The sequence below is a fragment of the Pseudomonas sp. FSL L8-0168 genome, assembly GCF_037976155.1.
GTDB classification, from domain to species: Bacteria; Pseudomonadota; Gammaproteobacteria; order Pseudomonadales; family Pseudomonadaceae; genus Aquipseudomonas; species Aquipseudomonas paracarnis.
Genome location: NZ_CP150262.1, coordinates 2087335 through 2144843 on the forward strand (window position 1 = coordinate 2087335; position 57509 = coordinate 2144843).

Here is a 57509-nt window from a genome sequence, read left to right on the forward strand (position 1 = left end):
TGAATAGCTTGCCTAACGGACCATTCAGGTCATCGCCAAGATCGTCGGTAAAGCTCACGCATTGAGCGACGTTGAGCGATCCGGCCATTTCGTTAAAACGCAGGGGAATACTGACACCCTGCAAAAGCCCATACCCCTCGCGCTCCGTCCAGAACTGATGGGACCGACCTCGTGCTTGTCTGCGTGCCAGCCCCCAGAAAAGAGGCGCGAAGTGATGGCGGCAATGCCTGATTATCGGGTCCACCTGAATGAAGTTCTCCTCCTTGTATCGCCTGAGCCAGTCAGAAGGATAAGTCGTCATGATCCTGTTAAAGGGGTCACTGGTGGTTGAAGGGCCCAAGCTCAGCAAATAGCTTTGATAGCCAATACGACGCAGCACCTTGCGCAGATGGCGTTCCCAATCTCGTCGGTGCAAGTCGGTGGCCAGCACGGAAAAGTCATCCAATACTTCTTTGAAATTAACCCTCAGGAGTACGTCTTCTTTTTTATACCTAAATAAGTCATCCACGATGAATCCCTGCCACTCATAGAAGCTTTTTTGATACAACTTGGTTAAAAAAACGGGCCGCTGAACAAGCGACCCGTTGCGCGCCGCTTACAATCCTGCTTGGAGACAGTGTTGGTCTATAAAGCTCTTGAATATTCCAAGGCCGTCCTCCGTCAATATACTTTCGGGGTGAAACTGGACTCCCTCTATCGGATAGTCAGCGTGCCGCACGCCCATGATGTATCCATCATCGGTCGAGGTGGACGTTACTGCCAGTTCACCGGGTAGCCCCTCGTTATCAATAATCAGCGAGTGGTAACGAGTCGCCTTGATCGAACGCCCCCCTGTATGGGCGTAGACACCTAGCCCATCGTTATCGATGGCGCTGATCTTGCCATGCATGACATGCGAGGCTCGGATGACCGCCCCGCCAAACGCCAGACCGATGGCTTGATGCCCCAAACAGACGCCCAATATCGGCAGGCGCCCTTTAAAGTTTTGGATGACTTCAATGTACCCCGCGTCCTGCGGGTGCCCAGGCCCTGGGCCCAAGACACAAAAGTCTGGCGCATACGCTTCGATACGTTCGATCAAATTTGGAACATCATTGCGCTCCACATGGGTTTCCAGTCCAAGCTGTTCAAGATACTGGCTGATAATGAAAACAAAACTGTCATAGGCATCAATCAAGAAAACTTTCATTGCAGCATCTCCTTGCCGGTAACCGCACGATAGACAGAACCCATTTTGTAGAAGGTTTCGGTCCACTCTTTATCCGGAACCGAGTCGGCCACCACGCCTGCCGACGCACGCAGGTAATAAGTACCTTCTTTATGAACCGCTGAGCGAATGCATAAAGCCGTATTGATGCTGCCGTCGAATCCGATCAAACCGACTGCTCCGGCATATATTCCACGACGGTTATTTTCCATGCTTTCGATAATCTGCATCGCACGTATTTTTGGCGCACCGGTCATGGTTCCCGCGGGGAAAGAAGCCTTGATCACGTCGAAGGCATCGAAGCCTTTTCGCAACAAGCCACGCACGTTGGAGACCATGTGATAGAGGTGCGAGTACTCTTCGACCAACATCAATTCATCGACTTCAAGTGAACCTGGCTGGCAGACACGACCGATGTCATTCCTGCACAAATCCACCAGCATCAAATGTTCAGCCCGTTCTTTTTCAGAGCGTGTCATGCTTAAGATCAGCTCGCTCGACGGTATGCCAGGGGTTTTGCCCACGGTGCCGGCGATGGGCCTCATCTCAATCAGATCGTCCTTGATGCGAACAAATAGCTCGGGGCTTGCGCCAATCAGGTCAACGCCCCCCAGGTTGGCCAAATACATGTAAGGAGACGGGTTGTTCTTGCGCAACGCACGGTACACATCAAAAGGTTTGACCGGCGTATCCACCTGCACCTCATGACCCAATTGGATCTGATAAATATCACCTTGGCGAATGTGCTCCAGCGCCTTGTCGACCCAGCCAAGGAATTGCTCTTTTTGCACCGTATCGCGCGCGACCGTGACCGACGGGTAAATAATCGGAGAGTCATCAGCCGGGATACCCTTGGCATCTGCCAGTAGCGCAACGTAGTCATCGGTACTACGGGATTTCCAGAGGGAACTGTTGTTGACCATGAGGTCCACTGTTCCATTGGAATGGAAGTAAACCAGCGTCTGAAATACGGTCAAGGCAATAATCGGATAATCATTGGTTTGCTCGGTCAAGTGGGGAATTTCCTCGACAAACCGAACGCAGTCATAAGAGAGGTAGCCAAAAAAAGCGAGGCTGGGGTGAGTCTGACGCTGAACCTCAAAGGGTGTTTGTAACGCACGCAGCAAATTCCATACCGCATCGTTCGAACGAATGTTTATACGGCCATGGTCATCCAGAACTATTTCCTGAGCCGACAATGCACTTCTTAAATAACTGAGCAGTTGCTCATTGGCTTCGAGTGTTGCATACCCCTCATAAATTTTTACCGCCAATAGAGGTTCTAGTCCGATAATTGTTGCCTTGCGATCCCGGCTGGGGCCGGACAGCGATTCGAGAATGAAGACTTTGTCGGCACCGAGTACTTTTGCCGCCGCTTCATAGACAACAAGCGGGTCGCACTTCAAACTTTCGGTATGTAGTTTAACGCTCACGGGTGTGGTTATCCCACGCATGACATAACTCCTTTTTATTGATAACAGGCTCACACAGCAGAATCGAACGCACAGAGCGATTACTTAAACTGCCTGGCAGTTCAACCAGTTAATTATTGATGTGAAGGACTCATCAGCCACACGCGCACTCGGGCCCGCAAAAGCACCTACTCAAAAAAGAGACAGAACTTCAGCGCACCATTCGCCTATTACGATTTTCCCGGGACCTGCCACGAAAAATCGAATAATAGCGCTCGGCTATTAATGAGTTACCAATTAGGGGTGTTTGACTGAAACAGGCAGCAAGACACCGGCGGTTGCTGGATTAGCGACGCCAGATATTGCTTTTGAAAACCGAAAGATGGGCAGTGTTGGACTCGGAGGACGATCCGAGGGAGCTCTTCAGCACTGATAGTCGGTAGTACATTTAAGACTTCCTGTGTCTTGAGGGCATTGCAGGAGTGATTCCTGAATACCCGTTGGATACTACTCATAGGTTCAATAGGGGTCAACCTCAATTACCCAGGGTTTACAGGTGCTCTCACACTGAGTCAGGCAACGCTTGAGTCCCTGCGAGAAACCACTGAATAGCCTGCAGGGTTTGCTCGGCACACTCCAGGTAGGGTACATGCCCCGCATCTTCGATAACGCAAATACTGGCCTGTGGCAAAAGCCGGTGGACCTCATGCAGGCACGAAACATCAAAGACCCGATCATTGCGCCCCCACACCACCAACGTCTTGGCTTGAACGTCCGCCAATCGCGATTGAAGCGGGTACAGTCCGGCGTCCTTGAAGTCCCTTAGTATTTTTCCGATTTTCTCATAGCGCTGCGCCCCCTTGTTGGCCAGCGCCCTCGCCAGAAAGGCTGGTACCCTCGGCGGCCGGGTGAATATCATCTCCCACAGGGCCTGCATTTCGTCAACGCAGCGATAGCCAAAAGGGTGTCTGCCCGACTCCAGAAACTGATTCATCGCCGCACTGAGCCGTGTCGAAGATAACCCCGCAGGTGCCAGCGCGATTACACCGCAAACTTCTGCCGGATAAGTGGCAGCATAAAGACAGGCAATGCAGCCGCCCATAGAGCTGCCTATCAACACCAGCTCCGGGAAGGCATGCGCCTCGAAAAACGCTCTTAATCGGACCACCTGAGCCGTAGGATCATAGCTTTGCAAGCCGTCGAAAGACGACTCGCCTTCTCCAGGAAGATCAAGGAAAACGCAGTTACAGGTCTCAACCAACGAGTAAAGCTTAGGGCCCCACTGGTCCTTGCTGGCTCCCAGGCCATGAAGGAACACCAAGGTAGGGCCGGTCTTGACCCTGCTCGATTGCAAGTAGGCGACCTCATAACCTTGCCCCTTCCACCGCCGGACCTTAAGCCTGTAGCGGAACCGGTTTTGCTTACGCATGGCGAGCAATACCCACTGACCTGGCCAATTCATCGAACATTACCTCTCAACGGGTTCGCCAATCATTCGACAGGAGCATCTCCGGCGCGGACTTGCCGTGCCGGTAGCCGGACCTGGCACAGTGCAACGCCTGCCAAAACCGCAACACCACTGACGACCAAGCTCAGCGAAACACCTTCCTGCAGAAGTACCTGGCTGACCGCCACTGCAAATACTGGCACCAATAGAAGGAACGGCGTAAGGCGCTGAACCGGGTGCCGCCCCAAAAGCCAATACCACAAGCCAAACCCAATCAGCCCGCCACTGACAGCGGTATACAGGACGGCAGCCCATGCTTTCGGGCTGGCAGTCAGCACCGAACCCCATGCATCCCCCTCCACCGCGGCGGAGACCATCAGTAACTCCGGTGCGGCAATCAACGCTGTCCACGCGCTGATCGCCACAGGATTGAAAGGTCCCCAGCGCTTGGTAAGGACAGTGCCCACCGCAAAAACAAACGCCGCAACAATCACCAGCAACACCCCCGACAACGCACCGCCACGGCCAACCCCCCCTACCACCGTCAGCACTCCAATCAATGCGATGACAATCCCGACTACCACCTGCAAACCAATTCGCTCCTTCAAGACGGCGAAAGCCAACAGCAACGTGAAAGGTGTGGCCAGTTGGTACGCAACAGCAGAAGTGGAGGCATCCACCCGCGAGATGCCACAGTATAAAAGCCCGAAATGCAGAGCTCCCACCAGCGAGGCGATCCAGAACACAGGAAGGAGCTCACGGCGTTTAGGAATCCCGCAAAACGGCACCAATACAATCGCCATCAAGGCAAAGCGCATGGCAACCATGAGAATTGGCGGAAGTTCCTGCCCCCCAACTTTAACTGCTGTCACTTGGGCGCCCCATAAAAAAGCGACCAGGACAGCTATCAACGAATCGCGAATAGGCATTAATTCATCATCCCGTTTGAAATTGGACTTGCTTGAGCAGACGCAGGCGCTCCACGCCTTGGCGTGGGTGTGCATTCAATTTTTGAAAGTGTTCAAGGAGGCGATCCAGCGTCTCCCGCAGAGCCTGTTCCGCCTCAGTGTCCTGAACCAGTTGCGTATTGAATGTGGCTGGAAAGCCGGAGCCAACGAGCACCATCTTGTTCAACAGAACGTTCAGCACCACCTGACTGAACACGGCCGTATGTCCGTACCGGCGCCCCACCACTGCCACCGCGGCAAGCTTGTCCCGCAACGGCCGCTCCCTGGGGCGCAAAAAGCCGTAACCCACCCGTTCCAGGAACGCCTGGAACCGGCTGTTGGTACCATAGGCATGCATGACGGGTAGATACAGGATGGCGTCGGCCCTGGCCATTTCATCGACAATCGCGCCGACATCGTCCTGCAGTAAACAATCGCGATGTGAGCACGCGTTATCAGCGTCGCAATAGTCGATACGATAATCGCGCAGCCAAAGGTCTTGGACAGAGGCGCGTCCCTCCAAGTGGCGTCGAATCAACGACACCACCTGGCTGCTGACCCCGTGCAAGCGGTTTGACCCGACAATGACGATCAGCTTCATCAGTTCAGGACGCCTTGGCCAGCGGCGCGTCGGCGATACGCTCGTATTCGAGCAACGACTCTTCCAGCAACTGACCGGTGAGGTACAGGGTCACCCGGGCGACTTCCTTGATAAGCGTCCGCTCTTCATCCGTCCTCACCGAGCGTTGCATCGCAAGACGAACTTCTTCGGAGTGTTTTTCGTCAATGCTCGAATGGGCGACGAAGAATGTCATCTGCTCGTCCTTGAGCCCCAGGTCGGTGCGAAACTTGTTTAGGATCGGCTGGATATGCTCATACACCTCCTCCGCCCAATAGCTGTAACCCAGTCGCGCGACCGGCCCAAGACGAATGGCGACGTCATTCAAATAAGCGATCAGCGCCTGAGTAGGCGGGAGCGGCGCGGGCAGTGATACAGGCAAGGCGCCGATGGATTCCAAGTCGCGAATCACCATTTTTTCGTGCCCCAATTCTTCAAGCGCATGCTTGTAGACAAAGCGAAGTAACGTAGTCTGACTGGGGTCCGCGCTGAACGCACAGGCCGCCTGATTAATCGAGTTGAAACGGGTGTAGTGATAAACTTGGAGCATCACCTGCTGATAAAGCTCGACCGTCATCGTCTGCTCAAGGCTGTGATTCCAATAACGTCCTTTCTTGATTTTGGCCCAGCCGCTATCAACAATCGCGTCCAGTTCTTTGAAAAAATTATCCATGAGCTATTTTTCCTTTGATGGTGTTAAAGACGGTTTCCAGTTCCAGGTAAACCAAACTGTAATCCCGTGATGACTGGCGGTTCGTCCAGGTAATATCGTCAGCCAGAACATGGCCGCCGATATCGACATACAGGGCAGCCAAACGCCCACGGCATAAAGCCGAGATGTACTGAAAGTGCGTATTAGCCTTCAACCAGATGGCGGTTTGCAGAAGAAATGACCTCAAGTGCAATCCCCCTCTGTATTTTTCATCCAACACCAACCGATTGGCATCAAATGAGTCCAGGGGGTGAGCAAAGTAGTGGCCTACGTCAACTACACGTTCGACAAAGCTCATGCCATGCCCCAATGGCGTTATCCGGATAGCGCCGACTATCTCGTCGCCGTCGAAATAAGCCATGTGGTACGAACAGGTATCGCGCACTACCTCGGCATCGAAAAAACTTTCCTCGTTGGCCGGGTTATCACCTATATAGCGAGACCTTAATGCGCAGACTTTCTGGAACAGTTCACTTTTCGCAGAAACGATTTTCACGGACATGCTCATGCGCAGACCCAGCCTAGCGATTGCGCTGATCGACGATTCGCGCTTCTTTCCAACTAAACCAACTGCCCAGGTTGACGTGATCATCCAGGTCATCGACGACCATGATCGTGGCCTCGACGCCCAGGCGTTCGCGTACACGCTCACGAATCAGTAATGTCAATTGGCTGCGGTCGCCTTCATAGAACCTGGACATTTCCATCTTGGCGATCACCGTATCCCTGCCGTTCACGGAGTTAATGACGATCTGATAACCCAGACATTGCTCCACACCTTCAAGCAGCGCCTGCTCGATATGACCAGCGGTGAAAGCCTTACCGTTGAGCGTCATCGCATCCTTGACCCGCCCGACCACTTTCATGACGTGCGCATGGGCGATAGGGTTCTTCGGATTTTTTTGTATGCAAACCAGGTCGCCCGTACGGTAGCGAATCAGCGGCTTCACTCCATCGATCAACATTGTGACGCACAGCTCCCCTTCGCCACTGTCACCCAGGCTTTCACCCGTTTGCGGATTCAGCACTTCAATGATGTAGTTGAGTCGGTGAGGCATCAGTTGATCGCTGGCGTTGGCCGCGGCAATGATCATTGTTTCCTGGGAGCCATACAGGCTGTTGTAGGCTTCACAGCCCCAGAGGCTATACAAGTTGTTCTTCAGCGCTGGCGTGCACAATTCGCCGCTCATCATGAACGCCCGCAAGTGAAAGTCCTGACTAGGATTGAAGCCAAGTCGCTCGGCTTCCTTGGCCAATGCCAGCAATAGTCCAGGTGCGGACGCAACAACACCAATACGCAAATCCTTCATCAACTGGAGCGTCTTGGGGTACCCGATGACGGGGGAATGTGGCCAGATTTTGGCGTTACAGACCCCCAGTTGTTGGCAGACATCGCCCAAGGTATCGCCGAAGGAATGCACCTCGGTCGGTCCCATGACGCCTACAACTGTTTTCTCTGTGGGGAAATGCTTCTCCAATACCGCTTGATATGACATGGCCAGTTGTTTGTTGCTGGCATAACTTTCCTTCTTATCCCTCGGACAAGGTGTCGCTGGGCCGGTGGTACCGGTGGTTTCGTAGTAATAGATACTGTCTTCCAATGTGCCTGACAGGATGTCCAGCATGGACTCGCGCAAATCGTCCTTGGTGGTAAAAGGCAGTGACGAAAGATTCGCCAGCGTGACACCGTCGACATTGATGTCCTTCAAATGCCCGGCATAGAAAGCGGACTTGTTTTTAACGTGGCGCAAGACTGTTCTAAGCTGGGCTTCATGCCATTGCTTCAAATCGTCTTCACTCAACGTATTAGTCCAATACGCCCGGTGCACAGCGTCATACTTTACGGTGAACTCATCAAACACCTTTACCGCACCCATAACCTGCTTCCTCATCGACATAGGTTTTTCGCCACTGCGGCTGCCCGCTCTGGATGCAGACACTAACGAGCCACAAAAAACCACACACCTGTCTACTCAGGCAGTTGTTATCGGATAACCTTTATGCTAGGCGGCCGCGCACTTGACCGCCTTCACTCGCCCAGCGCTGTCAAGTCCTAACCACCCTCCCTGGCATTCAATTGAAATAAAAAAGCCCCGGCTTTCGAGAGCCAGGGCTTTTTATGGGCCGCAGGTAACATTCCTTCACAGCCTTGCAACAATATCGCTACAAAATACTTAGCCGGCTACCTATCAACCGCCCGCCAGGCCGTATATAAAGTCACCCCACAAATCAGGCAGAAGGACGATTGACTGTCTTTAGGCTTTACTGTTGACACAACGGGTTGCAATTACGCATTTTGTTTCAATTGCGCAGGCTGGGGCTCAGGCGCAGCATGTCCAGCCCTATATCCGCCCAGCGCTCGGCGTCCTGATGCAATTGAAAACTGTCAGGCACCAGCAGCCACTGGCCGATCAACCCGTGGATAAACGCATGAATACACACGGCCCCACGGGTGGTATCCAGCGTGGCTGGAAGTTGCCCGCGATGGACCGCGTTACGCAACGTCAAGCCGATGCGCAGGTTGCACTCAAGGGTGTGGGTCTGGCGTTGGCGGCGCATGTCGCACATTTCATCGGTGAACTCGCACTTATGAAACAGAATCTCGTTGATGCGCCGGGTTTTCGGGTCCAGGGCCACTTCATGGTAGAGATGAATCAGCAGCTTGCGCATACAGCCGAGCGGGTCGGCTTCATCCTCGCTTTCACTCGCCCGGGCCAGTTCGTCCAGCGGTTCGTGCAGCGTGTCGAGCAGGGCCTGGAGCAAATCGGACTTATTGCTGAAATGCCAATAGATAGCCCCGCGCGTCACCCCTGCCAGCGCGGCGATGTCCGCCAGGGTGGTGCGCGCCACGCCACGCTCATAAAAGGCTTGCTCGGCGGCTTGGAGAATCTGGCTGCGCGTTTCCTGAGCTTCCTCTTTGGTGCGACGAACCATGGCAGTAAAACCTCAATCAGGACACTGTGGATGGTACTTGACCATCATCTGAATAATTGTGGGACGACGCCGTCATGGGCGCCGAACGTACTAGAATCGAGGCTTGCAGCGGTGCTTTGTCAGCATTGCGCGAAGCCTGTCAAGAGTTTACAAACAACCATGAACGTAAGTATATTGCGTAGCAAGCTACTTATCCACTCACGGCTTGTTTTTTACCCTTCCACACTTCTTGTGCGCACTCTGCGCGCCTGACCCGAGGATCTTCATGCAACTTAAGCCAGCTGTTACCGCTCTGGTCACTGCCGTCGCCCTGGCATCGCTGCTCAGCGGATGTAAAAAGGAAGAAGCGGCACCGCCCGCTCAAACCCCTCAGGTCGGCGTGGTCACCATTCAACCGCAAGCCTATACCCTGACCACCGAGCTGCCAGGCCGCACCACGGCCTTCCGCATTGCGGAAGTTCGGCCGCAGGTCAACGGCATCATTCTCAAGCGCCTGTTCAAGGAAGGCGCCGACGTGAAGGAAGGGCAACAGCTCTACCAGATCGACCCGTCGGTGTATGAAGCCACGCTCAAAAGCGCACAGGCGAGCCTGACCCAGACCAAATCCATCACCGATCGCTACAAGCAATTGGTCGAGGAGCAGGCCGTCAGCCGTCAGGAATACGACACCGCCGTTGCCAACCGCATGACTGCCGAGGCAAACGTTCAAACCGCCCAGATCAACGTGCGCTACACCAAGGTGTACGCGCCGATCTCCGGGCGTATTGGCCGTTCTTCGGTCACCGAAGGCGCACTGGTCAGCAATGGCCAGGCCGACGCCATGGCGGTGATCCAGCAACTGGACCCGATCTACGTCGACGTCACGCAATCTTCAGCTGAAATGCTCAAGCTGCGTCGCGACCTGGCCAGTGGCCAACTGGAAAAAGCCGGCGACAACGCTGCCAAGGTCAAGCTGACCCTGGAAGACGGCACGGCCTACGCCCAGGACGGCAAGCTCGAGTTCTCCGAAGTGTCGGTCGACCAGACCACCGGTTCCGTGACCCTGCGCGCCGTGTTCCCCAACCCTGACCACGTGCTGCTGCCGGGCATGTTCGTCCACGCCCAGTTGCTGGCCGGTGTGAACAGCAAGGCCATCCTGGCTCCGCAACAAGGCGTGACCCGTGACCTGCGCGGCATTCCGACGGCGCTGATCGTGAACAAGGACAACAAGGTCGAGCAACGTGAACTGGTTGCCAACCGTACCGCCGGTGCCTACTGGCTGGTGGAAAAAGGCCTCAATGCCGGTGATCGCGTCATCACCGAAGGCTTGCAGTACGTCAAGCCAGGCGCCGAGGTGAAGGTCACGGAAGCCTCCAACGCTAAACCCGCCGGTACTGCCGCAGCGCCTGCTGCCGCTGCTGGTCAAGGGGAGTAATCCATGTCGAAATTTTTTATCGACCGTCCCATTTTCGCCTGGGTAATTGCCCTGGTGATCATGCTGGTCGGGGCACTCTCGATCCTGAAGTTGCCCATCAACCAATACCCGGCCATTGCGCCAACGGCCATTGATATCCAGGTGACCTACCCAGGTGCGTCCGCACAAACCGTGCAGGACACCGTGGTGCAGGTCATCGAGCAACAGCTCAACGGTATCGACAACCTGCGTTATGTCTCCTCGGACAGTAACTCCGACGGCAGCATGACCATCACCGTGACGTTCAACCAGGGTACCAACCCGGATATCGCCCAGGTCCAGGTACAGAACAAGCTGAACCTGGCCACCCCACTGCTGCCGCAAGAAGTGCAGCAACAGGGTATCCGTGTGACCAAGTCGGTGAAGAACTTCCTGATGGTGATCGGTCTGGTGTCGGAAGACGGCAGCATGACCAAGGACGACCTCTCCAACTACATCGTGTCCAACATCCAGGACCCGATCTCCCGTACCGCGGGGGTGGGTGACTTCCAGGTGTTCGGTTCGCAGTACGCCATGCGTATCTGGCTCGACCCGGCCAAGCTCAACAACTACCAGCTCACGCCAGTGGACGTCAGCAATGCCATCAAGGCCCAGAACGTGCAGGTGGCCACCGGCCAACTGGGCGGCCTGCCTGCCCTGCCCGGCACCCAGCTGAACGCCACGATCATCGGCAAGACGCGCCTGCAAAGCACCGAGGAATTCGCCAAGATCCTGATGAAGGTGAACACCGACGGCTCCCAGGTTCGCCTGGGTGACGTCGCGCGCATCGAACTGGGCGGCCAGAACTACAGCATCAGTGCACAGTTCAACGGCAAGCCGGCTTCGGGTATGGCGATCAAGCTGGCGGCCGGTGCCAACGCACTGGACACTGGCAAGGCCATCCGCGAAACAGTCAAGTCCCTGGAGCCGTTCTTCCCGCCAGGCATGAAGGCGGTGGTGCCGTATGACACCACGCCGGTCGTGACCGAATCGATCTCCGGTGTGGTTCACACCCTGGTCGAAGCGATCGTGTTGGTGTTCCTGGTGATGTTCCTGTTCCTGCAGAACTTCCGTGCCACCATCATCACCACCATGACCGTACCGGTGGTATTGCTGGGTACCTTCGGGATCCTGGCGGCGTGCGGCTTCACCATCAACACCTTGACCATGTTCGGCATGATCCTGGCCATCGGCTTGCTGGTGGACGATGCCATCGTGGTAGTGGAAAACGTCGAACGGGTAATGGCTGAGGAGCACCTGTCGCCCAAGGAAGCAACGATCAAGTCCATGGGCCAGATCCAGGGCGCCCTGGTGGGTATTGCCCTGGTACTGTCGGCGGTACTGCTGCCGATGGCGTTCTTCGGTGGTTCTACCGGTGTGATCTACCGGCAGTTCTCCATCACCATCGTTTCGGCGATGGCGTTGTCGGTGCTGGTTGCCCTGATCTTCACCCCGGCGTTGTGCGCCACCATGCTCAAGCCGATTGATCCGGAAAAACACGGCCAGCCCAAGCGCGGCTTCTTCGGCTGGTTCAACCGCACCTTCGACCGTGGCGTACTCAAGTACGAGCGCGGCGTGGGCGGCATGATCAAGCACAAGATCCCGGCATTCCTGGTGTACGCGCTGATCCTGGCCGGCATGATCTGGATGTTCACCCGTATTCCAAGCGCGTTCCTGCCTGAGGAAGACCAGGGTGTGATCTTCGCCCAGGTGCAGACACCGGTCGGTGCTTCGGCTGAGCGCACGCAAAAAGTCGTCGACGACATGCGCGCCTTCCTGCTGAACGACAAGGAAGGCGAGCCAGGCGAAGGCAAGGCAGTGAAATCGGTGTTTACCGTGAACGGCTTCAACTTTGCTGGCCGTGGCCAGAGCTCGGGTCTTGCGTTCGTGATGCTCAAGCCGTGGGACGAGCGGGATTCGAGCCAGTCGGTGTTCGAAGTGGCCAAGCGTGCCCAGGGTTACTTCTTCGGGGCCTTCAAGGACGCCATGGTATTTGCCATCGTGCCGCCTTCGGTGCTGGAGCTGGGTAACGCCACCGGTTTTGACGTGTTCCTGCAAGACCAGGGTGGCGTCGGCCACGACAAGCTGATGGCTGCACGTAACCAGTTCCTGGGCGCTGCGGCACAAAGCAAGGTGCTGGCCGGCGTACGCCCTAACGGCGTGAACGATGAGCCGCAGTACGAGCTGACCGTTGACGACGAGAAGGCCAGTGCCCAAGGCATCAGCCTCGCCGATATCCAGCAGACCCTGGCCATTGCCTTGGGTGGTAGCTACATCAACGACTTCATCGACCGTGGTCGCGTGAAGAAGGTGTATGTACAAGGTGACGCCGCCAGCCGCATGTCGCCTGAAGATCTGGACAAATGGTACGTGCGCAGCAACGACGGGAAAATGGTGCCGCTGTCGGCTATCTCGTCGGGCCAGTGGATCTACGGTTCGCCCAAACTTTCGCGATACAACGGTGTAGCGGCGATGGAAATCCTCGGTACCCCGGCACCGGGCTACAGTACCGGTGATGCGATGGCCGAAGTCGAACGCATTGCCAAAGAACTGCCGGCCGGTGTCGGTTATGCCTGGACAGGCCTGTCGTACGAAGAACGCCTTTCCGGTTCCCAGGCGCCAGCCCTGTACGCACTGTCGCTTTTGGTCGTGTTCCTGTGCCTGGCAGCACTGTACGAAAGCTGGTCGATTCCGATTGCGGTGATTCTGGTTGTGCCACTGGGTGTGATCGGTGCACTGATCGCCACCAGCATGCGCGGCTTGTCCAACGACGTGTTCTTCCAGGTGGGCCTGTTGGTGACGGTGGGCCTGGCGGCGAAAAACGCCATCCTCATCGTGGAATTCGCCAAGGAACTGCACGAGCAAGGCAAAGGCATCGTCGAGGCGGCTATCGAAGCGTCCCGTATGCGTCTGCGCCCGATCATCATGACCTCGTTGGCGTTCATGCTCGGCGTACTACCGCTGGCAATCTCCACCGGCGCCGGCTCAGGCAGCCAGCACGCAATCGGTACCGGCGTTATCGGCGGTATGATCACGGCCACTGTGCTGGCGATCTTCTGGGTGCCGCTGTTCTACGCAACCGTGTCCGCCGCTGGCGAACGCAAAAAGAAAGACACTACTGAAACTCCTAAAGAGGCTGGCCAATGAGCAAGTCGCTACTTTCCCTAGCCGTCACCGCATTCGTGCTCAGTGGCTGCTCGCTGATACCTGACTATCAGCGCCCCGAAGCGCCGGTGGCCGCGCAGTTCCCGCAGGGGCCGGCGTATTCGTCGGCCCAGGCGCCGAGCCAGGCCGCTGCCGAGCAAGGCTGGAAGCAGTTTTTCCATGACCCTGCCCTGCAACAGCTGATCCAGACCGCGTTGGTGAACAACCGTGACCTGCGTGTCGCGGCGCTGAACATCGACGCCTATGCGGCGCAATATCAGATCCAACGTGCCGACCTATTCCCGGCCGTGTCGGCCACCGGTAACGGCAGCCGTTCGCGCACCCCGGCCAAGCTGTCGCAGACCGGCGAATCGACCATCGCCAGCCAGTACTCGGCGGGCCTTGGGATCAGCTCTTATGAGCTGGACCTGTTCGGTCGCGTGCGCAGCCTCAGTGAAGAAGCGCTGCAGAAGTACTTCGCCACTGAAGAAGCACGTCGCAGCACCCAAATCAGCCTGGTGGCCAGCGTGGCGAATGCCTACCTGACCTGGCAGGCCGACAAGGAGCTGCTCAAGCTGACCCAGGACACCCTGGCCGCGTTCGAGCAAAGCTACAAGCTCACCTCGCGCAGCAATGAAGTCGGCGTGGCCTCGGCCCTCGACCTCAGCCAGGCACGCACCTCGGTGGAAAACGCCCGTGTGCAACTGGCGCGTTACACCCGCCAGGTGGCCCAGGACGAAAACAGCCTGACCCTGCTGCTGGGCACCGGCCTGCCGGCGAATATCGCCAGCAAGCCGCTGTCCGATGACCTGCTCAGCGAAGTGCCGGCCGGGTTGCCATCGGACCTGCTGCAACGTCGTCCCGACATTGTGCAAGCCGAGTACAACCTCAAGGCCGCCAACGCCAACATCGGCGCGGCCCGTGCGGCGTTCTTCCCGAGCATCAGCCTGACCGCCAGCGCCGGTACTGCCAGCCCTACCCTGGGTGGCCTGTTCAAAGGCGGTTCGGGAACCTGGGCGTTTGCCCCGCAGATCAACATCCCGATCTTCAACGCCGGTAGCCTGCGCGCAAGCCTGGACTACTCGAAGATCCAGAAAGAGATCAACGTGGCCAACTACGAGAAGGCCATCCAGACCGGCTTCCAGGAAGTCTCCGACGGCCTGGCCGCGCGTGCGACCTACAAGCAGCAACTGGATGCCCAGCGCGGCTTCGTCGAGGCTAACCAGGATTACTACCGCCTGGCCGAGCGTCGCTACCGCATTGGTGTCGACAGCAACCTGACCTTCCTCGACGCCCAGCGCCAACTGTTCAGTGCCCAGCAATCGCTGATCACCGACCGCCTGGCGCAGCTCACCAGCGAGGTCAACCTGTACAAGGCCCTCGGCGGTGGCTGGAACGAGCAGACTGCGAAGAACGAGCCGTTGAAAGAACAAGCACCGCCGTTGAAGTTGTTCTGATAGCGCGGGTGTGAAAACCGCTTCCCTCACCGGAAGCGGTTTTTTTATGCCTGCATTGTTGCCCTTACAACTTGCGTTCGATCATCGCCCACAACCCACCTTCCCCTACTTTCATAGCCCCCGCACCGCCGCGCACCATGGCCGCCACCTGCATAAACCCAATAACAACAGGTTCACACCATGAGCACTTTCCAACCGCGCCAGCTGTTGCTGGCGGCTGCTGTCGCCAGTTCTGCCCTGCCCGTTCTCGCCCAGGATCACGGCTTTCTCGAAGACGCCAGCGCCAACCTCAACCTGCGTAATTTCTTCTTCAACCGCAACTACACCAACCCGACCAAGGCTCAGGGTGGCGCGCAGGAGTGGACGCAAAGTTTCATTCTCGACGCCAAGTCCGGGTTCACCCAAGGCACAGTCGGTTTTGGTGTGGATGTGCTGGGCTTGTACTCGCTCAAGCTCGATGGCGGGCGTGGCACAGGCGGCACGCAGTTGCTGCCGCTGGACCATGACGGCCGGCCAGCCGATGAGTTTGGCCGGCTGGGCGTGGCATTCAAGGCGCGCTTTTCCAAGACCGAGCTGAAGGTGGGCGAATGGATGCCGGTGCTGCCGATCCTGCGTTCCGACGATGGCCGCTCCCTGCCACAGACCCTGCGTGGCGGGCAGATCACCTCGAAGGAAATCGACGGCCTGACCCTCTATGGCGGCCAATTCCGCGCCAATAGTCCGCGGGACGATGGCAGCATGAGCGACATGTCAATGTTCGGCAAAACCGCCTTCACCTCCGACCGTTTCAACTTCCAGGGCGCCGAATACGCATTCAACGACAAACGCACCCAAGTCGGCGTGTGGAATGCCCAGCTCAAGGACATCTACAGCCAGCAGTTCGTCAATCTGATCCACAGCCAGCCTGTGGGCGACTGGACCCTGGGCGCCAACCTGGGCTTCTTTTACGGTAAGGACGACGGCAGCGCCCGCGCCGGCGACCTGGACAACAAAACCTGGTCCGGTTTGTTCTCGGCCAGGTACGGTGGCAACACCTTCTACGTCGGCCTGCAAAAACTCACCGGCGACAGTGCCTGGATGCGCGTCAACGGCACCAGCGGCGGCACCCTGGCCAACGACAGCTACAACTCCAGCTATGACAACGCACAGGAAAAATCCTGGCAGGTTCGCCACGACTACAACTTCGCCGCCCTCGGTGTACCAGGCCTGACCCTGATGAACCGCTATATCAGCGGCAGCAACGTGCACACCGGCACCATCACCGACGGCAAGGAGTGGGGCCGCGAGACCGAAGTAGGCTATACGGTGCAAAGCGGCACGCTGAAAAACCTCAACGTGCGCTGGCGCAATTCGAGCATGCGCAGGGACTACAGCAACAACGAGTTCGATGAGAACCGGTTGATCGTCAGCTATCCGATCAGTCTGCTGTAAACCGGCATAGCACTTACTGTATGGTGCGCGCCTGCCGCTGCTGATCCCCCCAGCAGCGGCCTTTACTCGGGCCCTGCACGGCATGAAATCCTTCGCTACAGCAATCGCTTTGTTTGCCCTGGTCTTGAGCCTGGGGGGCTGTATCAGCGCACCCATCGCCCTGACACCACAGACCGAACAACGCCTGCTGGCCCAGGCGCCGATCCGCTTTTTGCTGACCTTCGACGATGGCCCAAGCGCCTCGGGCTACAACAATCCGAGCCGTTCGGTAGTGGCGGACCTGGCCAACAACCCGGTGCTGCCGGGGATCAAGGCGGTGTTCTTCCTGCAGACCGAAGCCGCTCGCGCAGGCGGCAGTTCCCGAGGCCGCAAGACCATGGAACGAGAATTCGCCGCTGGCCATATCCTGGCCTTCCACACGGCCACCGCGTTTCACACCAATCATCGCTGGCTGAACGACGCCACCCTGGAACACACCCTTACCGAAGGCGCCGCAGACATTGCCGCCATCACGGGCGCGCCCCCCGTGCTGGTACGCCCCCCCTTCTGGAACTACGACAAGCGCACCTTCGCCGCCTACCAACGCCACGGCATGCAGGTACTGTTGACGGATTTGAGCGCCAATGACGGCAAGATCTGGGGCTTCAACGCCAGCCCGCGTCGGCGGGCCAACCTGTATCGGCAACTGTCGGTGGTACGCGAACGCATCGCCTTGGGTGAACTACCGACAGTGGAGGGTGTGATCCCGGTAGTGGTGACCTTTCATGACATCAACCGCTACACCGCGCGGCATATGCAGGAGTACTTGCAGATTCTGATGGACAGCGCACGGGTCAACGGTTTGAAGACCGCGGCCGAGCCGTTCTATACCGACCACGCCGCGCTGGAACGCGCAGCGCTGGCCCGGACGGTCAAGGCTGTGAACGAGCCGGTGCACCTGCCTGGGGTGTGGAATTGGCTGTGGGATGCTGATTCCCACTAATACCTTAAACCTGTGACGATCCCCTGTGGGAGCTGGCTTGCCTGCGATGCAGACAACACGGCCCCCAGTCAGACCTCGCCGCTGCAATCGCAGGCAAGCCAGCTCCCACAGGTGATCGCCTTTCACATTCAGTCTTGTTGGCGAGACTCCACACCCAACTCATCCCACACTGACTCAGCCAAATGAAACGTCGCATTCGCTGCCGGAATCCCGCAGTAGATCGCACTCTGCATCAGCACTTCCTTGATCTCGGCGCGGGTTACGCCGTTGCTGGCGGCAGCACGCAGGTGCAGTTTCAGTTCTTCACTGCGGTTCATGCCGATCAGCATCGCGATGGTGATCAGGCTGCGGGTATGCCGAGGCAGGCCGGGGCGGGTCCAGATGTCACCCCAGGCGTGGCGGGTGATCATTTCCTGGAACTCGCTGTTGAACTCGGTCAGGGCATTGAGGCTGCGGTCGACATGGGCATCGCCCAGTACTTCGCGGCGCACCTGCAGGCCCTCGGCGTAACGTTGTTTCTCGTCCACAAATAGCTCCTCAGCGGGCCAGCAGAAATTCGATCACCCGGTCGCTGAACGCAGCACCGGCCTGAACGTTGGACAGGTGCGCTGCATAGAACTCGGCGTACTCGGCGCCCTGCACATGGTTCTGGATAAAGTGGCCGCCAGCTGGCGGCGTCACCGCGTCTTCGGTGCCGGCAATCACCAGGGTCGGCACCTTGATCGAGGACAATTGCTCACGAAAATCCGCATCGCGCACGGCGCCGCAGTTGGCGGCATACCCCTTGGGCGAAGTGGCCGCGAGCATATCGGTGATCTGCTTGGCCTGGTGCGGGTTGGCAGCGGCGAAATCTGCGGTGAACCAGCGCGCAATGGACGCATCGCGCAGCGCCACCATCGCGGCGGCGCCATCACGCAGGACCATTTCGATACGCGGGTTCCACACCTCGGGCGTGCCGATCTTGGCCGCGGTATTACACACCACCAGGCGTTGCAGGCGCTCGCCGGCATGAATGCCCAGCCATTGGCCGATCAAGCCGCCCATGGACAATCCGCAAAAATGCGCCTTCTGGATATCCAGCGCATCCAGCAGTGCGAGCACGTCTGCCCCCAGTTGCTCGATGCTGTAAGGCCCCTCGGTCACCAGGGATTGGCCGTGGCCACGGGTGTCGAAACGCAGCACACGAAAATGCTCGGTAAAGGCCGGAATCTGGATATCCCACATATGCAGGTCGGTACCCAGGGAATTGGACAGCACCAGTACCGGTGCGTCGGCGGGCCCCTCGAGTTGGTAATGCAGTTCGCCCTCGGCGAGTTGTACAAAAGCCACAGCGGTCTCCTCAGGCAGTCAAAGCAAAATGTTCGGTCACCGCACGCGTGACCCAGGTAGACGCCTGGCCCAGGTAATGGGCCGGGTCGAGCAGGCGGTCCAGTTCAGCCGCCGACAGCTCGGCGGTGACGTGCGGCTCATCCGCCAGTACCGCGCGCAAATGGCGCTGCTCGGCGACCGCACGTTTGCAGCACTGCTCCAGCAGATGGTGCGCAGTGTCGCGGCCCAAGCGTTGGGCGAGCACGATACTCACCGCTTCGGCCAGTACCAGGCCCTGAGTCAGGTCGAGGTTGTGTGCCATACGTTCGGCATTCACCTCCAGCCCTTCACTGACCAGAATTGCCTGGTGCAAGGCACCGGACACCAAGCGGCAAATCTGCGGCAAGGTTTCCCATTCGGCGTGCCACAAGCCCAGGCTGCGTTCGTGCTCTTGAGGCATGGCGCTGAACATCGTTGCCACCAGGCCCGGTACGCGGGTGGCCGCGCTGATCAGCACTGCGGCGCCCACCGGGTTACGCTTGTGCGGCATGGTGGACGAACCGCCCTTGCCCGGCGCCGAAGGCTCGAACACCTCGGCCGCTTCGGTCTGCATCAACAGGCTGATATCGCGGCCCAACTTGCCGAGGCTACCGGCGATCAGGCCAAGCAGGCTGGCAAACTCCACCAGGCGGTCACGCTGGGTGTGCCAGGGTTGTTCCGGTAAGCCCAGTTGCAACTCGGCGGCCACGGCTTCGGCCACGGGCATGGCGTGTTCGCCCAGCGCTGCCAAGGTGCCCGAGGCGCCGCCAAATTGCAGGACCAGCAGGCGCGGTTTCAATTCAGCCAGGCGCTGGCGACTGCGCGTCACCGCGCCCAGCCAACCGGCGATTTTCATTCCCAGGGTGACCGGCGTCGCGTGCTGCAACCAGGTGCGCCCGGCCAACGGCACGGTGGCATAACGCTGGGCCTGGGCGGCCAACACCTCCCCCAGGCGAGCCAGGTCGGCTTCGATCAATTCCACCCCACGGCGCAGTTGCAGCACTAGGCCGGTGTCCATCACATCCTGGCTGGTTGCGCCCAGGTGTACATAACGCTCGGCGTCGGCGTCCTCACTGGCGATCAACTTGCCCAACGCCTTCACCAATGGAATCGCAGAGTTGCCCGCCGTGGCAATCGCGCTGCCAAGGGCGTCCACGTCATACAGCGACGCCAGGCACGCCTGGGCAATCGGTGCGACAGCGGCCTGGGGAATCAACCCGACCCGGGCCTGCGCCCGGGCCAGTGCGGCCTCGAAATCCAGCATGCCCTGCAAACGCCCCTGGTCACAGAACACTTCGGCCATGCTGTCAGCGGTGAAATAAGCGTCGAACAGTTGATTGCTCGTGCGCAGCGTCATAACTCATCCCTTACAGATCGTGATGCAGGTACGCCGCCTGTTTCGGCAGGCGCAAGCTGAACAGGAAGGCCACCGCCATCATCGCGGTGACGTACCAATAAAAGGTGTTTTCCATGCCGATGGATTTGAGGCTCAGCGCAACCACTTCTGCCGAACCGCCAAACACCGCGTTAGCCACCGCATACGCCAGGCCCACGCCCAATGCACGCACCTGGGGCGGGAACATCTCCGCTTTGACCAGGCCGCTGATGGAGGTGTAGAAGCTGACAATCGCCAAGGCCAGGGTGATCAGCACAAACGCCAAAAACGGGCTGGTCACGGTTTTCAAGGTCAGCAGGATCGGCACGGTAAACAGCGTGCCAAGGCCGGCAAACCAGAGCATGGAATTACGCCGGCCAATCTTGTCGGCCAACATGCCGAACAACGGCTGCATGCACATGTACAGAAACAGCGCGCCGGTCATGATGTAGCTCGACGTCTTGGCGTGCATGCCCACGGTATTCACCAGGTACTTCTGCATGTAGGTGGTGAAGGTATAGAAAATCAGCGAGCCGCCGGCGGTGTAGCCCAGCACCGTAATGAAGGCTTTGCCGTGGTCGCGAAACAGCGCGACGATACTGCCGGCGTCCTTGTCTTCACGCATTTCCTTGCTGGTGGTTTCTTTCAGGGTGCGACGCAGCAGCAGGGAGATCACGGCGGCTATAGCGCCGATCACAAACGGGATGCGCCAGCCCCAGGCGCGCAGTTCTTCTTCGGTGAGGATCTGTTGCAGGATCACCACCACCAGCACCGCCAGCAACTGGCCGCCGATCAGGGTCACGTACTGGAACGAAGCAAAGAAGCCACGCTGGCCCTTGAGCGCGACTTCACTCATGTAAGTGGCCGTGGTGCCGTATTCGCCGCCCACCGACAAGCCCTGGAACAGCCGCGCCACCAACAGCAACGCTGGCGCCCAGGCACCGATGGCGTTGTAGGTCGGCAGAAAGGCGATGACCAGGGAGCCGCCGCACATCATCAGCACCGAGATCATCATCGAGTTCTTGCGCCCGTGCTTGTCGGCCACCCGGCCAAACAACCAGCCACCGATCGGTCGCATCAGGAACCCGGCGGCAAACACCCCGGCGGTGTTGAGCAACTGCACCGTGGGGTCGTCCGAGGGGAAAAACGCCGGAGCAAAATAAATCGCGCAGAAGGCATAGACGTAGAAGTCGAACCATTCGACCAGGTTGCCGGAGGACGCACCGACAATCGCAAAGATCCTTTTGCTGCGTTCTTCTCCGGTGTAGTGGCTGGTTTTTGTTGTCATGTTTTTTTACTCAGTGGGAACGGTTATAGCCTAGACATACTTTGCAACAACCCTGTTCCGCAAGCAGACTTTTGGATAGTTGGAGCCTGAGAGGGCCTCATCGCGGGCAAGCCCGGCTCCCACATTTTGTGTTATGAACACATTCAAAGGTGGGAGCTGGCTTGCCTGCGATGGGGCCCTACAGCCAACTCAATAGTCGAAGAACACCGTTTCCTTATCTGTGCCCTGCAAAATCACATTCCACTGATAAACCCCTGCCGCATCCGCCTGGGCAATCAAGGTGCCACGACGTTCTGCCGGCACACACGCCAGCAACGGGTCATCGCCGTTCAAGGCCTCACCGTCAAAATAAATCCGCGTCAGCAAGTGCTTCACCAACCCACGGGCAAACACCAGCACCACCAAATGCGGCGCCTGGGTGGTGCCCTTGAGCCCCGGCACACTGCCCGGCTTGACGGTGGTAAAGCGGAAACGCCCTTCGGCATCCACCGGCACGCGGCCAAAGCCTTCGAAGTTCGGGTCGAGCGCTTTGTCCTGCTCGTCTTCGGGGTGAGCATATTTGCCGGCGGCATTGGCCTGCCAGACTTCCAGCATGGCATCGTTGACGACATCACCGTTGCCGTCCACCACTTGGCCGCTGATTGCCACACGTTCACCGAGGGTGGCAGTGACGGTCAGGTCTTCACGGTTCAGCCAGGTCAGGCCAATGTGGTAATACGGCCCGACGGTGTGGGACGTGGTCGCGTTGAGTGTCATCTCATTTCTCCATCGGCGTGGCGTCGCGGCCGCGCAGGACGATGTCCCAGCGGTAGCCGAGGGCATAGGAAGGAATGGTTTTTTCCAGGTCGAAACTGGCGATCAAGCGTTGCTTGGCGCTGGTGTCCGGCACGCAGTTGTAGATCGGGTCGTATTCCAGCAACGGGTCGCCCGGGAAATACATTTGCGTCACCAGGCGCGTCAGCACGCTGGGGCCGAACAGCGAAAAGTGGATATGCGCCGGGCGCCAGGCGTTGTGGTGGTTGCCCCACGGGTAGGCGCCGGGCTTGATGGTTTGGAACTGGTACCAGCCGTCGGCGTCGGTGACGGTGCGCCCGGTGCCGGTGAAATTCGGGTCCAGGGGTGCATCGTGCAGGTCGCGCTTGTGGTTGTAGCGGCCGGCGGCATTGGCCTGCCAGATCTCCACAAGGATGCCCGGCACTGGCAGGCCGTTTTCGTCCAGCACACGGCCATGAATGATGATGCGCTCGCCTTGCGGCTCGCCCTCATGCTGGGCTGTCAGGTCGTTGTCCTTCTCATTGATACGTTCGGCGCCGATGGTCGGGCCCGTGATTTCCGACAAGGAATGGGGCAGGAACACCAAAGGCTGTGAAGGCGAACGCAGGTTCGTCGACTGGTAGGCCGGGTGCAGGTAATCAGGTTGAGTGCCCGCTTGCGGGCGCCGGTAACCGGGCTTGTCACTCATGGAGCAATCCTCTTTTAGTTATCAGACGCGTTCAATCGCCAGGGCCAGGCCTTGGCCGACGCCCACGCACATGGTCGCCAGGCCTTTGCGGCCGCCGGTTTTTTCCAATTGGTGCAGGGCCGTCATCACCAACCGCGCACCACTCATCCCCAAGGGGTGACCGAGGGCAATGGCGCCGCCGTTGGGGTTGACCTGGGGCGCATCGTCAGCGATACCCAGCTCGCGCAGCACCGCCAGGCCTTGGCTGGCGAAGGCTTCGTTGAGTTCGATCACATCAAAGTCGGTGACCGCCAACCCCAGGCGCTCCACCAGTTTGCGCACCGCCGGCACCGGGCCGATGCCCATCACCCGCGGGGCGACTCCGGCACTGGCCATGCCCAGCACACGGGCGCGGGCGGTGAGGCCGTGTTGCTTGACGGCCTCGGCGCTGGCGAGGATCAGCGCGGCGGCGCCGTCGTTGACGCCCGAGGCATTGCCGGCAGTGACGGTCTTGTCCGCGCCGTTGACCGGCTTGAGCTTGGCCAGGGCTTCCAACGTGGTGTCCCGTGGGTGTTCATCGTGTTCCACCAGGGTTTCGCCTTTTTTATGGGCGACCCGCACCGGAACGATTTCCTCGGCAAAGAACCCGGCGGCCTGGGCAGCGGCGGTGCGTTGCTGGCTGCGCAGGGCGAAAGCGTCCTGGTCGGCGCGGGAAACCTGATAGTCATCGGCCACGTTATCGGCGGTCTGCGGCATGGCATCCACACCGTACTGGGCCTTCATCAGCGGGTTGATAAAGCGCCAGCCAATGGTGGTGTCTTCCAACTTCATGTTGCGCGAGAACGCCGCGTCGGCCTTGCCCATCACAAACGGAGCGCGGGACATCGATTCGACGCCACCGGCAATCGCCAACTCCATTTCACCACTGGCAATCGCACGAAAAGCGGTGCCGATGGCATCCATGCCCGAGGCGCACAGGCGGTTGAGGGTCACTCCAGGAATACTTTCCGGCAGCCCCGCCAGCAGCAACGCCATGCGTGCCACGTTGCGGTTATCTTCACCGGCCTGGTTGGCGCAGCCGAGGAAGACTTCGTCTACGGCGCTCCAGTCCACCGACGGGTTACGCTCGATCAGCGCCTTGATCGGCAGTGCCGCCAAGTCATCGGCGCGCACCGTAGACAGGCCACCGCCGAAACGGCCAATCGGCGTACGAATGGCATCGCAGATAAATACCTCGCGCATCAGGCTTCTCCCGGTGCTTGGCCATGGGCGGCGGCGGTGCGTGCTTCGAGGTCACGCAGGGCGGTCAGTTCGGTCTCGGTGGGTTCAGCGGTGGTGCTCACCTTGTCGGCAAAGCGAATCGCCCAGCCGGTGGCGGCGATCACTTGCTCGCGGGTCACGCCCGGATGCAGCGCAGTGACCACGAACTCATGGCTGCCCTCCTCCGGCTCCATGATGCACAGGTCGGTAATGATGCCCACCGGGCCGGCGCCGGGCAGGCCCAGACGCTTGCGTGAGTCGCCACCTTCGCCGTGACCGACGGAGGTGATGAAGTCCAGTTTGTCCACAAACGAACGGGACGATTGCTTAAGGATGATCAACACGCTCTTGGCCGAACCGGCGATTTCCGGCGCGCCACCGGCACCCGGCAAACGCACTTTGGGCTGGTGATAATCACCGACCACGGTGGTGTTGATATTGCCGAAACGGTCGACCTGGGCCGCGCCGAGAAAACCGACATCAATGCGCCCGCCCTGCAGCCAGTAGCGAAAGATCTCACCGGTGGGCACCACGGTGTCGGCGGTCTCCGCCAGCTCGCCATCGCCGATGGACAGCGGCAACACGCTGGGCTTGGCCCCAATCGGGCCGGACTCGTAGATCAGCACCACATCCGGCGAGGACGTCAGGCGCGCCAGGTTGGCCGCCTTGGATGGCAGGCCGATGCCGACGAAGCACACCGAGCCGTTCTTGAGGCGGCGTGCGGCGGCGACGGTCATCATCTCATTGGTGGAATAAGCCATTACTTAGCCTCCTGCGCGGCGGCCAGCTTGGCCTGGAATTCACTGAAGTCGGCAGTGCCGTGGATGTATTCGTCGATCCAGGCGGTAAAGGTCCCGCGGTCGCGGGCAATCGGGTCCCACGCCTGGTAGAAGCGGTTATCCCGCTCGTTGTAGCCGTGCGCGTAGGAAGGATGGGCACCACCGGGTACGTGACACACCGCCGTCAGCGCCCAGGTCGGCAGCACGCAGCTGTTCATCGGCGCATTCAGGTCGTCGACGATTTCCTCGACGGTGACGATGCAGCGCTTGGCCGCCAGCGCCGCTTCCTTTTGCACCCCGAGAATGCCCCAGAGCAGCACGTTGCCTTTGCGGTCGGCTTTCTGCGCGTGAATCACGGTGATGTCCGGACGCACCGATGGCACCGCCGCCAGCACTTCGCCGGTGAAGGGGCAGGTGACGGTCTTGATCAGCGGGTTGACCTTGGGCAAGTCGGAACCGGCATAGGCCCGCAACACCGCGAACGGCAGGCCGGAGGCACCGGCGACGTAGGCATTGGCCAGGTCGGCGTGGCTGTGCTCTTCGATCTCCAGCGCTTGCGGCCATTGTTTCTCTACCGCGTCGCGCAGCCGATGCAGGGAACCCACGCCCGGGTTGCCGCCCCAGGAGAAAATCAACTTGCGCGCACAGCCGGCACCGATCAACTGGTCGTAGATCAGGTCAGGCGTCATGCGCACCAGCGTCAGGTCTCTCTTGCCCTGACGAATGATTTCATGGCCTGCGGCCGTAGGGATCAGGTGGGTGAAGCCTTCGAGGGCGACGGTATCGCCGTCGTTCACGAAGCGCTTGACCGCATCACGCAGGGTGAGGATTTCAGCCATGGGGTTGGGCTCCCGGTGTTGATCGAAAAAGGCGCTGAGGTGGCGCCGAAGTGCTAGAAGATTAAGCCGGGGAAATGGGCCAAACAATCCGATAATCGACTGAGCGTTCGATTATCGAACCGATTGTTGCTTAACTAACCATCGCAAGGAACAGGGTCAATGCGGGAGCTGGCTTGCCTGCGATGGCGCGAGTGGATTCAGCACCGCTATCGCAGGCAAGCCAGCTCCCACAGGGGTAGTGATCGGTTTCAGGTCGCATCGGCATGGCTGACCATGCCCTTAATCATTACCGCTGCCGTGGCCAAGGCCGCCGGTATCACCAATGCGGTGAGCACCTGCTCGAAGTTCCAGCCCAGGCCCAGCAAGGTTGCGCCCATCCACGCTCCCAGGATCGCGCCGAAGCGGCCGATGCCGAGCATCCACGACACCCCGGTGGCACGGCCTTGGGTGGGGTAGAAACGCGCCGCCAGCGACGGCATCGCCGATTGCGCACCGTTGACGCACATCCCGGCGACCAGCACCAGGGTGGCCAACAACGTGATGTTGCCCAGGCTCTGCCCCACCGCGTAGGCAAACACCCCGGCCAGCAGATAGAACGTGCCGATCACTTTGTGCGGGTTGAACCGGTCCATCGCCCAGCCCACGCCCACCGCGCTCAATACCCCACCAAACTGGAACAGCGCGCCGATGAACGCGGCTTGCTCCATGCTCGCGCCACTGTCGCGCATCAAGGTGGGGAGCCAACTGGTCAGCAGGTAAACAATCACCAGGCCCATGAAGTACGTGAGCCACAACAGCAAGGTGCCAGCGCTGTAGGTGCCCGAGAAGATCACCGCGAACACATTGCGGGCCTTGACGGTTTTTTGCTCCGGTACGCTGAAGTGAGAGGCCTGGGCAACGATGTTTGGCTCGATAGGGGCCAGGGTCTTGCGCACCTTGTCGGTGCCGCGATTGCGCACCACCAGGTAACGCGCCGATTCCGGTAGCCATACCAGCAGCACCCCAGCCAGGATCAACGGCAGGATGCCGCCGATCAGCAACAGGCTGTGCCAGCCGAAGGCCGGGATCAGCTTGGCCGAAATAAACCCACCACCGGCCATGCCGAGGTTGAAGCCACAGAACATGCTGGTCACCAACAAGGATTTATGCCGCTCGGGGGTGTATTCAGACAACAAGGTGGTGGCATTCGGCATGCCGGCGCCCAGGCCCAGGCCGGTGAGAAAGCGCAGCACCAGCAACTGGTCGACAGTGGTGCTGTAGGCCGACGCCAGGCTGAACGCACCAAACACCAACACCGCGCCGACCAGCACGACTTTGCGGCCAAAGCGGTCGGCCAGGGGGCCGGAACCGAGTGCGCCAAACACCATGCCGATCAACGCGGCGCTCATCACCGGGCCGAGGCTGGCGCGGTCGATGCCCCAGTCCTGGGACAGCGCGGGCGCGATAAAGCCCATCGCGGCGGTGTCGAGGCCGTCGAGAAAGACAATCAGGAAACACAGGATCACCACGCGCCACTGATACCGCGAGAGTGGCTGGGTGTTGATAAAGGACTGTACGTCCAGGGTGGTACCGACAGAAGGCTGATTCATTATTTTTATTCCACACCGATGGCGGGCCGACGACCTGGGGCCGTCATTCTTATTGGGCAGCTCCTCAGAGCGCTGCCGCACATTAATAAGCCAAGGGAAACACCGTCAATCGAGCCAACCGGGATCTGTGCGGTCACCGAACAGCTTAGGCAAACAGCTGCGCACTCAGCTCACGGCTGGCGCTGAGCATGCTCGGCAAAAAGCGCTGCTCCAACTCGCTGCGGCTGACCCGACCGGCGTGGGTGCTGACATTAAGCGCGGCCAATACCTGGCCGGACGCGTCATACACCGGCACCGCGATGGAGCGCAGGCCCTGCTCCAGTTCCTGGTCGACAATGCACCAGCCCTGCTGACGCACCTGTTGCAGGCATTCCAATAACGCTTGCGGCGTGGTCAGGGTGCGGCTGGTCTTGGTTTGCAGGTCGGCATGGTCGAGATAATCCTGCAGCGAAGCGTCGTCGAGGGCGGCCAGCAGAATGCGGCCCATGGACGTGCAATATGCAGGCAAGCGCCCACCCACCGACAGGTCAACTGAGATCAGACGCTGGGTGGTGGCGGAACGGGCGATATAAAGAATGTCATCGCCTTCCAGGGTGGCCATGTTGCAGGCTTCATGCAGTTGCTCGCTCATGCGGTCCAGGTAAGGCTGGGCCGAAACAGCCAGCGGTGTGGACGACAGATAGGCATGACCGAGGGTCAGTACCTTGGGCAACAGCGAGTAGGTGCGCCCATCCGTGGTGGCGTAGCCGAGCTTGATCAAGGTGTGCAGGCAACGGCGCACGGCGGCGCGGGGAATTTCCGTGCGATGGCTGATCTGAGCGATGGTCAGGTGACGCTTACGCTCCTGGAATGCCTGCACCACGGCCAGGCCACGGGCCAGGGACGTCATGAAATCCGGATCACCGGTGAATGCCTGGATGCGCTTGGCCGGTGAAGCCACGATCGGCGGCGCCACTGATGCAAAGGAGTTGCGCAATTGATCGTTCATTTCAAGGGGCCTTCTCTTGTTATCACCACGGGAGGGTTGGCGGCTATTACAAGCCGTGCCGGTCGCCCTGCACAAGTCAGCGTCGGCAACATTGGGCGATTATCGAACGACCATGCGATTATCGCAATTTGGCCGGCGCTGGCGCACCCCTCGCGGCCCTGGTTTCAGATTTGCCTGATGCATCTATAAAGCAGGGGCATTTACCCTGCCAGGATGATGACGGTGTTCACAAATACCGACGCCAGCATGTAACAAACCTCTGACACATCGTTGACGCTTTTTAACTTCATGATGATAGTGTTATTCAAATGCGCCGCTATAATGCAACCTGTGCAGAGGTCGGCCCGGTATGTATCGGGAGTGGAGCTCACCGGGCGTTGCGGGTTGTATGCAGGGCCGGACACAAGTATTCGCTTAAAAGAACTGCCCTCAGGCCTATTTACCCATTTGAACGTTTTATTGTTCTATTTGGAACCGCCCGAGCACGACTTTCAGGCATGACGCTGCGCAATCAATAAACTCAACTCAATTAGGTAATACTGTGACGAAAGATGAACTGCGCGCGGAACTTGAGCGCCAGGAGCAACGTTACAAGGATGTCTACGGCGGGGAAGTCACCACCTACGCCGCGCAACCCGAGCCGGAACGCAAGCCATGGCGTAAACGCGCCAGCCTGCTAGACCAGGCATTTGCCCAGGAAATCCAAAAGATCGAGCAGGAGCTCAAGACCGAGGAGCCATAAGCGCTTCGGTTCGAGCCTTAAGGGTCGTGCTGTCTCTGCCGGTGAAGTACTGGCAGAGGGCACCCGCTTTAGCGTCCACTGGTCAGTAACCTACAGCCACCTACGAAATTTCATACAAATGTTTCAGGCATGGCATTTTCATGACTAAAGCCCGCCTTCTGCGGCCTGCGCTTTATAAATCAAAGACTTGCCAAAGCCCCGAAAACCCTGGGATGCGTGCGTCCTGCCGCGTTTTTTTCCAGGAAGATTGTTACCGATGAGCAGCTAATGCATCGATTACTGATGTTTTCTGGCATAATCGCGCCCCCTTACGACCGGGTCAGAAAACCTTCATGATCGATTTATTCAGCGGACTGGATGCTTGGGTTCTAGTGAGCCTGTTGCTCGCCCTGGCCTTTGTCCTCGCCTTCGAGTTCATCAATGGCTTTCATGACACCGCTAACGCGGTGGCCACAGTCATCTATACCAAAGCCATGCCGCCACACCTGGCCGTGTTCTTCTCCGGGGTGTTCAATTTCCTCGGCGTATTGCTCGGTGGTGTCGGTGTCGCCTACGCCATCGTGCACTTGCTGCCGGTGGAGTTGCTGATCAATGTGAACACCGGCCATGGCTTGGCAATGGTCTTCTCATTGTTGGCAGCAGCGATCACCTGGAACCTGGGCACCTGGTACTTCGGTATCCCCGCCTCCAGCTCCCACACCCTGATCGGCTCGATCCTTGGTGTCGGCCTGGCCAACGCGTTGATCAACGACATCCCCCTGGCTGACGGTGTGAACTGGCAGAAGGCCGTGGATATCGGCGCGTCCCTGGTATTCTCGCCGATGGCGGGCTTTCTGGTCGCCGCTCTGGTACTGATCGGTCTGAAGTGGTGGCGTCCGCTGTCGAAGATGCACAAGACCCCGGACCAGCGCCGCAAGCTTGACGACAAAAAGCACCCGCCATTCTGGAACCGCCTCGTCCTGGTGATTTCGGCCATGGCGGTGAGCTTCGTGCACGGCTCCAACGATGGCCAGAAGGGCATCGGCCTGATCATGCTGGTGCTCATCGGTATCGTGCCGGCGCAGTTCGTATTGGACCTGGGCAGCACCACTTACCAGATCGAACGTACCCGCGACGCCACCCTGCACCTGAACCAGTTCTACCAGCGCAACCACGAGACCCTCGGTGAATTCCTGGCCCTGGGCAAAAGCGTGAAGGATGACCTGCCGGGCAAGTTCCGCTGCAACCCGCAGCAGACCGAACCGACGATCAACGCGCTGCTGGGCACCCTCAAGGGCGTCTCGGACTACCACTCGCTGACGGCCGACCACCGCATCGAGGTACGTCGCTACCTGCTTTGCCTGGATGACACCGCGAAAAAGGTCGGCAAGCTGCCAGGCCTGGACTCCCGTGAGAAGTCCGACCTCGACAAGCTGCGCAAAGACCTGACCGCCACCACCGAGTACGCCCCGTTCTGGGTGATCCTCGCGGTCGCACTGGCCCTGGGCCTGGGCACCATGGTGGGCTGGAAGCGCGTGGTGCTGACCATCGGTGAAAAGATCGGCAAGCAAGGCATGACCTATGCCCAGGGCATGTCGGCGCAAATCACCACGGCCACCATGATCGGCTTCGCCAACATCTTCGCCCTGCCAGTGTCCACCACCCATGTCCTGTCTTCTGGCGTGGCAGGCACCATGGTTGCCAACAAAAGCGGCCTGCAAGGTGGCACCGTCAAGACCATCCTGATGGCCTGGGTATTGACCTTGCCAGCGACCGTAGGCCTCTCGGCCGGGTTGTTCTGGCTGGCGTCCAAGGCTTTGGGCAACTGATAGCCAGCCGGCAATAAAAAAGGTGCGATCCGCGAGGGTCGCACCTTTTTTTATGATCGTTCCCACGCTCTGCGTGGGAATGCCGCCACGGACGCTCCGCGTCCCACTGGCGCACGGGTGACGCGGAGCGTCACGGGATGCGTTCCCACGCGGAGCGTGGGAACGATCAAAAACTGCGGTGCGTTTTGCCAAAAAAAAGGGCGACCGAAGTCGCCCAAAATGCCTTGCGTGCTCATGTAACCCGGAAAGACTTAAGGTTTTTTACGCTTGTTCGCGTCTTTCCAGATAAAAAATCCAAACCCTACAAAAAACAGCACCATGAGGCTAACAGTCAGCACTCCGGCAAAAACCACATTATCGAAAAACATGACCGGCCTCCTGCACTTGCCCTGTTGCGATAGGGCTAAGTTAATAGAGAAGGCACAGTGGGAAATTGACCAGGATCAATGTCGCCCACAACGGGGCGTAAAGAAGGGGAATAACTGACCTGCATCAATAGAGGCAGGACGTTTCAACGTTTTTTCGGCTTGTTCTTCGACTTCTTCTTGGGCTTGCCCAAGGGCATGGCTTGCTCAAAGGCTTGGCGCACTTCATTCAGGCGCTTGTCATTAAGGTCGTGAACGCGCTTGGCACGTTCGGCGTTCAGGTCGATCAGCTTGTCGTCATCACTCATGGCTTGGCTTACGTCGTGGCGAGAATGCCTCAATAATGCGGCCTGCCCCGCCCGACAGCAATTAAGCGGGCGACAAAATGCAGGCCATCGACCAAAATCGGCACTTTCTACCCTGCCCAGGAGGTGCATCCAGGTGGCCTTGCACAACGACCTTCCACCGCTGCTGGCCCTGCGCGCCTTCGAGGCCGTGGCACGGCACTTGAGTTTTATCAAGGCGGCTGACGAGTTGTCGGTGACCCAAAGTGCGCTGAGCCACCAGGTACATAAGCTCGAGCACCACTTGGGCAAGCCGCTGTTTATCCGGCGAACCCGTGCGATCGACCTGACGTTGGCCGGGCAAGATTACTACGCGCAAATACGCCCTGCCCTGGACGCCATCGCCGCTGCAACACGCAGCCAGCGGGGAGCGCCGTGCGCCAGTGTATTGCGTATCGGCTTGCTGGCGTCCTTTGCCACGCTGTGGCTGGCGCCGCGCCTGGCCGAGTTTCTACAGCGCCACCCGCATATCCAGGTGGAATTGCTGCCCGCGATTCAATTGGCCAACGTCGCCACGGCCGAAGTTGACTTGGCCATCCGCTACGGCAAGGGCGACTGGCCCGACGTGCTCGCCACACGCCTGATGACCGAAACCCTGTCACCGGTATGCAGCCCGGCGTTCAAGGCCAGACAGGTCGCCACAGGCCCGTTGTTGATGGCGACCTCGCACCGCCCTTTCGAGTGGACCGATTGGTCCGCCCATTACCAGATCAACCTCGATCATCACCCCCGCGTGATGTTGCATGACTACAACATCGTGGTCGAAGCGAGCGTGGCCGGCCAGGGTATCGCCATGGGCCGCCATCGCCTGATTGAACGCAGGCTCCACGACGGCAGCCTGGTGGAGGCCTTTGACAGGCCGCCCTATCACAGCGACATCGGCTATTGGCTGATCGCCCCTCAGGGTCCGCTCAGTGAGGCGGCTGAATGCTTCATTCAGTGGTTGAAGCAAGCGTGCGCCGACGCGTGAGTTTTTTAGATACGTCGGTTGAGATCTATCCGTTTGTCGCCCCTCGCCACCACCAACATGCTGGAACCTTCTGACACCAGAGGATTTCACCATGACTGACTCCATCCGCCAGCGCGTACACGCCCTCGGCCTGACACTGCCTACGCACAGCCAACCCGCAGCCAACTACATCAATCATGTGATCAGCCAACACCAGCTGTTCATCTCGGGACAAATTCCCATGATCGATGGCAAACCCGCCTACATTGGCCGGCTGGGCGATTCTCTCAGCGATGAAGATGGCGCCCAAGCAGCGGAATTGGCAGCGCTGGGCCTGCTGGGGCAATTAAGCGATGCGCTGGACGATGACCTGTCGCGGGTGGTGCGCATCCTTCGCCTGGGCGTGTTCATTGCCAGCAGCGCCGACTTCCAGCGCCAAAGCCTGGTCGCCAATGGCGCTTCGAACCTGCTGGTCAACGCCCTCGGCGACAAGGGCCGGCACGTGCGCACCGCCGTAGGGGTTTGCAGCCTGCCGGCTGGTGTCGCCGTGGAAGTGGACGCCACTTTCGAGCTGCAGTCATGAGCCCGCTGCAAATCCAGCACTTGCGAGAAGCCACGCCCGGTTGCCAGTCCGGCCTCGTGCACTTCAATCATGCTGGAGCCTCCTTGCCCAGCCAGGCGACGCTCGACGCCATCATCGAACAGCTGCAACGCGAAGCCCGCGACGGCCCGATGGAGGCCGGAGAACAGGGTGCCATCTTAGTGGAAAAGGCCCGCCGCGCCGCTGGGCAGTTGCTCAATGCGCCCGCCTCAGCGATTGCCTTCGCCAGCAGTGGCTCGACGGCCTGGAGCCTGGCCTTCCAGGCGCTGGGGCCCTGGCAGCCGGGTGATCGAATTCTGGTGGGGCGCCACGAATGGGGCGGTAACCTGGCGAGCATGGAACTGGCCATTCAAGCCGGGGCGCGGGTGGAGGTCATCCCGTGCGATGCCAGCGGCGCGGCCTGCCCGGTGGCGTTGGAGGCGATGCTGGATGCCAAGGTGAAGCTGATCGACCTCACCTGGCTGCCGGCCAACGGTGGCTTGATCAACCCGGCCCAGGCCATCGGCGATGTGGCCAGGCGGCATGCCATCCCCTACTTCATCGACGCGGGCCAAGCCGTCGGCCAACTGCCGGTGGATGTGCAAGCGTTGCAGTGCGATGTGCTCAAGTCTGCCGGCCGCAAACACCTGCGCGGGCCTCGCGGTACCGCGCTGCTGTATATCAGGCCGGATTTTCTGCCGCATCTGAACCCGGCCCAACGCGACGTGTTTTCAGCGCCCTGGACCGCCGAAGGCTTCGATCTGCGCAACGACGCCCGGCGCTTTGAAACCAGCGAAGTCTCTTTCGCCCTGCTGGCCGGCCTGGGCAATGCGTTGCACGAGATCAATCAACTGGGGATTGAGCAAGTATGGCAAAGGGTCTCGAAGACCAGCGCGCGAATCCGCGAGGCACTGCGTCAGATACCGGGAGTTACCTTGCATGACTTAGGCAGAACGCATTCAGGCTTGATCGCGTTCAACCTGGCCGGCTGGGATAGTTTTGAACTCAAACAACGCCTGGGGTTAAAGCGCATCAACATCGGCGCCAATGGCGTGGCCTACACCCCGCTGGACATGCAAGCACGTGGGTTGAGCAGCGTTGCGCGCATCTCCGTCAGCCCGCTCAACACCGATGACGATATTGAGCTGCTGGTGAAGGCCCTGCGCGAACTGAACGGTTAGACCTCGATATCCACCCACAGGCCCTGGCGCGGCGCGTCTTCGATCAGCGGCGCCACGGGCACGGTGTTGTCAGCGTTGAGCAAGTCGCCGGGAATCGGCAAATGCTGCTCCGCGTCGTCGTCGGCTTCGCGCCGGCGTTTCTGCTGCTCCTGCTGGCGACGCTGCTCTTCGCGCAGCAGAAAGGTCGATTGCTCGGCATCGCCTTTTTTCAGGTCGATCGTGCTCTCGTTGGAGCCCGGTTGAACGGGCACCACCGGCGGAATATCCGGCTTCTGGCGTGCCGGGTCGAGTTGCGACGTGACCGGCACAACACTGACGGGCAGCATGGGTGGCAGCATGATAATTATTCTCCTGATCAACAGGCTGTCGGCGGGTGGCAGGGCGACTTGAGCACCCGCGTGCCAAGCTGTGACTCAGTCGACACTCTCAAGTGCCCGCCATCCGTCGATTCAATTTCCGCCGGCCCGTACAAACAGCGTAGTTTTTGTCAGAGTTCTTGGGCGCCGGGCCGTGTTCCGTTAACATAGTCGGCTTTTTCACGGCGGGAGTCAGGCAGCATGGCGCAGCAGTATCAACCGGGGCAACGCTGGATTAGTGACAGCGAAGCAGAGCTGGGGTTAGGCACCGTTCTGGCACAGGACGGCCGCTTGTTGACCGTGCTCTATCCGGCCACTGGCGACACTCGCCAGTATGCGCTACGGAATGCGCCCCTCACTCGCGTGAGGTTTTCGCCGGGTGACACCATCACCCATTTCGAAGGCTGGAAAATGACCGTACAGGAAGTCGACGACGTCGATGGCCTGCTGGTCTACCACGGCCTCAATGGGCAGAACGAGCAGGTCACCCTGCCGGAAACCCAACTGTCCAACTTTATCCAGTTCCGCCTGGCCAGTGACCGTCTGTTCGCCGGGCAGATTGACCCGCTGGCGTGGTTCTCGCTGCGCTACCACACCCTGGAACACACCAGCCGCCAGTTGCAGTCCTCGCTGTGGGGCCTGGGTGGCGTACGCGCCCAACCGATTGCCCACCAACTGCACATCGCCCGCGAAGTCGCGGACCGTATCGCGCCACGGGTGTTGCTGGCGGACGAAGTGGGCCTGGGCAAGACCATCGAAGCGGGCCTGGTGATCCATCGCCAACTGCTTTCGGGCCGTGCCAGCCGCGTACTGATCCTGGTTCCGGAAAACCTGCAGCACCAATGGCTGGTGGAAATGCGCCGCCGCTTCAACCTGCAGGTTGCGCTGTTCGATGAAGAGCGCTTTATCGAAAGCGATGCCACCAACCCGTTCGAAGACACCCAGCTTGCACTCGTTGCGCTGGAATGGCTGGTGGACGACGAGAAGGCCCAGGACGCGCTGTTCGCCGCTGGCTGGGACTTGCTGGTGGTCGACGAAGCCCACCACCTGGTATGGCACGAAGACAAGGCCAGCGCCGAATACTCGCTGGTCGAACAACTGGCCGAAGTAATTCCAGGCGTGCTGCTGCTGACCGCCACCCCGGAACAACTGGGCCAGGACAGCCATTTTGCGCGCCTGCGCCTGCTGGACCCGAACCGCTTCCACGATCTGCAAGCCTTCCGCGCCGAGAGCGAAAACTATCGCCCGGTGGCCGAAGCCGTGCAGGAGCTGCTGGACAAGGGCCGCCTGTCACCGGCCGCGCACAAGACCATCCAAGGCTTCCTTGGTGACGAAGGTGAAGCACTGCTCACCGCCGTCAACGATGGCGACAGCGAAGCCAGTGCCCGCCTGGTGCGTGAACTGCTCGACCGCCACGGTACCGGCCGCGTGCTGTTTCGCAACACCCGTGCCGCGGTGCAAGGCTTCCCTGAGCGCAAGCTGCACGCCTACCCGCTGCCCAACCCGGACGAATACCTCGAACTGCCCCTGGGCGAACACGCAGAGCTGTACCCGGAAGTCAGCTTCCAGGCGCAACCGGATGTCGAGGAAGAGAACCGCTGGTGGCGCTTCGACCCGCGGGTCGAGTGGCTGATCGACCAGCTGAAAATGCTCAAGCGCACCAAGGTTTTGGTGATCTGCGCCCACGCCGAAACCGCCATGGACCTGGAAGACGCCCTGCGCGTGCGCTCCGGCATCCCGGCCACGGTGTTCCACGAAGGCATGAACATCCTCGAGCGTGACCGCGCCGCCGCTTACTTTGCCGATGAAGAGTTCGGCGCCCAGGTGCTGATCTGCTCGGAAATCGGCAGTGAAGGCCGCAACTTCCAGTTTTCCCATCACCTGGTGCTGTTCGACCTGCCGTCTCACCCCGACCTGCTGGAACAGCGCATCGGGCGCCTGGACCGGATCGGCCAGAAACACGTGATCGAACTGCACGTGCCGTACCTGGAAACCAGCCCGCAAGAACGCCTGTTCCAGTGGTACCACGAAGCGCTCAATGCCTTCCTCAACACCTGCCCGACCGGTAACGCCTTGCAGCATCAGTTCGGCCCGCGCCTGCTGCCCTTGCTGGAAGCCGCCGATGACGGCGAGTGGCAAGCCCTGATCGACGAAGCCCGCGCCGAGCGCGAGCGTCTGGAGCAGGAGCTGCACACCGGTCGGGACCGTTTGCTGGAGCTCAATTCCGGCGGCGCCGGCGAAGGCGATGCCCTGGTCGAGGACATCCTCGAACAAGACGACCAGTTCGCCCTGCCGATCTACATGGAAACCCTGTTCGACGCGTTCGGCATCGACAGCGAAGACCATTCGGAAAACGCGCTGATCCTCAAGCCCAGCGAAAAAATGCTCGACGCCAGCTTCCCCCTGGGCGACGACGAAGGTGTGACCATTACCTACGACCGTAACCAGGCGCTGTCGCGCGAAGACATGCAGTTCATCACCTGGGAACACCCGATGGTGCAGGGCGGCATGGACCTGGTGCTGTCCGGTTCCATGGGCAACACCGCCGTGGCGCTGATCAAGAACAAGGCGCTCAAGCCAGGCACCGTATTGCTTGAACTGCTGTATGTCAGCGAAGTGGTCGCCCCGCGCTCCCTGCAACTGGGCCGCTACCTGCCACCGGCCGCCTTGCGCTGCCTGCTGGATGCCAACGGCAACGATTTGTCGGGCCGCGTGTCGTTCGTGACCTTGAATGACCAGCTGGAAAGCGTGCCACGGGCCAGCGCGAACAAATTCGTGCAGGCGCAGCGCGACCAACTCACCCCGCGCATCAACGCCGGTGAAGAGAAGATCGCCCCGCGTCACGCCGAGCGTGTCGCCGAAGCCAAGCGTCGCCTCGCGGCAGATACTGACGAAGAGCTGGCGCGCCTGACCGCGTTGCAAGCGGTCAACCCGACCGTGCGTGACAGCGAGCTGGTCGCCTTGCGCAACCAGCGCGAGCAAGGCCTGGCCATGCTCGATAAAGCGGCACTGCGACTGGAAGCGATTCGGGTGCTGGTGGCAGGTTGATAAACCGCTGAACGTAAAAGGCCCGCTTAGTGCGGGCCTTTTTAGAGATCGTTCCCACGCTCTGTGTGGGAATGCATCATGTGACGCTCTGCGTCACGACTTTAAAGCGGACGCAGAGCGTCCAGAGCGGCGTTCCCACGCAGAGCATGGGAACGATCACTCGGTCTCACGCCGTTACCGCAGTTGCCGGCACCTCAACCGCACTCAACCCTTCCTTCATCCGCTTGGCATCACGCACAAAACTGCGCGAGGCCTGGAACAGAAAAAGCATGGTCAAGAACAGCGCCACCGGAATCAGGTACATGGCGTCATGCAAGCCCACCGCTTTATAAGCCTCGGTCATCTGCTGCGCCCCGGCCGCATACATCGCCGAATGGGCAAAGTGATCGGACAGCGCCCCAACCACCACCGGCCCCATGCCACCGCCGAGCAAATACAGCCCAGCAAAGAACAGCGCCATCGCCGTCGCGCGCAAACGCGGTTCGACCACGTCCTGGATCGCGGTATACACGCAGGTATAGAAGTTGTAGGCAAACAACCAGCCCACACTGAACAGCGCGACAAACACTCCGATTTCGACGCGCCCGGCATGCAATGCCCAGGCGGTGGTGCCCGTGGAGATGATCAAGCTGAAGGCGGCAAACAACAATCGACCATTGGCGACCCGCTGATGAATTTTGTCGGCAATCCAGCCGCCCAGCGTCAGGCCCACCAAGCCGGTCAGGCCGACAATGACGCCCGTCGCGACGGCCGCGTCCTGCAACGGCATGAGGAAATAGCGTTGCAGCATCGGCACCAGGAATGAGTTGCACGCATAGGTGGCAAAGTTAAAGCACAGCCCGGCCAGCACCAGCCACAGGAAGGTCGGCACGGCCAGCACGCGGCGGATCGGGCGGTCGACGCGCTCTTGGGAGACTTGCACGGTTTCCGCCGCACCACGCTTGGGTTCTTTTATGTAGAACATAAACACCGCAAGGATAAGACCCGGCACCGCCGCAATAAAGAAGGGCGCGCGCCAACTGTCGAACGCCTTGACCATCGCACCGATCGTAAAGAACGCCAGCAACAGGCCCAACGGCAGGCCAAGCATGAAAATCCCCATGGCTCTGGCACGGCGGTGGGCGGGAAAGAGGTCGCCAATCAGCGAATTGGCCGCGGGTGCATAGCTGGCTTCGCCGATGCCAATGCCCATGCGCACCAGCAGGAAGGTCCAGAAACTGCCGACCATGCCGTTAACCGCCGTCAGCCCGCTCCAGGCGAACAAGCCCCAGCCCATCAACTTGCTGCGTGAGCCGGTGTCGGCCAGGCGCCCGAGCGGTAGCCCGGCAATGGCGTAGACGATGGTAAAGGCGGTGCCGATGATACCGAGCTGAAAGTCGCTCAAGTGCCATTCCATGCGGATCGGCTCGATGATAATCGCGGGGATGGTGCGATCGAAGAAGTTGAACAGGTTGGCCAGGAACAGCAGGAACAGAATGCGCCAGGCATTCGCCGCTTGGGTCGAGTTCTGCATGGGTCCGTCTCTTTTATTGTTATGAGAGCTGTGATGCCCGATGCATCCTGCCCGGTACCTGCAACATAGTCAGGTAAGGCGGGGTTGTCTGTAATGATTCGTAAAGCTGATAGGGCATGATTTCAGCCGGCAACACGGGGATTTGTCCCACGAAAATATAAGTGCGTACCCCCCTTCCCAACGGCCATGGCACGGATAGAATGGCGAGCCTTCCTGTAACACCCCCAACCTACTTTCTTATTGATGACGCCCATGTCCGAAGCCAGTCCGTGTCTGAATTGCGGTGCCTGCTGTTCACACTTTCGCGTGTCCTTCTTTTGGGGTGAGTGCGCCTCGTCCGGGGGCACGGTGCCCGATGACCTGGTGGTGCAGATCAACCCCAGCCGCGTGGCGATGATCGGCACCGACCGCAAACCGGCACGGTGTTGCAGCCTTGAAGGTGAAGTCGGACAGGCCACCAGCTGCTCAATTTATGAGCAGCGCTCCAGCGTGTGTCGCGAGTTCGAGGCGTCCTGGAGCCAGGGCGTGCAAAATGTCGATTGCGACGCTGCCCGTGCCGCATTCGGCCTGGCCCCGTTGGAGGCCCCGCACTTCGAACTCGACCTGCCCATCAGCGCTTAGCACCAAACGCTATGGACGGCATATCAAAATAATTTGAGATCAAAACGCCATTACTCATGGCAAATCTCGAGAGACTTCTATACTCGACCTCATAGGTCATCGCCGCTGGCAGTGACATGGCTCTGTGACGGGATAAGCTATGGAATGGCTGGGGCAGCATTTTTTTACCGACCTTCCAGACAGTGGGCATTTATTGCTCAACTGCAGTCATAACCCGTTTCTGGTGCTGCTGGCGTACCTGGTCGCCTGCGCGGCGGGTTTCGGTACCCTGGACATGGCCGAACGTGTGGGCCATGTCGAAGACCCCACCGCCCGCCGCCATTGGCGCTGGCTGGGTGCCGGTTGCTTGGCAGGCGGCATCTGGTCGACCCACTTCATCAGCATGCTGGCCTTCCAGGCCCCCATCGCCATTCACTACGAACTGATCATGACGTTCGCCTCGCTGCTGATCGCCCTGATCGCCTCGTTGCTTGCCATGCAGACCCTCAGTCATACCCACCTGCGCTTTCATCAGTACCTGGTGGCTTCGGTGTGGATGGGGCTGGGTATCGCGTTGATGCACTACGTGGGCATGTCAGCTATGCGCTCCCAGGCCCAGGTGTACTTCGAAACACGGCTGTTTTTGGCCTCGGTGGCGATTGCCATGGGCGCCAGCCTGGCCGCATTGTTGCTGTCCAGTTACCTGCGCAACGGTGCCGGCGTGTTTCACCAACTGCTCAAATACGCCGCCAGCCTGGTGCTGGGCGCCGGGATTCTGAGCATGCACTTCACCGGCATGGCGGCTATGCAAATGCTGGTGCCCAGTGGCGCGGATCTTTCGTTACCGGCGGATAACAACCCGATTCAACTGGGCCTGTCGGTCGCCATGATCACCTTGCTGGTAATCGGCAGCAGCATCAGCGCAGCCCTGGCCGACAAGAAGTTGCAACACAAGGAGCGTGACCTGCGTCGGGTCAACGCGCTGCTCAGCGAACTCGACCAGGCCCGCGCTTCGCTGCAACAAGTGGCCCACTTCGACGCACTGACCAGCCTGCTTAACCGCCGTGGTTTCAATCAGATCTTTGCGGAAAAAGTCGCGGAAAAAACCCGCAGCCAAGGCATGCTGGCGGTGATCTTCCTTGATATCGACCATTTCAAGCGTATCAACGACAGCCTGGGCCATGACGCGGGCGACCAGTTGCTCACAGTGCTCGCCGGGCATATCAAGGGCTCGATACGCAGCCATGAAGATGTAGTGGCACGCTTTGGCGGCGATGAGTTCTGCATCCTGGTCAATATTCATCACCGCGACGAAGCCCGGCACATGGCCCAGCGCATCATGCAGAAGATGAAAGAGCCCATCGAACTGGCCGGCCGACGCATGGTGATGACCACCAGTATCGGTATCAGCCTGTTCCCCGAGGACGGCCACACCTGCGAAGAGCTGCTGAAAACCGCCGACCTGGCGCTGTACCAATCCAAGGATGCGGGGCGCAATTGTTTGAACTTCTTCAGTTCCAACCTTAAAACCCGTGCCTTTCTTGAGCTGCAACTGGAAGAAGAACTGCGCGCCGCCTTGCGAACGCGCAGCCAGCTGGTGCTGTTTTATCAACCGATCTTTGACATGAAACTGGGCAAGGTCACACGCCTGGAAGCCCTGGTGCGCTGGCAGCACCCCCAACACGGGCTACTGGCCCCGGACCGCTTTATCGGCATCGCCGAGAACAACGGACTGATCGCCGAGCTGGACCACTGGGTATTGCGTCAGGCCTGTCACGACCTGAGCCTGTTGTCTGACCGGGGCTACACCGAGCTGATCATGGCCGTGAATTGCTCGGCGCTGAACCTGGCGCGTGACGAACTGGCCGATGAAATCGAAGACGCCCTGCGCTTCGCCGGCATAGGCACCAACCGCCTGGAACTGGAAGTCACTGAAAACGCGTTGATGGGCAACATCAGCAGTACCTTGGCGCTGTTGCGGCAGATCCGCGCCCTGGGTGTGTCGCTGGCCATCGATGACTTCGGCACCGGCTATTCGTCGCTGGCTTACCTCAAGCGCTTGCCGCTCAACACTTTGAAGATCGACCGCTCGTTTATCCAGGACATCCCCAAGTCCACCGCAGACAGTGAAATTGTCCAGGCGATTATTGGCATGGCCCACACCCTGCACTTGCAGGTGGTCACCGAGGGCGTGGAAACCCAGGCGCAGTTCGAGCTGCTGCTCAAGCATGGCTGCGACTACATCCAAGGCTACCTGCTCAGCCCGGCGGTGCCTTTCGATGACATCATCGGCGTGATGCAGGGCATTGCGATGCGCAATCCGTTATATCTGCCAAGCGTGGAAGGCAACGACGCTGCGCAGCCAAAAGACCCGGCGCCAGGGCGTATCGGCTCGCCTTCTATTGTCAGGCCGATTCGCTGAGACCCGGGCACGGGGAGTGGTAGTGTGATCGTTGCTTCTCTTCACGCCGCGTCATACCCGGAAACAATTGCGCCACTCATTCCTTCTGCCCTCAACTGTTCCCGTGACGCTTACGTCACCCTCGGCTGTGACCTTTCTCTACGGCAAGGTGCCATCACGCGTTGAGCGGTTACTCGGCTACACACTTCACTCCGTGAAAAATACGCACCTTTTTCGTGCGCGCCATTATTACCGCGCCCTTTCCTGGATCAGGATCCACGGCGAGACCACTACCGCCCATAAGCTTGGATCCCGTTCCACCAGGTCCAATGCCCGCGTCGCAGACACCTCGCCAAGGGTGCCTGCAGCCAGCCAGGCGGCGACTTTGTCACGGTTGTCTTCGGCCATTCCTTCGGCGGCCTCGATCAAATCCAGGCCGGCATCGACCCACAATAGGGCACCCTTGGCAAAGAACGGTTCAAGCTCCTTCCAGGAAATTTCGGCGGTTTCACCGAGCAGCTTGGCATAGAGGGTGCTTGGTTCTTGCGTCATGGGAATTCACCTGAGTAAAAAATCGGCGCAATCATAGCCCCGTCGCTCAGGCAGAAAAACCCAGTAGCAAATGAAGTAGCGATTGAAACTGCCAGGAAAGCCACGGAATGCCTTGAAAGCTATCAGCAACCCGGCGCAATTCTGTCTTTTTCTTTCACTTAAGCGACACACCCAGGTTTTGCCCCCAGCTGCCAGCTTTTCAAGCGATCAACCGGCGCTCTACACTGTACCGGTACAGTTGCCAGGGCAATGCCGGGGGGATATCCGCGATATCTGATCCGGTTCTGCAGCTCACAAGGCCGCTAGAACTATAAAAAATACAACAGTAAGAGTGGAGCACTATGAATAAGGCTACTAAGCAGATTTCCAAACTGTTTGCCGCTATGGTCCTGGCTGGGGTTGCCGGCCATTCGTTCGCAGCCGACACCATCAAGATCGGCATCGCCGGCCCCAAGACCGGTCCGGTGACGCAATACGGCGACATGCAATTCATGGGTGCCAAGCAAGCCATCAAAGACATCAACGCCAAGGGCGGCGTAGACGGCAAGATGCTTGAGGCCGAGGAATACGACGACGCTTGCGATCCAAAGCAAGCCGTGGCCGTTGCCAACAAAGTGGTCAATGATGGCGTCAAGTTCGTGGTTGGTCACCTCTGCTCCAGCTCCACTCAACCCGCCTCCGACATCTATGAAGACGAAGGCGTGATCATGATTACCCCGGCTGCCACCAGCCCGGAAATCACCGCCCGTGGCTACAAGCTGATCTTCCGCACCATCGGCCTGGACAGCGCCCAAGGCCCGGCAGCCGGCAACTACATCGCCGACCACGTGAAACCGAAGATCGTTGCCGTACTGCACGACAAGCAGCAGTACGGTGAAGGCATCGCCACCGCCGTTAAACAGACCCTCGAGAAGAAAGGCACCAAGGTTGCCGTCTTCGAAGGCCTGAACGCTGGCGATAAAGACTTCTCCTCGATCATCCAGAAACTCAAGCAAGCCAACGTCGACTTCGTCTACTACGGCGGTTACCACCCTGAGCTGGGCCTGATCCTGCGCCAAGCCAAGGAAAAAGGCCTGAACGCCAAGTTCATGGGCCCAGAGGGCGTGGGTAACGACTCTATCTCGCAAATCGCCCAGGGCGCTTCCGAAGGCCTGCTGGTGACCCTGCCGAAATCCTTCGACACCGACCCTGCCAACAAAGCCATCGTTGAAGAGTTCGCCAAGAACAAGCAGGACCCAACCGGTCCGTTCGTGTTCCCGGCCTACTCGGCGGTTGAGGTCATTGCCGGCGGTATCAAGGCCGCCAAGAGCGAAGACACCGCCAAAGTGGCCGAGGCCATCCATGCCGGTACCTTCAAGACCCCTACGGGCGACCTGAGCTTCGACGCCAAGGGCGACCTGAAGGACTTCAAGTTCGTGGTCTACGAATGGCACTTCGGTAAACCAAAAACCGAAGTTTCCCCTCAGTAAGCCAGGCGTTACTGGTCAACAAGCCCACTGTGCAAGCAGTGGGCTTTGTTTTACGAGGTTTATGGGCCATGTCACCCGCGATCCGGGCGCTGGCTCACCTGAAAATCTTAAAACCGTCACCAGCGGTTCGCTGGCAAACGCTTTGTGCAACCTGGTCACAGAACAGGGCACCGAGCCGGAAATGACTCCACCAGTGAAATGCGTATCGGGTTTTTAGGAGCGCTGTAATGCCTGAGATCTATCATTTTTTCCAACAGCTGGTTAATGGCCTGACCATTGGCAGCACCTATGCCTTGATAGCCATTGGCTACACAATGGTTTACGGCATCATTGGAATGATCAACTTCGCCCATGGCGAGGTGTACATGATTGGTTCCTACGTGGCCTTTATCGCCCTTGCCGGGCTGGCCATGATGGGGATCCATTCCCTGCCGCTGTTGATGACCGCTGCGTTCCTGGCGTCGATCATCGTGACCAGTGCCTATGGCTACAGCATCGAGCGGGTTGCCTACCGTCCCTTGCGTGGCAGCAACCGTTTGATCCCGCTGATTTCTGCCATCGGCATGTCGATTTTCCTGCAGAACACCGTATTGCTGTCCCAGGACTCCAAGGACAAGTCCATTCCCAACCTGATTCCGGGGAGCATCTCCTTCGGCCCGGGTGGCGCACAAGAAGTGCTGATTTCGTACATGCAGATTCTGGTTTTCGTGGTCACCCTGGTGGCCATGCTGGGCCTGACGCTGTTCATCTCTCGCTCCCGTCTGGGCCGCGCCTGCCGGGCCTGCGCCGAAGACATCAAGATGGCCAACCTGCTGGGCATCAACACCAACAACATCATCGCCCTGACCTTCGTCATTGGTGCTGCGCTGGCGGCCGTGGCGGCCGTGTTGCTGAGCATGCAATACGGCGTGATCAACCCCAACGCCGGCTTCCTGGTGGGCCTCAAGGCCTTTACCGCAGCGGTATTGGGCGGCATCGGCAGCATTCCGGGCGCCATGCTCGGCGGGCTGGTGCTGGGTGTGGCCGAAGCCTTTGGCGCCGATATCTTCGGTGACCAGTACAAGGACGTCGTCGCGTTCGGCCTTTTGGTTCTGGTGTTGTTGTTCCGTCCGACCGGCATCCTGGGCCGTCCGGAGGTTGAGAAAGTATGAGCAGATATCTTAAATCGGCGTTTTTCAGCGCCTTGCTGGTATGGGCCGTGGCCTTTCCGGTACTCGGCCTCAAGCTGAGCATTGTCGGCATCAACCTGGAGGTGCACGGCACCGGGCCAGTGACCCTGACCATCATCGCCCTGTGTTCGGTGCTGATGTTCCTGCGTGTACTGTTCACGCAGCAGGTCGGTGCCTTGTTCAAGGGCAACCGTGGCCCGTTGGTGTCGCCCAAGGTCAGCCAATTTCTGACCCTGCCGCGCACCCAGCGCTACATCATCATCGGGTTGATCATCGCGGCGCTGATCTGGCCGTTCTTCGGCTCGCGCGGCGCGGTCGACATTGCCACGCTGATCCTGATCTATGTGTTGCTGGGCCTGGGCCTGAACATCGTAGTGGGCCTGGCCGGCCTGCTCGACCTGGGTTATGTGGGCTTCTACGCCGTGGGTGCCTACACCTACGCGCTGCTCTCGCACTACCTGGGCTGGAGCTTCTGGATCTGCCTGCCACTGGCCGGTATGGCAGCGGCTACGTTCGGCTTCCTGCTGGGCTTCCCGGTGCTGCGCCTGCGCGGTGACTACCTGGCCATCGTGACCCTGGGCTTCGGGGAAATCATTCGCCTGTTCTTGCGTAACCTCACCGATATCACCGGTGGCCCCAACGGTATCAGCAGCATTCCCAAGCCGACGTTCTTCGGGCTGTCGTTCGACCGCACCGCCGCCGAAGGCATGCAGACCTTCCACGAGTACTTCGGGATTGCCTACAACCCGGTGAGCAAAGTGGTGTTCCTGTACCTGGTCGCGCTGTTGCTGGCATTGGCGGCTCTGTTCGTGATCAACCGCCTGCTGCGCATGCCCATCGGGCGCGCCTGGGAAGCGTTGCGCGAAGATGAAATCGCCTGCCGCGCCCTGGGCCTGAACCCGACCATCATCAAGCTATCCGCGTTCACCCTGGGCGCTGCTTTCGCAGGCTTTGCCGGCAGCTTCTTTGCCGCTCGCCAAGGCCTGGTGACGCCGGAATCGTTCACCTTTATCGAGTCGGCGATCATTCTCGCCATCGTGGTATTGGGTGGCATGGGCTCGCAACTGGGCGTGATCCTGGCGGCCATCGTGATGATCCTGCTGCCGGAAATGATGCGTGAGTTCAGCGAATACCGCATGTTGATGTTCGGCGCCATGATGGTGCTGATGATGATCTGGCGCCCTCAAGGCCTGCTGCCCATGCAACGTCCACACATGGAGCTGCGCAAATGAGCCGCGAGATCCTGAAAGTCGAAAACCTGAGCATGCGCTTCGGCGGTTTGCTAGCGGTCAATGGCGTGGCCCTGACCGTCAAAGAGAAACAAGTGGTAGCACTGATCGGCCCCAACGGCGCCGGCAAGACCACGGTGTTCAACTGCCTCACCGGCTTCTACAAGCCGAGCGGCGGCAGCATCCTGCTGGACGGCCAGCCGATCCAGGGCCTGGCCGGTCACGAGATCGCTCGCAAGGGCGTGGTGCGTACCTTCCAGAACGTGCGGTTGTTCAAGGACATGACGGCGGTCGAGAACCTGTTGATCGCCCAGCACCGTCACTTGAACACCAACTTCTTCGCAGGTCTGTTCAAGACCCCGGCGTTCCGCAAGAGCGAGCGCGAGGCCATGGAATACGCGGCGTACTGGCTGGACAAGGTCAACCTGACCGAGTTCGCCAACCGCCCGGCAGGCACCCTCGCCTACGGCCAGCAGCGTCGCCTGGAAATCGCCCGTTGCATGATGACCCGCCCGCGCATCCTGATGCTCGACGAACCTGCCGCGGGCCTGAACCCCAAGGAAACCGAAGACCTCAAGGCGCTGATCAGTGTGCTGCGTGAGGAAAACAATGCCACGGTGCTGTTGATCGAACACGACATGAAACTGGTCATGAGCATCTCCGACCACATCGTGGTGATCAACCAGGGCACGCCGCTGGCCAATGGGACGCCGGAGCAGATCCGCGACAATCCCGAAGTGATCAAAGCCTACTTGGGGGAAGCGTAAAATGCTGCAATTCGAAAACGTTTCCACTTTCTACGGCAAGATCCAGGCCCTGCACAGCGTCAACGTCGAAGTACGCCAGGGTGAGATCGTGACCCTGATCGGCGCCAACGGGGCTGGCAAATCGACCTTGCTGATGACCTTGTGCGGTTCGCCGCAAGCCTACAGTGGCAGCATCCGCTACATGGGTGAAGAACTGGTGGGCAAGCACTCCGCCGAGATCATGCGCAAGAGCATTGCGGTGGTGCCGGAAGGCCGTCGGGTGTTTTCGCGCCTGACCGTGGAAGAGAACCTGGCCATGGGTGGGTTCTTTACCGACAAGGGCGATTACCAGGAGCAGATGGACAAGGTGCTGCACCTGTTCCCCCGCCTCAAGGAACGCTTCAGCCAGCGCGGCGGCACCATGTCCGGCGGCGAGCAGCAAATGCTCGCCATCGGCCGGGCGCTGATGAGCAAGCCCAAGCTGTTGTTGCTGGACGAGCCTTCCCTGGGCCTGGCACCGATCATCATCCAGCAGATCTTCGACATCATCGAACAACTGCGCAAGGACGGTGTGACGGTGTTTTTGGTGGAGCAGAACGCCAACCAGGCGCTGAAAATCGCTGACCGTGCCTATGTGCTGGAGAATGGCCGGGTGGTGATGCAGGGCACTGGCGAGCAATTGCTGACGGATCCGAAGGTGCGGGAGGCGTACCTCGGCGGCTAAGAAAGAGCAAGTTCTAAATGGGAGCTGGCTTGTGTGGGAGCTGGCTTGCCTGCGATAGCATCACCCCGGTGTATCTGAAGAACCGAGGCGTTTGCATCGCGGGCAAGCCCGACTCCCACATTTTCTTTGTATAAGCCATTAAATAGGTGTTGTTTTGCAGTTTTTTTCGATGGATTTGTAACGAATTCCCTCCCCCTTTCTCTAGTGGTGCATGCAGGCAATCAAGCCTGCGCATTCAACCACTGCTGGAGACACACCATGACCACCAAACTGTCCGCTGCCACCCTCGTCCTGGCCCTTGGTTCTGCCCTGAGCCTGTCCGCCCTGACCACCACCGCCCACGCGGCCGACGACATGCAGAAATGCTTCGGCGTGGCTGAAGCCGGCAAGAATGACTGCGCCGCGGGCGCCGGCACTTCCTGCGCTGGCACCTCCAAAACCAAAGACCAGGCCAATGCCTGGAAGCTGGTCCCCGCCGGCACGTGCACCCAGACCCCAAGCACCACCTCGCCGACCGGTTTTGGCCAGGAAGCGGCCTTCACCGCCAAATCCTGAACCCCGCGCAGCCTGAGTACTGATGATGACGCCTACAGCCCAACACGCGGTCTCACCGGCTCAGGTGCCCGGCCTTCCCTATCGGGCCGGGCTGGGGCTCAAGACCGAGCACTTCACCGAGGTGCTCGAGACCCGCCCCGACATCGGTTTTTTCGAAGTACACGCCGAAAACTACATGGTGGCCGGCGGCCCGTTTCATCACTACCTGGGGTTGATTCGTGCGCAGTACCCCCTGTCACTGCACGGCGTCGGCCTGTCTATTGGCGGCGAAGGTCCTCTGGACCGCGAGCACCTGGCACGCCTGGCCACGCTGATCGAACGCTACCAACCCCAGTCTTTTTCCGAACACCTGGCCTGGTCCAACCACGGCCCGGTGTTTCTCAACGACCTGCTGCCCCTGGCCTACGACGCCAGCACCCTGGAGCGGGTATGCGAACACGTGGACCAAGTACAGAGCATGCTCAAGCGCCCGATGCTGCTGGAAAACCCGTCTACTTATCTGCAGTTCCAGCGCTCTACTTTGGACGAAACCGACTTTATCAGCGAGATCGTCCGCCGGACCGGTTGCGGCCTGCTGCTCGACGTCAACAACGTCTACGTGTCCTGCATCAATCACCAGCGCGACCCGCTGGCCTACATCGATGCCCTGCCATTGCACGCGGTGGGTGAGATTCATCTGGCCGGTTTTGCCGAAGACACCGACAGCTTGGGCGACCGCCTACTAATCGACGACCACGGCGCGCCGATCGATAACGCCGTGTGGCAGCTGTACGCACAGGTACTGGCGCGAACCGGAGCGGTGGCGACGCTGATCGAGCGGGATAACCAGGTGCCCGCGTTCAGCGTGCTGCAAACAGAGGCCCGGCAGGCCGAATGGTATTTGTCGCAGGTGGACAGATGAGTATTCAGCAAACATTCGCCGAGGCTTTACTGGCCCCGCAAGCAACCTGCCCCGAGGGCGTGTTCAGCTGCAACGGTGCTGAGCCGACGAGCCGCTTTGCGGTGTATCGAAACAATGTCCATAGCGCGTTGATCCATGCTTTGGCGGCCGCCTACCCGGTGGCGCGGCAACTGGTCGGCGATGAATTTTTCCGCGCCATGGCCGGCCTGTATGCCCAGGCTCATCCGCCCACCAGCCCGTTGATCAGTGAGTACGGCAGCACGTTCTCTGACTTTATCCAAGGTTTCGAACCGGCCTCGAGCGTGCCCTACCTGGCCGATGTCGCCCGGCTGGAACGCTTGAGGGTTCGCGCTTATCACGCGGCGGATTGCCAGGTTCTGGATCAGCACAGCGTACTTCGGCAACTGCAAGGCTGCGCGCAACTGGGGCAACTGCGTGTACGACTGCATCCGTCACTTGCCACGCTGGAATCTTCCTACGCGGTGGTATCGGTCTGGGCGGCGCATCAGGTCGACGGGGCTATCGCCACTTTGCACCCTTGGTATGCCCAAGGCGCGCTGGTCTTGCGCCAAGGCTTAGCGGTCAAGGTGTTCGCCATCGACCGCGGGTCTGTGACCTTTATCAACCGCCTCAACCACGGCGCCGGGCTGGAAATGGCCATCGCTGATGCCCTGGAAGCCTCCACCGAATTCGATTTGCACCAATGTCTCACGCTGTTGATCAGCCACGACGCCATCACTCATTTGCATCTGCAACCCGAGGTATTGCCATGAACATTCCCGCTCCTTGCCTGGTAAAGCGAACCGTCGCACTGTTTGAAAAAATCCCCTACAGCCTGATCGCCTTTATCGCGCGCTTCTCCATTGCGGCGGTGTTCTGGAAGTCTGGCCAGACCAAGGTCGAAGGCTTTGCCATTGACCTGATCAGCGGCACCTTCCAATGGGGTGAGCCCAAACTTGCCGCCTCGACCCTGTTTTTATTTCGCAGCGAATACCAATTGCCTCTGCTGTCGCCCGAGGTGGCCGCGCACTTGGCAACCTTTGCCGAGCACTTTTTTCCGGTATTGATCCTGCTGGGGTTCGCCACGCGTTTTTCGGCCCTGGCCTTGATCGGCATGACCCTGACCATCCAACTGTTCGTCTACCCCGACGCCTATCCCACTCATGGCACCTGGCTTGCGCTGCTATTGCTGTTGCTTGCCAAAGGCCCAGGTTGGCTGTCCATCGACCACCTGATTGCCCGTCGTTATCGCTGAAGTCGATCCAGTGCCTCGCCGCTGCGCTTGAACCAGTCCACCAGGTAGTCGGCCAACACTTGGGTACGCCGTGGCAGGCCGCCCTGGTAGGGATGCACCAGGTACATCGGCATGCTGCGCGTCTGATAGTCGCGCAGCAGCCAGCGCAATCGGCCATCAGCCAGCTCCGTGGGTAAAACGTAGGACGGCAGGCGAGCAATACCGGCGCCGACCAAGGCGGCTTTTTTCAGCAGGTTGTAGTGGTTGGAGGCGAAGGTACCGCTCACCTTTACCCGCAGCAATTCGTGTTGCTGGTGGTACAACCATTCCTCGCGACCACTGTAATGACTGTTGAGCAAACAGCTGTGCGCCGCCAGGTCTGCCGGGGTCTGCGGCTCGCCATGCTGTTCCAGATAGGCCGGGCTGGCGCAGGTCATCTCATGCCAGGCCAGTAAAGGCCTGGCTACCAGGCGTTCATTTTCGAGGGCGCCTGAGCGAACGCCCAAGTCAAAGCCATCGCGCGCCAGGTCCCGGTAGCTGTTGTTAAGCTCCAGCTCGATCTGCACCTGCGGGTATTGCTTGGAAAATTCCAGCAACAAGCCATCGAAAAAGGTTTCACCCAACGACACCGGGACAGTCATACGTACAGGGCCGGCCAAATCATCTTTGAGCCGCGCCAAGGCCTGGCGCGCGCGTTCCACCTGCACCACCAATGCTTGTGCCTGGGGCAGCAACGCCGCGCCGGCAGCAGTAAGGCTCAGCTTGCGCGTGGTGCGGTGCAGCAAAACCACGGCAAACTGCGCTTCCAACTGGCTGATGCGCTTGGACAACTGCCCTTTGCTGCAGCCCAATTGTGAGGCCGCCACAGTGAAACTGCCGGCTTCGATCAGCACGGCGAACGCCGCCAAGTCATCCATTTCGCTCATGGACTGTTTCCATTTGAAAACCAAAGGTTGCCTATTAGCGCGTTTATCCAGCTAAAAAGCCACACTAGACTGAATGCAAATCCCAACCCCTGCAGGAGCGAGCAAGCTCGCTCCTGCAGGGAGTCAGCCCCAGAGGAACAGCACGATGAAAATCCTATTGATTGGTGCCAGCGGCACCATCGGTTCAGCAGTCAAGGCAGAGTTGGCCCAGCGCCACGAAGTGATCAGCATCGGCCGCACCAGCGGTGACTTCCAGGTGGATATCAGCGATAGCAACTCGATCCGTAAGCTGTTCGAGCAGACCGGCAAGTTCGACGCGCTGATCTGCGCGGCAGGCAGCGTCAACTTCGTGCCCCTGGCAGACATGAACGACAGCGATTTCGAACTGGGCCTGCGTGACAAACTGATGGGCCAGGTCAACCTGCTGTTGATCGGCCGTGAATACGCCAACGACGGTGCTTCGTTCACGTTCACCAGCGGCATTCTGAACCGTGACCCGATCCGCACCGGCGCTTCGGCGGCCTTGGTCAACGGTGCATTGGACGCCTTCGTCAAAGCGGCGGCCATTGAGTTGCCACGCGGCCTGCGCATCAACTCGGTCAGCCCGACGGTGTTGCTGGAAGCCATGGGCAGCTATGCTCCCTATTTCCGTGGCTACAAACCTGCCCCGGCCGCCGATGTGGCACTGGCTTACGCCAAAAGCGTCGAGGGCCTGCAAACCGGTCAGACCTTTATCGTAGGTTGAGGGTGAGATCCGTAAGAAACGCCTGAAGCTGGCAAGCGGGCTTGTGATGCACGGCCAGCCTGCGTAACGTGGCGGCAATTGCCTGGAGACCCGATAATGCGCGCCGCCCGTACCCTCGCCCTGTTTGCCTTGCTTCCTGTGTTCGCCGCCTGCCAATTGTTCGAAAGCGAGCCGGCCAAGCCATCGACTGTCGGGCTGACCCGTATGCAGGGTGAGTTGACGGCGGTGGACGGCAAACTGCTGTTCCAGCCCTGTGGCGACCAGCGTAGCTACGTGGTCAACGATACCGGCGGCACCAGCGTCCTGCAGGAAGCCGCCTCGCTGGCTGGCCAGCAGGGCATACTGTTTGCCGACCTGCGTGGCAAGTTTTCCGGGGTCGCCAGCGGCACCCAGGGTTCAGTGGACCTGCAACAGCTGTATCGCGTCGAACGCTCGACCTCAGCGTGCTCTGACCCGGATTTCAAGCGCATGATCCTGCGGGCCAACGGCCATAAACCCGCCTGGGCGATGAACGTCACGGCCAAGGGCATGGTGCTGGAGCGCGAAGGCCAGCCACCTTTGGCAGTGCCGTACGTCGAGGAACAACTGGGCGACGGCCGCTTCAACCTGATGACCGAAGCCAATAACCAGCACATCGAACTATGGGTGGCGCCCCAGCGCTGCGTCGACAGTGTGAGCGGCAGCCTGCAGCACATGAGCGCCGAGCTGCGCGTGAACGGCCAGGTGCAGCGTGGTTGCGCGGCGTTCGGCGGCTCGCGGGACGACTGATTAGCCCCTGTGCTGTTTTAACCTGACGGAAACTTGCCATTGGGGCTTATAATCGCCGGTTTGCAAAACAGCCGGCCTTCTTGCCCGCCGCCTACCGGATCCTGTCATGTTACGAATCACCGAACTCAAGCTACCCATCGACCATCCCGAAGAAGACCTGCGCACGGCCATCGTGCAGCGCCTGGGCATCGCCAGTGATGACCTGCTCGATTTCACCCTGTTCAAGCGCAGCTACGATGCGCGCAAAAAGACCTCCGAGCTGTGCTTCATCTACACCGTCGACCTGAACGTGACGGGTGAAGCCGCGCTGCTGCTCAAGTTTGCCGACGACCGCAACGTCAACCCGGCACCGGATGTCAGCTACAAGGTGGTGGGTCAGGCGCCGGAAGGCCTGGCTGAGCGGCCGATCGTGGTAGGATTTGGTCCCTGCGGGATTTTCGCCGGCCTGCTGCTGGCACAGATGGGTTTCAAGCCGATCATCCTCGAGCGCGGCAAGGAAGTGCGCCAACGCACCAAGGACACCTGGGGCCTGTGGCGCAAAAGCGTGCTCAACCCAGAGTCCAACGTGCAATTTGGTGAAGGCGGCGCCGGTACCTTCTCTGACGGCAAGCTGTACAGCCAGATCAAGGACCCGAAATTCCACGGTCGCAAAGTGCTGCACGAGTTCGTCAAGGCCGGCGCGCCGGAAGAAATCCTCTACGTCAGCAAGCCGCACATCGGTACCTTCCGCCTGACCGGCGTGGTAGAAAACATGCGCGAGCAGATCATCGCCCTGGGCGGTGAAGTGCGCTTCGAACAACGGGTCACCGACGTGTTGATCGAAGACGGCCAGTTGAACGGCGTGGTCATCGACGGCGGCGAGCAGATCCTCTCCAAGCATGTGATTCTTGCCCTGGGCCACAGCGCCCGTGACACCTTCCGCATGCTCCACGACCGTGGCGTGTACATGGAAGCCAAGCCATTCTCGGTGGGTTTCCGTATCGAACACCCGCAGTCGCTGATCGACGCCGCACGCTTGGGCAAATACGCTGGCCACCCCAAGCTGGGCGCAGCGGACTACAAACTGGTGCACCACGCCAAGAATGGCCGTTCGGTCTACAGCTTCTGCATGTGCCCGGGCGGCACCGTCGTGGCTGCGACCTCGGAACCCCATCGAGTCGTGACCAACGGCATGAGCCAATACTCGCGTAACGAGCGCAATGCCAACTCCGGCATCGTGGTAGGCATTACCCCCGAGGTGGATTACCCAGGCGGCCCGCTGGCCGGTATCGAGTTGCAGGAACGCCTGGAGTCCCACGCCTACATCCTCGGCGGTAGTAACTACGAGGCCCCCGCGCAACTGGTGGGCGACTTCATCGCTGGCAAACCCTCCACGGCGCTGGGCAGCGTGGAGCCGTCCTACAAACCCGGCGTGTCGTTGGGTGACCTGGCGCTGGCCTTGCCGGACTTCGCCATCGAAGCCATCCGCGAAGCCTTGCCAGCGTTCGAGAAACAGATCAAAGGCTACTCGCTGCACGATGCGGTGCTGACCGGCATCGAGACCCGCACCTCGTCCCCACTGCGCATTACCCGCAACGAGTCGATGCAGAGCCTGAACGTCAAAGGCTTGTTCCCGGCCGGTGAAGGCGCAGGCTATGCCGGTGGGATTCTGTCGGCGGGTGTCGACGGGATTCGGATCGCCGAGGCGTTGGCGCGGGATATGCTCGGCATCGAGGCCTGAAGCACGCTGACGGCCAGCATAAATCCCGTGTGGGAGCTGGCTTGCCTGCGAAAGCGGTGGTGCAGTTAAAGACTAGGTGACTGACACGCCGCTTTCGCGGGCAAGCCCGCTCCCACAGGGGATCTGTGCCGGGCGTTGATCCTGGGGGCAATACACGACCACTGTGGGAGCTGGCTTGCCTGCGATAGCGGTGGTGCAGTTAAAAATTCAGTGACTGACACTCCGCTTTCGCGGGCAAGCCCGCTCCCACAGGGGATCTATGCCGGGCGTTGATCCTGGGGGCAATACACGACCACTGTGGGAGCTGGCTTGCCTGCGATAGCGGTGGTGCAGTTAAAAATTCAGTGACTGACACTCCGCTTTCGCGGGCAAGCCCGCTACCACAGGGGATCTGTGCCGGGCGTTGATCCTGGGGGCAATACACGACCAGTGTGGGAGCTGGCTTGCCTGCGATAGCGGTGGTGCAGTTAAAAATTCAGTGACTGACACTCCGCTTTCGCGGGCAAGCCCGCACACAGTTGGATAGTGGGGTGTCAGATATTAGCGCGCAGGATGTTAGCGGGTAGCGCCTCACCGCGTTCGACACTCGCCGCAACCGCCGCGATCAACCCTTCCAGCTCATAGCCCTGCCCCGCCAGCCACGCTTGATCGTAATAGGTGGTGGCATAGCGCTCACCGCCATCGCACAAGATCGCAACGATCGACCCCGACTCCCCCGCCGCTTTCATCTGTTGCGCCGCCATCAGCGCACCGATCAGGTTGGTCCCGCTGGACCCGCCAACCCGTCGCCCCAAACGCTCAGCCAGGTAATGCATGGCCGCCAGGGACACTGCATCCGGCACTTTGACCATGGCGTCAATCACCGCGGGCAGAAACGATGCCTCCACCCGCGGGCGACCAATCCCTTCAATCCGCGAGCCACAGTCCAGGCGCAGGCTGGCGTCACCACTCTGGTAGAAATCGAAAAACACCGAGCGTTCGGCATCGGCACACAGCACCCGGGTGCAATGCTGGCGATAACGCACATAACGGCCCAGGGTCGCGGTGGTGCCGCCGGTGCCAGGGCTGGAAATCAACCAACTCGGCTCCGGGTGCTGCTCAAAGCGCATCTGCTGGAAGATCGATTCGGCGATGTTGTTGTTTGCCCGCCAGTCGGTGGCACGCTCGGCGTAGGTGAACTGGTCCATGAAGTGCCCCCCGCTTTCCTGGGCCAGGCGTTCGGATTCGGCGTAGATCTGCGTCGGGTCCTGGACCAGATGGCTCTTGCCACCGTAGAAGGCAATCTGGGCGATCTTCTCTTGGGACGTGGTCGCGGGCATGACGGCAATAAACGGCAAGCCGAGCAAGCGCGCGAAGTAGGCTTCCGAGATCGCCGTAGAGCCGCTGGACGCTTCAATAACGGGGGCGCCCGGCTTGAGCCAGCCATTGCACAGCGCATACAGGAACAGCGAGCGCGCCAGCCGGTGTTTCAGGCTGCCGGTGGGGTGGCTGGACTCATCCTTGAAGTACAACTCGATGCCTGGCAAACCCGGTAATGGCAGCGGGATCAGGTGGGTATCGGCGCTCCGCTGGAAGTCCGCTTCAATGATACGAATGGCTTCGCGGGCCCAGGTACGGTGGTCGCTCATGGTGGGTTCTCTAAAGGTTTTCAGCGGTGATCTTAGGATGTTTCCCACGCTTCACACAGATACAGTGACGACGCAATTGGACACACAATTGCTAGTCTTTAGCCCACCGATGCCCCGGCCCATCCCTTATAACAAATAAGAATATAACTTTTGTTTTAACAACTAACGGTACGGGTTAGGGTACCCACCTATTGAACCTGGATTGGAGAGCATCCCTTGCCTCTGCGTAGCACTTTCACCCGTTTCTTCCAGCTGGAAGCCGCCAGTGGTCTGTTGTTGATCGCCGCTGCCGCTTTTGCGCTGATTATCAACAACTCACCGTTGTCGCACCTGTACAACGCCTTTCTCGACACGCCGGTGGTGGCTCAGGTTGGCGCGTTGAAAATCGCCAAGCCGGCGCTGCTTTGGATCAACGATGGCTTGATGGCCCTGTTCTTCCTGTTGATCGGCCTGGAGGTCAAGCGTGAGCTGCTCGATGGTCACCTGTCCAAGCCTTCGCAAGTGGTGTTGCCTGGCGCAGCGGCCATCGGCGGCATGGTGGTGCCGGCGCTGATCTACTGGGCGCTGAACAAGGACAACCCGGCCGCCCTCGCTGGCTGGGCGATCCCCATGGCCACCGACATTGC

Annotated in this window: 54 protein-coding genes (2 of these 54 only partly in view); 26 read left to right on the top strand and 28 right to left on the bottom strand. The window is 59.7% G+C overall.

The window, feature by feature from the left end; genetic code table 11:
* The 10 genes from MHH62_RS09075 to MHH62_RS09120 form a co-directional block, all read right to left on the bottom strand.
* Nucleotides 1-508, bottom strand: partial view of an autoinducer binding domain-containing protein gene (locus MHH62_RS09075; RefSeq protein ID WP_019817822.1) — the 5' portion only. Its footprint begins 260 nt before the window's first position; the window shows 508 of its 768 coding nt (coding positions 1-508); its start codon is at nt 506-508; the stop codon falls past the left edge of the window.
* An 87-nt stretch (nt 509-595) separates the two neighbouring features.
* The gene (locus tag MHH62_RS09080; RefSeq protein WP_014717312.1) at nt 596-1189 is read right to left on the bottom strand and encodes an aminodeoxychorismate/anthranilate synthase component II; all 594 of its coding nucleotides are present in this window, start codon (nt 1187-1189) and stop codon (nt 596-598) included.
* Complete coding sequence (locus MHH62_RS09085; protein WP_198833385.1) at nt 1186-2661, bottom strand: anthranilate synthase component I family protein; 1476 nt, start codon at nt 2659-2661, stop codon at nt 1186-1188. The genes MHH62_RS09080 and MHH62_RS09085 overlap by 4 nt, the downstream gene beginning before the upstream one ends.
* Before the next feature lie 520 nt (nt 2662-3181).
* Entirely contained in the window at nt 3182-4081 is a 900-nt protein-coding gene (locus MHH62_RS09090; protein WP_014717310.1) for an alpha/beta hydrolase, read from the bottom strand.
* A 29-nt stretch (nt 4082-4110) separates the two neighbouring features.
* Nucleotides 4111-4995, bottom strand: coding sequence for an EamA family transporter (locus MHH62_RS09095; RefSeq protein WP_339232844.1), 885 nt, complete (start codon nt 4993-4995; stop codon nt 4111-4113).
* Between the two features lie 7 nt (nt 4996-5002).
* On the bottom strand, nt 5003-5614 hold the full coding sequence (locus MHH62_RS09100) for a flavodoxin family protein (RefSeq protein ID WP_339232845.1): 612 nt from the start codon (nt 5612-5614) through the stop codon (nt 5003-5005).
* A 4-nt stretch (nt 5615-5618) separates the two neighbouring features.
* Nucleotides 5619-6305 (bottom strand): iron-containing redox enzyme family protein, encoded by a 687-nt coding sequence (locus MHH62_RS09105; protein WP_014717307.1) that lies wholly within the window; start codon nt 6303-6305, stop codon nt 5619-5621.
* The gene (locus MHH62_RS09110) at nt 6298-6852 is read right to left on the bottom strand and encodes a hypothetical protein (RefSeq protein ID WP_019817825.1); all 555 of its coding nucleotides are present in this window, start codon (nt 6850-6852) and stop codon (nt 6298-6300) included. Before MHH62_RS09110 ends, MHH62_RS09105 begins: the two co-directional genes overlap by 8 nt.
* 13 nt (nt 6853-6865) lie before the next feature.
* Nucleotides 6866-8221 (bottom strand): AMP-binding protein, encoded by a 1356-nt coding sequence (locus MHH62_RS09115; RefSeq protein ID WP_014717305.1) that lies wholly within the window; start codon nt 8219-8221, stop codon nt 6866-6868.
* A gap of 424 nt (nt 8222-8645) precedes the next feature.
* Nucleotides 8646-9278 carry a TetR family transcriptional regulator gene (locus MHH62_RS09120; RefSeq protein WP_020300997.1) on the bottom strand — a complete coding sequence of 211 codons (633 nt, stop codon included), beginning with the start codon at nt 9276-9278 and terminating at the stop codon, nt 8646-8648.
* 265 nt (nt 9279-9543) lie between these two features.
* Here MHH62_RS09120 and MHH62_RS09125 point away from each other — a divergent pair, with 265 nt between their 5' ends.
* From MHH62_RS09125 to MHH62_RS09145, 5 genes are all read left to right on the top strand, one after another.
* Nucleotides 9544-10692, top strand: coding sequence for an efflux RND transporter periplasmic adaptor subunit (locus MHH62_RS09125; RefSeq protein WP_014717303.1), 1149 nt, complete (start codon nt 9544-9546; stop codon nt 10690-10692).
* A gap of 3 nt (nt 10693-10695) precedes the next feature.
* The gene (locus tag MHH62_RS09130; RefSeq protein WP_014717302.1) at nt 10696-13857 is read left to right on the top strand and encodes an efflux RND transporter permease subunit; all 3162 of its coding nucleotides are present in this window, start codon (nt 10696-10698) and stop codon (nt 13855-13857) included.
* A complete protein-coding gene (gene adeC / locus MHH62_RS09135; protein ID WP_003189337.1) occupies nt 13854-15311 on the top strand; it encodes an AdeC/AdeK/OprM family multidrug efflux complex outer membrane factor in 1458 nt (485 codons plus the stop codon). Before MHH62_RS09130 ends, adeC begins: the two co-directional genes overlap by 4 nt.
* Before the next feature lie 180 nt (nt 15312-15491).
* Nucleotides 15492-16742 carry an OprD family porin gene (locus MHH62_RS09140; RefSeq protein WP_019817827.1) on the top strand — a complete coding sequence of 417 codons (1251 nt, stop codon included), beginning with the start codon at nt 15492-15494 and terminating at the stop codon, nt 16740-16742.
* Nucleotides 16743-16824: 82 nt separating this feature from the next.
* A complete protein-coding gene (locus MHH62_RS09145; protein WP_032903221.1) occupies nt 16825-17724 on the top strand; it encodes a polysaccharide deacetylase family protein in 900 nt (299 codons plus the stop codon).
* Between the two features lie 128 nt (nt 17725-17852).
* Here MHH62_RS09145 and pcaC read toward each other — a convergent pair whose 3' ends face one another.
* The 11 genes from pcaC to pcaR form a co-directional block, all read right to left on the bottom strand.
* Nucleotides 17853-18251, bottom strand: coding sequence for a 4-carboxymuconolactone decarboxylase (gene pcaC / locus MHH62_RS09150; RefSeq protein WP_003189316.1), 399 nt, complete (start codon nt 18249-18251; stop codon nt 17853-17855).
* A 10-nt stretch (nt 18252-18261) separates the two neighbouring features.
* Nucleotides 18262-19053, bottom strand: coding sequence for a 3-oxoadipate enol-lactonase (pcaD, locus tag MHH62_RS09155; protein ID WP_339232846.1), 792 nt, complete (start codon nt 19051-19053; stop codon nt 18262-18264).
* 10 nt (nt 19054-19063) lie between these two features.
* On the bottom strand, nt 19064-20428 hold the full coding sequence (locus tag MHH62_RS09160; protein ID WP_339232847.1) for a 3-carboxy-cis,cis-muconate cycloisomerase: 1365 nt from the start codon (nt 20426-20428) through the stop codon (nt 19064-19066).
* 10 nt (nt 20429-20438) lie between these two features.
* On the bottom strand, nt 20439-21734 hold the full coding sequence (locus MHH62_RS09165) for an MFS family transporter (RefSeq protein WP_014717296.1): 1296 nt from the start codon (nt 21732-21734) through the stop codon (nt 20439-20441).
* A gap of 189 nt (nt 21735-21923) precedes the next feature.
* Nucleotides 21924-22490, bottom strand: a complete 567-nt coding sequence (pcaG, locus tag MHH62_RS09170) for a protocatechuate 3,4-dioxygenase subunit alpha (RefSeq protein ID WP_014717295.1) — start codon at nt 22488-22490, stop codon at nt 21924-21926.
* 1 nt (nt 22491) lies between these two features.
* Nucleotides 22492-23196, bottom strand: a complete 705-nt coding sequence (gene pcaH / locus MHH62_RS09175) for a protocatechuate 3,4-dioxygenase subunit beta (RefSeq protein ID WP_019817832.1) — start codon at nt 23194-23196, stop codon at nt 22492-22494.
* A 21-nt stretch (nt 23197-23217) separates the two neighbouring features.
* On the bottom strand, nt 23218-24420 hold the full coding sequence (gene pcaF, locus MHH62_RS09180) for a 3-oxoadipyl-CoA thiolase (protein ID WP_173877531.1): 1203 nt from the start codon (nt 24418-24420) through the stop codon (nt 23218-23220).
* Nucleotides 24417-25196, bottom strand: coding sequence for a CoA-transferase subunit beta (locus tag MHH62_RS09185; RefSeq protein WP_032903226.1), 780 nt, complete (start codon nt 25194-25196; stop codon nt 24417-24419). Before MHH62_RS09185 ends, pcaF begins: the two co-directional genes overlap by 4 nt.
* Entirely contained in the window at nt 25196-26053 is an 858-nt protein-coding gene (locus MHH62_RS09190) for a CoA transferase subunit A (protein WP_032903227.1), read from the bottom strand. Before MHH62_RS09190 ends, MHH62_RS09185 begins: the two co-directional genes overlap by 1 nt.
* Before the next feature lie 248 nt (nt 26054-26301).
* The gene (locus tag MHH62_RS09195) at nt 26302-27642 is read right to left on the bottom strand and encodes an MFS transporter (protein WP_032903228.1); all 1341 of its coding nucleotides are present in this window, start codon (nt 27640-27642) and stop codon (nt 26302-26304) included.
* A 145-nt stretch (nt 27643-27787) separates the two neighbouring features.
* The gene (pcaR, locus tag MHH62_RS09200; RefSeq protein WP_014717290.1) at nt 27788-28630 is read right to left on the bottom strand and encodes a pca regulon transcriptional regulator PcaR; all 843 of its coding nucleotides are present in this window, start codon (nt 28628-28630) and stop codon (nt 27788-27790) included.
* A 541-nt stretch (nt 28631-29171) separates the two neighbouring features.
* Between pcaR and MHH62_RS09205 the strand changes: the two genes are divergently transcribed.
* Together MHH62_RS09205 and MHH62_RS09210 are read left to right on the top strand one after the other, a co-directional pair.
* Nucleotides 29172-29372 carry a hypothetical protein gene (locus MHH62_RS09205; protein ID WP_003189295.1) on the top strand — a complete coding sequence of 67 codons (201 nt, stop codon included), beginning with the start codon at nt 29172-29174 and terminating at the stop codon, nt 29370-29372.
* 332 nt (nt 29373-29704) lie between these two features.
* On the top strand, nt 29705-31180 hold the full coding sequence (locus MHH62_RS09210; RefSeq protein WP_003189291.1) for an inorganic phosphate transporter: 1476 nt from the start codon (nt 29705-29707) through the stop codon (nt 31178-31180).
* 251 nt (nt 31181-31431) lie between these two features.
* On the opposite strand, the gene ccoM is transcribed toward MHH62_RS09210, so the two are convergent.
* Both ccoM and MHH62_RS09220 read right to left on the bottom strand, forming a co-directional pair.
* A complete protein-coding gene (gene ccoM / locus MHH62_RS09215) occupies nt 31432-31548 on the bottom strand; it encodes a cytochrome c oxidase subunit CcoM (protein ID WP_019817835.1) in 117 nt (38 codons plus the stop codon).
* Nucleotides 31549-31691: 143 nt separating this feature from the next.
* A complete protein-coding gene (locus MHH62_RS09220; RefSeq protein ID WP_005785860.1) occupies nt 31692-31853 on the bottom strand; it encodes a hypothetical protein in 162 nt (53 codons plus the stop codon).
* Between the two features lie 133 nt (nt 31854-31986).
* Between MHH62_RS09220 and MHH62_RS09225 the strand changes: the two genes are divergently transcribed.
* The 3 genes from MHH62_RS09225 to MHH62_RS09235 all read left to right on the top strand — a co-directional run bounded on the left by MHH62_RS09225 (nt 31987) and on the right by MHH62_RS09235 (nt 34599).
* Nucleotides 31987-32859 carry a LysR substrate-binding domain-containing protein gene (locus MHH62_RS09225; RefSeq protein ID WP_339232848.1) on the top strand — a complete coding sequence of 291 codons (873 nt, stop codon included), beginning with the start codon at nt 31987-31989 and terminating at the stop codon, nt 32857-32859.
* Nucleotides 32860-32950: 91 nt separating this feature from the next.
* Nucleotides 32951-33421, top strand: coding sequence for a RidA family protein (locus MHH62_RS09230; RefSeq protein WP_137270992.1), 471 nt, complete (start codon nt 32951-32953; stop codon nt 33419-33421).
* Nucleotides 33418-34599: an aminotransferase class V-fold PLP-dependent enzyme gene (locus tag MHH62_RS09235; RefSeq protein WP_339232849.1), complete on the top strand. Its 1182-nt coding sequence runs from the start codon at nt 33418-33420 to the stop codon at nt 34597-34599. The genes MHH62_RS09230 and MHH62_RS09235 overlap by 4 nt, the downstream gene beginning before the upstream one ends.
* Here the strand turns inward: MHH62_RS09235 and MHH62_RS09240 are convergent.
* Complete coding sequence (locus MHH62_RS09240; protein ID WP_014717286.1) at nt 34596-34937, bottom strand: hypothetical protein; 342 nt, start codon at nt 34935-34937, stop codon at nt 34596-34598. The two genes, MHH62_RS09235 and MHH62_RS09240, sit on opposite strands and share 4 nt — an antisense overlap.
* Before the next feature lie 219 nt (nt 34938-35156).
* Here MHH62_RS09240 and rapA point away from each other — a divergent pair, with 219 nt between their 5' ends.
* Entirely contained in the window at nt 35157-38003 is a 2847-nt protein-coding gene (rapA, locus tag MHH62_RS09245) for an RNA polymerase-associated protein RapA (RefSeq protein ID WP_058410206.1), read from the top strand.
* Nucleotides 38004-38169: 166 nt separating this feature from the next.
* Here the strand turns inward: rapA and MHH62_RS09250 are convergent, their stop codons facing one another.
* On the bottom strand, nt 38170-39516 hold the full coding sequence (locus tag MHH62_RS09250) for an MFS transporter (protein ID WP_014717284.1): 1347 nt from the start codon (nt 39514-39516) through the stop codon (nt 38170-38172).
* A gap of 252 nt (nt 39517-39768) precedes the next feature.
* On the opposite strand from MHH62_RS09250, the gene MHH62_RS09255 reads away from it, so the two are divergent.
* Nucleotides 39769-40137 (top strand): YkgJ family cysteine cluster protein, encoded by a 369-nt coding sequence (locus MHH62_RS09255; protein ID WP_014717283.1) that lies wholly within the window; start codon nt 39769-39771, stop codon nt 40135-40137.
* Nucleotides 40138-40276: 139 nt separating this feature from the next.
* Nucleotides 40277-42538: an EAL domain-containing protein gene (locus MHH62_RS09260; protein ID WP_014717282.1), complete on the top strand. Its 2262-nt coding sequence runs from the start codon at nt 40277-40279 to the stop codon at nt 42536-42538.
* Between the two features lie 228 nt (nt 42539-42766).
* On the opposite strand, the gene MHH62_RS09265 is transcribed toward MHH62_RS09260, so the two are convergent.
* Nucleotides 42767-43069 (bottom strand): DUF2288 domain-containing protein, encoded by a 303-nt coding sequence (locus MHH62_RS09265; RefSeq protein WP_014717281.1) that lies wholly within the window; start codon nt 43067-43069, stop codon nt 42767-42769.
* A 341-nt stretch (nt 43070-43410) separates the two neighbouring features.
* On the opposite strand from MHH62_RS09265, the gene MHH62_RS09270 reads away from it, so the two are divergent.
* The 9 genes from MHH62_RS09270 (at nt 43411) to MHH62_RS09310 (ending at nt 51117) form a co-directional block, all read left to right on the top strand.
* Nucleotides 43411-44538 carry a branched-chain amino acid ABC transporter substrate-binding protein gene (locus MHH62_RS09270; protein ID WP_073453860.1) on the top strand — a complete coding sequence of 376 codons (1128 nt, stop codon included), beginning with the start codon at nt 43411-43413 and terminating at the stop codon, nt 44536-44538.
* A gap of 227 nt (nt 44539-44765) precedes the next feature.
* Nucleotides 44766-45689, top strand: a complete 924-nt coding sequence (gene livH, locus MHH62_RS09275; RefSeq protein WP_003193535.1) for a high-affinity branched-chain amino acid ABC transporter permease LivH — start codon at nt 44766-44768, stop codon at nt 45687-45689.
* Nucleotides 45686-46939: a high-affinity branched-chain amino acid ABC transporter permease LivM gene (locus tag MHH62_RS09280; protein ID WP_014717278.1), complete on the top strand. Its 1254-nt coding sequence runs from the start codon at nt 45686-45688 to the stop codon at nt 46937-46939. Before livH ends, MHH62_RS09280 begins: the two co-directional genes overlap by 4 nt.
* Nucleotides 46936-47703 carry a high-affinity branched-chain amino acid ABC transporter ATP-binding protein LivG gene (gene livG / locus MHH62_RS09285; protein WP_003193538.1) on the top strand — a complete coding sequence of 256 codons (768 nt, stop codon included), beginning with the start codon at nt 46936-46938 and terminating at the stop codon, nt 47701-47703. Before MHH62_RS09280 ends, livG begins: the two co-directional genes overlap by 4 nt.
* Before the next feature lies 1 nt (nt 47704).
* Nucleotides 47705-48406, top strand: a complete 702-nt coding sequence (locus MHH62_RS09290) for an ABC transporter ATP-binding protein (protein WP_003193540.1) — start codon at nt 47705-47707, stop codon at nt 48404-48406.
* 258 nt (nt 48407-48664) lie between these two features.
* Entirely contained in the window at nt 48665-48961 is a 297-nt protein-coding gene (locus MHH62_RS09295; RefSeq protein ID WP_014717277.1) for a DUF2282 domain-containing protein, read from the top strand.
* A 22-nt stretch (nt 48962-48983) separates the two neighbouring features.
* Nucleotides 48984-49862 (top strand): DUF692 domain-containing protein, encoded by an 879-nt coding sequence (locus tag MHH62_RS09300; protein WP_073453859.1) that lies wholly within the window; start codon nt 48984-48986, stop codon nt 49860-49862.
* Nucleotides 49859-50635 (top strand): DNA-binding domain-containing protein, encoded by a 777-nt coding sequence (locus MHH62_RS09305; RefSeq protein ID WP_339232850.1) that lies wholly within the window; start codon nt 49859-49861, stop codon nt 50633-50635. The genes MHH62_RS09300 and MHH62_RS09305 overlap by 4 nt, the downstream gene beginning before the upstream one ends.
* Nucleotides 50632-51117: a DoxX family protein gene (locus MHH62_RS09310; protein ID WP_014717274.1), complete on the top strand. Its 486-nt coding sequence runs from the start codon at nt 50632-50634 to the stop codon at nt 51115-51117. The genes MHH62_RS09305 and MHH62_RS09310 overlap by 4 nt, the downstream gene beginning before the upstream one ends.
* Here MHH62_RS09310 and MHH62_RS09315 read toward each other — a convergent pair.
* Entirely contained in the window at nt 51108-52022 is a 915-nt protein-coding gene (locus tag MHH62_RS09315; protein ID WP_014717273.1) for a LysR family transcriptional regulator, read from the bottom strand. The genes MHH62_RS09310 and MHH62_RS09315 overlap by 10 nt on opposite strands.
* Nucleotides 52023-52167: 145 nt before the next feature.
* Between MHH62_RS09315 and MHH62_RS09320 the strand changes: the two genes are divergently transcribed.
* The 3 genes from MHH62_RS09320 (at nt 52168) to MHH62_RS09330 (ending at nt 55255) form a co-directional block, all read left to right on the top strand.
* Complete coding sequence (locus tag MHH62_RS09320; RefSeq protein WP_014717272.1) at nt 52168-52767, top strand: short chain dehydrogenase; 600 nt, start codon at nt 52168-52170, stop codon at nt 52765-52767.
* A 96-nt stretch (nt 52768-52863) separates the two neighbouring features.
* The gene (locus MHH62_RS09325) at nt 52864-53535 is read left to right on the top strand and encodes a membrane protein (RefSeq protein ID WP_014717271.1); all 672 of its coding nucleotides are present in this window, start codon (nt 52864-52866) and stop codon (nt 53533-53535) included.
* Nucleotides 53536-53641: 106 nt separating this feature from the next.
* Complete coding sequence (locus MHH62_RS09330; protein WP_014717270.1) at nt 53642-55255, top strand: NAD(P)/FAD-dependent oxidoreductase; 1614 nt, start codon at nt 53642-53644, stop codon at nt 55253-55255.
* Between the two features lie 533 nt (nt 55256-55788).
* Here MHH62_RS09330 and MHH62_RS09335 read toward each other — a convergent pair.
* The gene (locus MHH62_RS09335; RefSeq protein WP_014717269.1) at nt 55789-56883 is read right to left on the bottom strand and encodes a PLP-dependent cysteine synthase family protein; all 1095 of its coding nucleotides are present in this window, start codon (nt 56881-56883) and stop codon (nt 55789-55791) included.
* Nucleotides 56884-57099: 216 nt separating this feature from the next.
* On the opposite strand from MHH62_RS09335, the gene nhaA reads away from it, so the two are divergent.
* Nucleotides 57100-57509: the 5' portion of a Na+/H+ antiporter NhaA gene (nhaA, locus tag MHH62_RS09340; protein WP_339232851.1), read on the top strand. Its footprint extends 775 nt past the window's final position; only the first 410 of its 1185 coding nucleotides appear in the window; the start codon lies at nt 57100-57102; its stop codon lies off the right edge, out of view.

Bases quoted from the DNA above. Each gene is read 5' to 3' on its own strand.
- MHH62_RS09095 (WP_339232844.1), bottom strand. From the start codon at position 4,995: ATGCCTATTCGCGATTCGTTGATAGCTGTCCTGGTCGCTTTTTTATGG.
- MHH62_RS09190 (WP_032903227.1), bottom strand. From the start codon at position 26,053: ATGGCTGAAATCCTCACCCTGCGTGATGCGGTCAAGCGCTTCGTGAAC.
- MHH62_RS09105 (WP_014717307.1), bottom strand. From the start codon at position 6,305: ATGGATAATTTTTTCAAAGAACTGGACGCGATTGTTGATAGCGGCTGG.
- ccoM (WP_019817835.1), bottom strand. From the start codon at position 31,548: ATGTTTTTCGATAATGTGGTTTTTGCCGGAGTGCTGACTGTTAGCCTC.
- MHH62_RS09330 (WP_014717270.1), top strand. From the start codon at position 53,642: ATGTTACGAATCACCGAACTCAAGCTACCCATCGACCATCCCGAAGAA.
- MHH62_RS09240 (WP_014717286.1), bottom strand. From the start codon at position 34,937: ATGCTGCCACCCATGCTGCCCGTCAGTGTTGTGCCGGTCACGTCGCAA.
- MHH62_RS09265 (WP_014717281.1), bottom strand. From the start codon at position 43,069: ATGACGCAAGAACCAAGCACCCTCTATGCCAAGCTGCTCGGTGAAACC.
- MHH62_RS09110 (WP_019817825.1), bottom strand. From the start codon at position 6,852: ATGAGCATGTCCGTGAAAATCGTTTCTGCGAAAAGTGAACTGTTCCAG.
- MHH62_RS09100 (WP_339232845.1), bottom strand. From the start codon at position 5,614: ATGAAGCTGATCGTCATTGTCGGGTCAAACCGCTTGCACGGGGTCAGC.
- MHH62_RS09165 (WP_014717296.1), bottom strand. From the start codon at position 21,734: ATGACAACAAAAACCAGCCACTACACCGGAGAAGAACGCAGCAAAAGG.
- MHH62_RS09325 (WP_014717271.1), top strand. From the start codon at position 52,864: ATGCGCGCCGCCCGTACCCTCGCCCTGTTTGCCTTGCTTCCTGTGTTC.
- MHH62_RS09235 (WP_339232849.1), top strand. From the start codon at position 33,418: ATGAGCCCGCTGCAAATCCAGCACTTGCGAGAAGCCACGCCCGGTTGC.
- MHH62_RS09255 (WP_014717283.1), top strand. From the start codon at position 39,769: ATGTCCGAAGCCAGTCCGTGTCTGAATTGCGGTGCCTGCTGTTCACAC.
- MHH62_RS09250 (WP_014717284.1), bottom strand. From the start codon at position 39,516: ATGCAGAACTCGACCCAAGCGGCGAATGCCTGGCGCATTCTGTTCCTG.
- MHH62_RS09210 (WP_003189291.1), top strand. From the start codon at position 29,705: ATGATCGATTTATTCAGCGGACTGGATGCTTGGGTTCTAGTGAGCCTG.
- MHH62_RS09260 (WP_014717282.1), top strand. From the start codon at position 40,277: ATGGAATGGCTGGGGCAGCATTTTTTTACCGACCTTCCAGACAGTGGG.
- MHH62_RS09310 (WP_014717274.1), top strand. From the start codon at position 50,632: ATGAACATTCCCGCTCCTTGCCTGGTAAAGCGAACCGTCGCACTGTTT.
- MHH62_RS09315 (WP_014717273.1), bottom strand. From the start codon at position 52,022: ATGAGCGAAATGGATGACTTGGCGGCGTTCGCCGTGCTGATCGAAGCC.
- pcaH (WP_019817832.1), bottom strand. From the start codon at position 23,196: ATGAGTGACAAGCCCGGTTACCGGCGCCCGCAAGCGGGCACTCAACCT.
- MHH62_RS09160 (WP_339232847.1), bottom strand. From the start codon at position 20,428: ATGACGCTGCGCACGAGCAATCAACTGTTCGACGCTTATTTCACCGCT.
- MHH62_RS09140 (WP_019817827.1), top strand. From the start codon at position 15,492: ATGAGCACTTTCCAACCGCGCCAGCTGTTGCTGGCGGCTGCTGTCGCC.
- MHH62_RS09320 (WP_014717272.1), top strand. From the start codon at position 52,168: ATGAAAATCCTATTGATTGGTGCCAGCGGCACCATCGGTTCAGCAGTC.
- MHH62_RS09195 (WP_032903228.1), bottom strand. From the start codon at position 27,642: ATGAATCAGCCTTCTGTCGGTACCACCCTGGACGTACAGTCCTTTATC.
- MHH62_RS09230 (WP_137270992.1), top strand. From the start codon at position 32,951: ATGACTGACTCCATCCGCCAGCGCGTACACGCCCTCGGCCTGACACTG.
- MHH62_RS09270 (WP_073453860.1), top strand. From the start codon at position 43,411: ATGAATAAGGCTACTAAGCAGATTTCCAAACTGTTTGCCGCTATGGTC.
- MHH62_RS09220 (WP_005785860.1), bottom strand. From the start codon at position 31,853: ATGAGTGATGACGACAAGCTGATCGACCTGAACGCCGAACGTGCCAAG.
- MHH62_RS09300 (WP_073453859.1), top strand. From the start codon at position 48,984: ATGATGACGCCTACAGCCCAACACGCGGTCTCACCGGCTCAGGTGCCC.
- MHH62_RS09080 (WP_014717312.1), bottom strand. From the start codon at position 1,189: ATGAAAGTTTTCTTGATTGATGCCTATGACAGTTTTGTTTTCATTATC.
- MHH62_RS09280 (WP_014717278.1), top strand. From the start codon at position 45,686: ATGAGCAGATATCTTAAATCGGCGTTTTTCAGCGCCTTGCTGGTATGG.
- rapA (WP_058410206.1), top strand. From the start codon at position 35,157: ATGGCGCAGCAGTATCAACCGGGGCAACGCTGGATTAGTGACAGCGAA.
- MHH62_RS09130 (WP_014717302.1), top strand. From the start codon at position 10,696: ATGTCGAAATTTTTTATCGACCGTCCCATTTTCGCCTGGGTAATTGCC.
- adeC (WP_003189337.1), top strand. From the start codon at position 13,854: ATGAGCAAGTCGCTACTTTCCCTAGCCGTCACCGCATTCGTGCTCAGT.
- livG (WP_003193538.1), top strand. From the start codon at position 46,936: ATGAGCCGCGAGATCCTGAAAGTCGAAAACCTGAGCATGCGCTTCGGC.
- MHH62_RS09090 (WP_014717310.1), bottom strand. From the start codon at position 4,081: ATGAATTGGCCAGGTCAGTGGGTATTGCTCGCCATGCGTAAGCAAAAC.
- MHH62_RS09125 (WP_014717303.1), top strand. From the start codon at position 9,544: ATGCAACTTAAGCCAGCTGTTACCGCTCTGGTCACTGCCGTCGCCCTG.
- livH (WP_003193535.1), top strand. From the start codon at position 44,766: ATGCCTGAGATCTATCATTTTTTCCAACAGCTGGTTAATGGCCTGACC.
- MHH62_RS09305 (WP_339232850.1), top strand. From the start codon at position 49,859: ATGAGTATTCAGCAAACATTCGCCGAGGCTTTACTGGCCCCGCAAGCA.
- MHH62_RS09335 (WP_014717269.1), bottom strand. From the start codon at position 56,883: ATGAGCGACCACCGTACCTGGGCCCGCGAAGCCATTCGTATCATTGAA.
- pcaR (WP_014717290.1), bottom strand. From the start codon at position 28,630: ATGAACGATCAATTGCGCAACTCCTTTGCATCAGTGGCGCCGCCGATC.
- MHH62_RS09115 (WP_014717305.1), bottom strand. From the start codon at position 8,221: ATGGGTGCGGTAAAGGTGTTTGATGAGTTCACCGTAAAGTATGACGCT.
- MHH62_RS09120 (WP_020300997.1), bottom strand. From the start codon at position 9,278: ATGGTTCGTCGCACCAAAGAGGAAGCTCAGGAAACGCGCAGCCAGATT.
- pcaG (WP_014717295.1), bottom strand. From the start codon at position 22,490: ATGACACTCAACGCGACCACGTCCCACACCGTCGGGCCGTATTACCAC.
- MHH62_RS09085 (WP_198833385.1), bottom strand. From the start codon at position 2,661: ATGCGTGGGATAACCACACCCGTGAGCGTTAAACTACATACCGAAAGT.
- MHH62_RS09290 (WP_003193540.1), top strand. From the start codon at position 47,705: ATGCTGCAATTCGAAAACGTTTCCACTTTCTACGGCAAGATCCAGGCC.
- MHH62_RS09185 (WP_032903226.1), bottom strand. From the start codon at position 25,196: ATGGCTTATTCCACCAATGAGATGATGACCGTCGCCGCCGCACGCCGC.
- MHH62_RS09145 (WP_032903221.1), top strand. From the start codon at position 16,825: ATGAAATCCTTCGCTACAGCAATCGCTTTGTTTGCCCTGGTCTTGAGC.
- MHH62_RS09295 (WP_014717277.1), top strand. From the start codon at position 48,665: ATGACCACCAAACTGTCCGCTGCCACCCTCGTCCTGGCCCTTGGTTCT.